This window comes from Nostoc sp. (assembly GCF_036917275.1).
Taxonomy (GTDB): Bacteria; Cyanobacteriota; Cyanobacteriia; order Cyanobacteriales; family Nostocaceae; genus Nostoc.
The window spans coordinates 1-57,671 of record NZ_JBALDF010000059.1; the positions used below are offsets into that span (position 1 = coordinate 1).

The window sequence follows — 57,671 nt, forward strand, 5'->3', positions numbered from 1 at the left end:
AAAGACTCGTTCACGAGTATCAAAGACTCGTTCACGAGTATCAAAGACTCGTTCACGAGTATCAAAGACTCGTTCACGAGTATCAAAGACTCGTTCACGAGTATCAAAGACTCGTTGGCGAGTATCAAAGACTCGTCGGCGAGTATTAAAGACTCGTTCACGAGTATCAAAGACTCGTCGGCGAGTATTAAAGACTCATCCCCAATGCCCAGTACAACTCTTGGAGAGGCTGCGCCCTAAGCGTAGCTATGCCGTAGGCTTTACGGCAACTCTTAGAGACGCTCTTGCGTTCGCTCAGTACAAGTGCCCAATATTACTTTTCCCAAAACCTGAAATTGAAACTACTTCCAGGAGTGCGACGGTAACGGCGGGCAGTTCTTCTTGTTTGCCGTTTGTTTATCCTCTCGTTTGTTGGTTCAACTTCGCCCTCTTCTGACTCTTCAACTTGCAACTGAGTTCTAGTTTCTTCCTTACTTCCCCACCAAGCAGTAATCCAGCCTCCAGCTAAAGCGCCTAATCCACCTAGCAAGATACTCATAGGTGCTGGATACCCTAAATATACGAAGCCAAGCATGAAAAATAACCAATATTTCAGTCCTGTATCAACGCCATCAGAAGAGGCTACAGTTGCAGGCTGGGCGCTATTACTAGTTAAATTTGTGATCCAGCTGAGGATGAAACCCCCCATGATTCCTAAGAAGATGCTCAGGGCTGGTGCAGAGCCGGTCATTATTAATATAAATGTTAAAAATGCCCCAAATAACAGTTGAGAAAAGAAGCTGGGAGAAATACTGAAAAAGTCGTTCTTTTTGTCTGCCATAGGGTAAAAAAACCTATTGGGGAATTACTAATTTTAATTGTGCCTGTTGTGGTTGAGTTGTATCCCAAATCTTTACGTAGGATTGTTCTTCTTCAGTGAAGGGTTCAGCTTGTTTGAGTTGTGAGTCTAATAAATCGGCGGTGGCATCAGCGATATCACCAGTGCGGTTATTCAGACGTTCTTTTAGAACTTCAAGGGGTGCTGTGCATTGGATAATCTGAAGGGGAAGTTGGTGCTTCGTAGCTTGAGCGATCGCTTCTTGCCGTAACTGCTGTCGATCATACTTGGCATCCAAAATCACTGAAAAACCTTGTTGAGCCAGGATAATTCCCAATGACAACAGCCGTGTGTAGGTTTTTTCAGTCATCTCAGGTGTATACAAATCATCGCCACCCTTTTCCCACAGGGAAATTCCCCCTAAATGTTTCCGCACCGCATCAGAACGAAGGTGAATCGCTCCTAGTTGACGGGCTAAATACCTTGCTGTGGTACTTTTACCAGAACCCGACAACCCCGACATCAAAATTAGTTGTCCCAGCTTTGGTTTAGTGTAATCCCAAGCCTGTTTGTAATAGTCAGCGGCGGTTTTTGTCGCTTCTTCCTTTACTGTCGCAGGTACACTCGGATCGTCTAGCAAAAATGAAGTTACCTTTGCTCGAACATAAGCCTGACGACTCAAATACAAGGGCAGTACCTGTAAACCTTCCCAGTCTCCAGTTTGCTCTATGTAGGAATTCAAAAAAGCATTACCTAAATCTTGACACTGCCGTGCTTCCAAATCCATCACCGTGAATGCCACATCGTACATGACATCAGCAAACCGAAACGGCTCGTTAAACTCAATGCAATCGAACAGCAAGATTTTATCGTGCCACAGCGCAATATTTCTCAGGTGTAAATCCCCATGACATTCACGAATATAATTGTTGTGAATTCTGCTAGCAAATAATTCTGGACGTTCTGCAAAAAATTTATCTGTATATTGCTTTGTTTCTGTAAACTGCGCCTGAGTCTGGGGGCCATCAATATACTTCTCAGTTTGCTGATAATTCTCATCAAATGCAGCCCGGACTTTTGGCACTTCACCAAAACTGCGAATATAATCATTCGTCTGTGCTTGGGCATGGTATTGAGCCACCACCTGTCCCAACTCTTCTAGGTGTGTCTCATTTAACTTACCCTGTTCAAAAAGTGTACTTAATAGCGACTCTTCAGGAAACTGACGCATCTTCAGCACGTATTCTACAGGCTCGTCAGTTCCTCCTAAATGGTATTGCTCTCCTACCTGAGTTATGGGCAAAACTTCTAAATACAGTTCACCAGCACCCCGTTGATTTAACCGCAACTCTTCGTGACAAAAATGCTGCCGCTTATCTAAGGTAGAAAAGTCCAAAAAGCCAAAATTCACAGGTTTTTTCAGCTTATAGGCGTAATCTCCAGTCAGCAGCACATAAGAAATGTGGGTTTGAATTAGTTGAATGGGTTCTGTTACCGCATGGGGATAAAATCCCGGCTGCAACATTTGCTGAATTAAAGCTGGAAGAGTCGCTTCTGTCATCTCTTTCCTTTGTGAGTTCAAAAACAAAAAAACCAGGAGTTTCCCCCTGGCTATCATCAAAAATTATTATACACTTTACGTAGCTTCAGAGGCTGGTTCACCCTCTAACTCAGCCTCATCCTCAGCAGCAGCACTGATTTGTGGCTGCGAAACGCTAACTACAACTCGCTCCGTATCACCAAGAACTGTGACACCTTGAGGCAAGACTAGCTCCTGAATACGTAAGCTATCTCCGATTTGCAGGTTAGAGACATCAATTTCAATTATTTCAGGGATGTTTTCTGGCGCACAGCTGACTTGCAATTCAGTGATAACAGTGTCTAAAAAACCACCTTCTTGTTTAACACCAACAGCATTTCCCAGAAAACGCAACGGTACTTCTACAGTGGTGTCGCCGTGACCGGCAACCGCAAAAAAGCTGAGGTGGTAAGGCGTACCTTTTGCGGGATGAATCTGAAGTTCCCGCAGCAAGGTTTTACCGCGCCAAGGTGCATCAGTAATGTTTAACTCAATCAAGGTGTTGTTGACTGAAGCTCTTTTGAGCAAGCGCTCAACAGTTTTGGCATCAATGGTCAGAGAAATTGACTCTGTACCCTTGTGACCGTACAAATTGGCAGGTATCAGTCCAGAACGACGCAAAGCTCTGGGCTTACTGCCTTCTGGGCGTTTTTGAGATTCGACTGTAATAGCCATAGAAGTTGTTAGTTGTTAATTAGAGTTAGGAGACGCGATTAATCGCGTTTGTACAGGAGTTTGGAGTAGAGACGCGATTAATCGCGTCTGTACAGGATGTTAGGAGTTAGGAGTTTTGATTTAATTATTCACTTTTAACTGTTAACTCTTCACTCTTAACTAAGCACTTAGCAAGATAGCAGGTGTGCCGTCGGCCTGCAATAAAGCACGTTTGGGCCCGTGGATGGGGTCTTCTACGATTATGGTTTGATCACGGCTAGCTCCTAGTGAGACGATCGCGATCGGGACTCCCATCAATTCAGCGAGGAATTTTAGATAGTCCAGTGCTTGCTGTGGCAAGTCTTCTAGGGTGCGGCAGTGAGTTGTTGACACTTGCCATCCTGGTAAGGTTTTGTAGATGGGGCGACATTTGGCAAATTTACGGGAACTGGTGGGGAAGTGTTCGGTGCGATCGCCATCTATGTCATAAGCTACACAAACTTGAATTTCCTTTAATTCATCGAGGACATCCAGTTTGGTGAGCGCCATACAATCCATGCCGTTAATCCGCACGGCATAGCGACCGATGACGGCATCAAACCAGCCACAGCGCCGTTTACGTCCAGTGGTTGTGCCAAATTCGGCACCGCGATCGCACAATAATTCTCCCAACTCTCCATCCAATTCGGTGGGAAATGGCCCCTCTCCCACTCGTGTCGTATAGGCTTTCGACACCCCAATTACTCGGTCAATCATTGTCGGCCCTACACCTGTACCAACGCAAGCCCCCCCGGCCACAGGATTAGAGGAGGTGACATAGGGATAAGTTCCATGATCTAAATCCAGAAGCGTGCCTTGTGCGCCCTCAAACAAAATATTGCGCCGTCGCTGAATCGCATGGTATATTTTTAACGATGTATCAATAACGTAAGGTCGCAAACGTTCTGCATAACCCAGATACTGTTTAATCACCTCTTGTGCATCTAGAGGCGGCAAATTGTAAAGCTTTTCTAAAATGACGTTTTTATAATTAATCGTCCACTCCAACTGCTCACGTAGCCCATCGGGATCCATCAAATCTAAAACTCGAATGCCTGTACGTTCAGATTTGTCAGCATAAGTCGGCCCAATGCCCCGACCTGTTGTGCCGATCTTATGGCTTCCACGTCGTTCTTCCGATGCCTGATCAATCAACCGATGATAAGGCATGGTTACGTGTGCTGTCTCAGATATCAGCAGGTGGTCAGTGGAAATATTTAATTCTTTTAGTTGGTCGATTTCTGTGATCAAAATCTGTGGATCGATGACTGTTCCACAGCCGATAATGCAATCGGTATTTGGATACAAAATACCAGAGGGAATCAAGTGTAGTTTAAAGGTCTGACCTTTTACCACAATCGTGTGTCCAGCATTGACACCCCCTTGGTAACGTACTACAACATCTGCCGAACGGCTGAGTAAGTCAGTTATTTTACCTTTTCCTTCATCGCCCCATTGGGCACCTATGACAATGACGTTAGCCAAGAGCTTATATTAAGAAGTAAAGTTTCCACAAACTATAATTATTAACATATTTCTTGAATCATGTCAAGCTTATTCCAGAATAACTTTGCTGTTTTCAATATATAGCGCTTCTCGCTTGGGTGCAGTACAGTTTTGACCTCTCTCCTAAAAGGAGAGAGGCTTTGAATCTTACTCCCCTTCCCTTATAGGGAAGGGGTTGGGGGTTAGGTCTGTACCGCACTCAACTGAGAACCGCTATAGTTAAAAGCGCGGTTACAAACCACACGCCAGTCGCTCATGGGGAGCCACTGCGGTGGACGGGTTAAGAGGCATAAACGAGGCAGTGCGCCTTTGCGGTTTTCCGACTTGTCCCTTGCCTGATTTTTCACCGGAAGTCATAAAGCTCCGAAAAAGCGTGGCTTTTTCCACAGCTTAATTATCAATAGTACTAAGTTAATGATAACTAATAACGGAAAAATCAGGGTTTGGGAAACTCTCAAAATGATCTTTTCCACATTCCGTGAAAAGTCAGGCCCCTTGCGCGTACCGAACAGCGCGAGAAATTTCCTCCCATCGCTCCTAATTTTGTTTTAGAGCTAATCCCCATCTGATAGTTTGAGCGAGACACAAGCCAAGATGGGCGAATATACGGATGCAAAAGTGCGACTTGGTTGGCTAATTTTTCAAAAAATACCTCAAAATTTATACATAATGACAACTAAAAGAAGTATTAAAGTCTCTCACCAGCTTGTCTGGAGAAGATATATTACCTGGTTTTGGATTTACGGATAATGTGGGGTTAATTATAATTCCAAACAAGAGACGTAGCATTGCAACTACAAATGCTATGCATAGGCAAATTCTCTGAACCAAACTTCATTAAGTATACTAATGTTAAAAATGAATTTATATTAAAAACTAACGGATTTATTTGTGATTATTATGTATAAATTATCATCCCGATCAATCCAGATATTTACAACTATAACAGATTGTATTTTGTTACCCGTGATATCAAAATTCTTGAAATCTTCTCAGTATTTGTTTTTAATCTTGAATCTTAACTGATGGAGGTAATCTGCGGCTCAAAGGGCGATCGCATGATCAAAAAATGGTATAGAGTTCAAAAGCTGAAAGCAATATTTATCCTGGCATTGGCAATTGTATTGACTAATGCTGTAGTCTCCTATAGCAACACTGTTAAGCTGATTCACAATCAGCAATGGGTGACATCCTCCTATGAAGTGATTACCCAACTTGAAAGTATCCAATCTCTACTCAAAGATACTGAAACCGCACAACGTAATTACCTAATTACAGCAGATGCAGATGATCTACAAACTTATCTTGCAGCTTATCAACAAACTAATAGCAATATTCAGATTCTCAGCAATTTAACTGCTGATAACCATCAAAAGCAGCAGTGGATTTCTTTGCTGGAACCAAAAATTACTAATAGGCTCAACATTCTGCAACAAGAAATTTACCTTAGACAAAACCAGGGATTAGAAGCAGTTCGGCAGCAAATATTATCTGATAAAGATAAACAAATCGGCAAAAGAATCCAACAGCTGATTCATGACTCTTTAAAGGCGGAGCAAAATTTATTACAGCAGCGAATGCAGCAGTTACAAGCAAGTTCCCAAAAGGCAATAGTTACATTTTTTATCGCTGCTATTGTGGATTTGGTGCTGGTGACGCTGCTGTATGACTTGTTGTGGTGTTATATCAGGCAACTTCAGCAGACGGAACTGACTCTACGCCAAAGCGAAAATCGTTTACGAGCGATGATAGATGCAGAACCAGAATGCATCAAGTTAATTGCCAGGGATGGCACCCTTTTAGAAATTAATGCCTATGGGCTGGCAATGATGGAAGTGGAAAGTGCTGATGTCTTGATTGGTAAACCAATCGATGCCGTAATTGTACCAGAGTATAGAGCAGCCTTTGCCGACTTGCATAAAAGTATCTGCCAAGGTAACAAGGGGACTTTGGAGTTTGAAATCGTTGGATTTAAAGGCACCCACCGCTACATAGAAACCTATGCTGTACCATTGCGTAACGAATCTGATGGTACATTTATCTATTTGGCACTGACGCGAGATATAACCCAGCAAAAACAGGCAGAACAGAAAATCCGTGAACAAGCTGCGTTGCTGGATGTATCAACTGACGCGATTCTGGTGCGAAATATCCACAACGAAATATTATTTTGGAATAAAGGTGCTGAACGTCTGTACGGCTGGAAAACTGAGGAAGTTGTGGGTAAAGATGTTTTGCAACTTTTGGATAAAGAGATTTCACCACAGGTAGAAGATGCTTACTTAAGGGTGATGAATACGGGTGAGTGGCGGGGTGAGTTGCATCAACTGACAAGGGAAGGTAAAGTAATTATCGTTGAAAGTCGGTGGACACTAATCCGAGATGATAATGGACAACCCAAATCCATCTTGAGTGTGAACACCCAAATTACCGAGCAGAAACAACTGGAAGCTCAACTTCTGCGATCGCAACGTTTGGAGAGTATCGGCACTTTAGCTAGTGGTATCATCCATGACCTTAACAATATACTATCCCCAATTTTAATGTCAGTTCAACTTTTGCAGAAGAAATTGCCTGATTCGCAGAGTCAGCAAATACTGCAAACTTTAGAAAATAATGTTAAACGTGGCGCTAATTTGCTCAAGCAAGTGTTATCTTTTGCACGGGGCATCGAAGGTAAACAGACAATTGTCCAAATTCAGCCATTGATGGCAGAAATTGAGCAAATTATCGCTCAAATATTCCCTAAATCCATCATTTTTCAAACAGATATCCCCAAAAATCTCTGGTACGTCTGTGGAGACACAACTCAACTACATCAGGTGCTGATTAATTTAGTAATCAACGCCCGCGACGCTATGCCCAATGGCGGCATCTTGAGGATTGCGGCGGAAAATGTAGTAATTGGTGAACATTCTACCCAGATAAATATTGATGCTAAAGTGGGTTCTTATATTGCGATCGTAGTAACAGATACTGGTATGGGGATGTCCTCGTCAGTCCAGAAACAGATTTTTGAACCATTCTTCACTACTAAAGAGGTAGGCAAAGGTACAGGTTTAGGACTTTCCACGGCGTTAGGTATCATTAAGAATCATGGTGGTTTTGTCAATGTTTATAGTCAGATGAGTAGAGGGACTCAATTTACAGTATACTTACCTGCCTCAACATCTAGAGACACACATTCGCTGTCTCAAGAACTGGAATCAGTTATAGGAGATGGCTAATTGATTTTGCTGGTGAAAGGATCACAGATTACAATAAATCCTGTCAACCAAAACTTTCTGCCCACGTTGGAAATGAGAACAGTCTAACTTAGTCCTTAACCGGAAGTTCAACAAGTCATAGCGAGGTGAACCATCTGGATGACTTGCCCTTGGTGGGATATCGAGCGCTTCGATTGGACAACCGCCAATTGTGGAATCTGGAGTTACCCTAAAACTGAAGTCCGGTAATTCAAGGCGCTTCACTACAATGTTCCGCAAATGACGAGAATGGTGAATAACAAGCTCCACCTCAACTTCGATAGCAGTTAGAAACTCCATGAGTTTGGGGAAGTAAGTATTGAAAAGGTTGAATAGTTCTGGATGATTCTTGAAAAAAGTAACTTTTTGAATATTAAAAACCTGCCAATTCGCTAGAGTTTGGTAGTTTTTTTAGGTTAATAAAAATAAAAAATATCAGTTAGCTCGGACTTACGCGCTGTATAAATTAATCATGGTATGCATTTACCATGTATAGGTCGTTTCAGGCTTTAATTAATCATTCTTTAATAGTAAATAGACCCGCACTGTAGGGGCACAGCAATGCTGTGCCCCTACGACAGATGTGGTTTTTCAAATCATTCATATTTAGTCTTTCGTGTCAATGCGTAAGTCCTATTAATATGATATACCGTTATCACCATTCTCTTGTCTGGACTATATGTAGACTCGACTCTTGGGTATTCGTTATGAATCCACCATACTTTTATTCTGTTAGACTATGCAGGTGCGCTACCTGAGATTAAATACCCTTATTTTTCAGCTTAAATTATTTCAACTAAATTAACTTTGTTTTAGCTAACTGCAAGTGAGTTTAAAAGTGAGAAAAATTAAACTACTGGGTTTAATATTAATTAGTTTGGCAATGGTGTTGTGGTTTAATTTGCGTTCCTCAACACCGTCAATACCAACTGTTGCATCTTCACCGCCAAAAACTATCCGCTACTTCGAGCGCATTTTGCCCCAAAGCATCGCTCATATCCTGTTAATTCCAGCTAATAGCAGATTTTTGGTAACTCCTGCATTATCACAGAAGGTAGCCACAGTAGAGGAATTTGCCCACAAGCATCGAGCCGTAGCTATCTTGAACGCAGGCTTTTTTGACCCAGCCAACCAAAAATCTACATCCTATATTGTCATAGAAGGGAAGTTAGTAGCTAACCCCAAGGAAAACGAGCGGCTGGTGAATAATCCCAACTTAAAACCTTACCTGAGTCAAATTTTCAATCGCACAGAATTCCGCCGCTATTTATGTGGACAAACTATCAGTTATTCGATTGCCCTACACAGTGAGTCACCACCAGTAGGTTGTCAGTTAGTTGATGCTATAGGCGCAGGCCCACGCCTGTTACCAGAACTCACCTTAATAAAAGAGGGCTTTGTGGATAATGCCAATAAACGAGATGCACTTGGCAGTAACCAACCTAACGCCAGAACTGCCGTGGGTATCACCCGTGATGGCAGCGTTGTTTTAGTTATGGTGGCTCAAAAACCCTCGCTTCCTGCGAACTCTGGGGTGTCCTTGCCAGCATTAGCTGATTTGATGAAAACCCTTGGTGCTGATAAAGCGATGAATCTGGATGGAGGGAGTTCGTCTTCGTTTTATTACAATGGCAAAACCTTTTACGGGAAAGTTGATTTAGAGGGAAATCCTATTAAGCGTCCCGTGAAGTCAGTTTTGCTGGTTCAGGAAAACTAGTAACCTAAGTTGTGGATTATAAAATTCTGGATGCTTCGTAACCGTTGATTTAGATAAATGCAGATAAGGGGCATCATGCAGAAATTCAAGCACGGTGATAAAGCTACTTGAAGAGAAAAAATCAACAGAGGAAAAAAATAGCCTTTTTGATGAATCAAAAAACAGAATTATTTCGTCATTTAAACTATCAATTCCCTACCTATTTCTACTGGAGGATGATTTATGTCATCACAACTACTGCGATTTATATCTTTAGGCAGTCTTGGCTTATCTTTGTGTCTGGGCAATTCGGCAGCAATGGCACAATATGATTCTACTGGTGAAGGTGTAGTAGTACCAACAGTACCATCAGGCGGCACATCAGCACCAGTACCAATAGACACATCGACAGGCATACCACCTTCACCCTCATCTGACGGTACAACTCGGTTTACCTGTCAGACTTACAATGGTCAGTATACTGTCATGTATCAGCCACAAAGTCAATCTGGACAATTCTTTCCTTGGGCGGCACCTGCGGCTTTGGGCGGTGGTTGGGATGCACAAAGGCGTTGTACAGCAATTGCCAGTCGTTTAGAACTTTATCGCCCAGATGGCTTACAAGAACTCCAGACAGCTGTAGAAAATAACGAAAATATTGTCTGCGTCACAACTGAAGCTAACCCAACCTGTAGAATTGTGTTGACAGTACCGCCTGGGAAAGACCCCTATGTTATCCGCAATAGCGTTTTCCAGAACTTGACTACTGCTGACAGTGGACAGCAGACTATAGCTGTTAACACTTATGGCGATCGCAGTAGTGGAGGCAACGAATTATATAATTTAGGACGCACACTTCTAGGCAGTGGTAATAATCGGGTTAGTTCATCTAGAAGTGGGATTAATTTGAAACCTTTCCTCGATCGCAAAGATGGCGGTACCGGAAACAATTTGCGGAGTGGAGTAGCAATTCGTCGTCAGTCTCAGCCTAACGGTGCTCGTCTAAATCCTCAAAATTTCCGCTAATATCTAACCGAAATACTAAAATACAGATTTAAATTAAGGTGGGCTGTTACGCACCTTAATTTAAATCCCATCAAAAACCGCTGATTAATATCATGTCCGCTAAATTACTTCTAATCTGCCTGTGATTGCGAGTGTCACGCTGAGAATAATTGCTGTGGGAAAGCGTCCCCAAACCTGCAATTATTTTTTGTCTTAACCTTTTGCTAGCTGTTTCTTAATCTAACTGGGATAGTTTGAGGGTGCGCAATTAAGAACTAATACTAAAAAGTTATGTAGCTGTCTTCTGATAAGCTCTAAGAATAGTGGTTTGGAAGACGTATTTTATCTTGTTCATATTAATATTGCGTTCACCGTACCCCTGCTCTTAAGTAAGCTACGCGTAGGGGACGCACTACAGGGTGTTGGCATAGCCATCGCTCTAACTGCAAAGATGCACTTTACAGTTAACGGTCTTTTACTGGCAATAAAAATGACATTTACACTCCAACTTCTTCACGTTTCGGATTTTGAATGTGGCATTGACACTACCAGTACTAGCCCTCAGACTTCTGATACTGTTTGTTTTTTAGCACTACTAATACCAATTCGCAATTGAGAAATTTAGATGCAGCAAAGCAATCCTTGCTTACATCTGTTGCCTTATTTTAGAGAATTGGTATAAATCGCTTATAGACTAATTATTGATACCGATAAAATTGGGAGTTAGAGCTAAATAAGTATCATTTCTTCAGCCTCAAATTTACCCACTTTGAATCTACTCCAGAACTAACTTATGGTAACTACTAATACAATCCGCTTTTCCCAATTCAATGCTTCCCTAAACCGCAGCACCCAAGGTCAATTAGTCACCGATTTGTCAACCCCCGATAATGCTCAGGCAAAAGCTGTTGCGGAAATAATCCAGCGTAAGAACCCGGATGTGCTGCTAATTAATGAGTTTGACTACTCCCAAGAGGCAGTTAAACTATTCCGGCAAAATTATTTAGCCATCAGCCAAAACGGTGCGACTCCCGTTGACTACCCCTACTTTTATATCGCTCCCTCCAACACGGGTATTGCCTCTGGGTTTGACTTGAACAACAACGGCGCAGTAGTTACAACCCCAGGCAAATCAGGATATGGCGATGATGCCTTCGGATTCGGTGATTTTCCTGGTCAATACGGGATGTTGCTGCTGTCCAAATATCCCGTTGACACTGCAAATATTCGCACTTTCCAAAACTTCCTCTGGAAGGATATGCCTAATGCTTTGCTTCCCGATGATCCCACAACACCACAGCCAAATGATTGGTATTCTGACCAGGAACTGAAAGTTCTACGCCTCTCCTCCAAAAGTCATTGGGATGTACCTATCCAGGTGAACGGGGAAACAATTCATGTCCTCGTCAGCCACCCCACACCCCCAACCTTTGATGGCCCGGAAGACCGCAACGGTAAGCGCAACCATGATGAGATCCGCTTTTGGGCAGATTACATAACTCCTGGTAAAGGTGATTACATCTATGATGATACCGGTAAAACGGGCGGTATTGTTGCTGGTTCAGACTTTGTAATTATGGGTGATCAAAATGCTGACCCCGTAGATGGTGACAGTTATGACAATGCTATCCAGCAACTATTGCAAAATCCCAATATTAATACTAATGTCATCCCTACCAGTCTTGGTGGTCCCCAACAAGCAAACTTACAAGCTGGTGCAAACGCTAGCCAAAAAGGTAATCCTAGCTTTGATACTGCTGACTTTGCTGATACAACTCCCGGAAACCTGCGGACTGATTACGTTCTACCCTCCGCTGACCTGACAATTGCCAACTCAGGAATATTTTGGCCGCTGAATACTGACCCGACATTCTCCCCAGTAGGTACTTTTCCCTTCCCCAGTTCTGACCATCGCTTAGTATTCGCAGATGTGCAAACTAGACCAACTCAAGCAGGTAAAACCATTTCTAATCTGGTCTTTGAAAGACAGACTACCTTCGCTACTAGCTTTATTCCTGCTGGTGCGGCGGGAACTGTGAATGGAGTTTCTACTCCATTAGGTGGATTGTCTGGTGTAACTTATGATGCGGTTAACAACCGCTACTACGCTATCTCAGACGATCGCTCCCAAGTTGCACCTGCCCGTTTTTATACCTTCACTGCTGATAGTGGGGTGACTTTTACCAATGTCACGCCCTTAAAAGATACCAACGGCAACTTTTTTGCAACCAACAGTCTTGACCCTGAAGGCATTACTTTAACCAATCATGGGACAGTCTTCATCTCTTCAGAAGGCGAAGTTAATCCTACTGCTGGTCGGGTTACTAATCCCTTTATTAAAGAGTTTTCGCTGACAACGGGGCAAGAAGTACGCTCGCTACTTGTCCCCAGCAAGTTTTTGCCAGTAGTTCAGGATACCAACGGCGATGGGATTATAAATGCAGGTGATACGCAGACATCAGGTGTTTACAATAACCTGGCATTTGAAAGCCTCACGATTACACCTGACCAGAAAACCCTATTTACGGCCACTGAAAACGCCCTGTCCCAAGATGGATTAAAAGCTTCATTCACCAATGGCAGTCCTTCCCGGATTCTGCAATACAATCTGGTAACTGGACAGCCAGAAAAGGAATATCTCTATATCACTGATGCGATCGCCCAAGCGCCCAACCCTAGCACAGGCTCTGCTGACAATGGTTTGGCGGATTTATTGGCAATAGATAATCGTGGTACTTTTCTTGCGTTAGAACGCTCCTTTGTCCAAGGTGTAGGCGACACCATCAAAATTTACGAAGTTTCTTTGCAAGGTGCAACTGACATTAGTTTCTACGATTCTCTAAATAATTTGAGTGCTGAACAACTAGCAGCGATCGCACCCGCTCAAAAGCATCTTTTATTGAATTTAAATGACCTGAATCTGCCTACTGATGCCAATCACCCTACTGGAATAGATAACATTGAAGGTCTTGCCTTCGGCCCCAAACTAGCAGATGGTCGTCAGTCGATTGTGCTGGTGAGTGACAATAACTTTAGTAGCACCCAATATACCCAAATCCTTACCTTGGGTGCAGATTTAGTTCCCACTGCTGCACCTACAGTAGAAACTCGTCCCAATCTGTTTGATGATCCGGCACTCCCGACATCTCAACGGGCTGATGCTGATGACCCTGCCATCTATGTTAATGCCACAAATTCTGCTGATAGTCTAGTATTAACCTCAGTAAAAAATGCTGGACTGCGGGTTTATGACCTGTCTGGTAATTTGTTGCAGACGCTCAATCCCGGTGGTATTCGCTACAACAATATTGACCTGCAATACGGGTTTAAATTAGGCAATCAATCTGTTGATATTGCTGTGGCTAGCGATCGCCAAAATGATAAACTAGCAATCTTCAAAATTAACCCTAACCCTGGCGCTAAGAATAATTATTTGGAAGATATCACCGATAGCAATATTGGCACTATCTTCCAAGCCTCACCTTTTCAACCTCCCTATTCCGCATCAACTCGCAGTTCTTACGGAGTTACCTTATACCGTAGCCCTGTAACTAATGATTACTATGTCTTTACCAGTCGTCGCCAAACTGGAGATATCGCTCAGTTCAAATTGATTGACAAAGGTAATGGCAAAATTGGCGCTGAACTGGTGCGGGAGTTCACCATCCCCTCGCCGACGACAGCAGGGCGTTCTCCCCAAACAGAGGGTATGGTGGTTGACCAAGAAACCGGCTTTCTCTACATAGCCCAAGAAGATGTAGGCATTTGGAAATTCCAGGCAGAACCAAATGGTGGCACAACAGGCAAGCTGATCGATCGCGTCCGTTTTGAGGGTGGTTCTCACATTACCGATGACGCAGAAGGGTTGACCATCTACTACGGCAAAAACGGCACGGGTTATCTGCTAGCATCCAGCCAAGGCGATAGTACTTTTGTTGCCTACACTCGTGAAGGTAACAACGAATATGTGGGTAACTTTGCTATTGGTAACAATGGGTCAATTGACAGTGTACAAGAGTCAGACGGCGCAGATGTAATTAACCTGCCACTGGGGCCTAACTTCCCATTTGGTTTATTTGTTACTCAAGATGGTTCCAATGAACCTGCTAAGACAATCGATGGCGAAAACGTCAACTCTAATTTTAAGCTAGTGCCTTGGGAAAATATAGCCAATGCCTTCCCCAAGTCTCTAAATATTGACACCACAAGTTACGATCCCCGCAATCCTGTTGCTCAACCCAAGCTGACTATCTATGAATTTGAAGACCTACCTAAATTAGGAACAACCTCTAAAGGTCAAGATATTTCCTTGGGTGGTTTCTCCGGGTTGAATTTCCAAGGGTTTGCAGCAAATGGCAACTTGAAATTTGTCACCAATACAGACCGTGGCCCCAATGGAGAATCTAATGGTTCAAACAGACCATTTTTCTTACCCAACTTCCAGCCAGAAGTAGTCAGCTTTGAACTCAACCGCAGCACAGGTGAAATCAACATTACCAACAGAACAGGGCTATTTCGCCAAGATGGGACAACGCCATTAACGGGACTGCCTAATTTGCAAGCAGGGGCAAATGGTACAGCTTATACCGATGAAATTGGCGTGGACTTAGACAACCAACCCCTAGCGAACGATCCTTTGGGTGCAGATTTAGAAGGAATTGTAGTTGCAAAAAATGGAGATTACTGGATGGTAGATGAATACCGTCCGGCAATTTACCACTTTGATGTTAATGGTAAACTGATTGACCGCTTTATTCCCAAAGGAACTGCCACGGCACCCAATCCAGATCAACCTGCTGGAACTTTTGGGACTGAGGTATTGCCAACAGTTTATGCCCAACGCCGCAACAACCGGGGATTTGAAGCTGTAGCGTTGGAAGGTAATAAATTATATGCCTTTATTCAAAGTGCGATCGATAATCCCGATGTCGCTAAAGATGCGACTTCCAAAGCTTCTGTCAACCTGCGAATTCTGGAGTTTGATATTGTCAGCAAGCAAGTGACAGGAGAGTATTTATATCGCTTACAAGGTTTACCAGGAACCGATAAGATTGGTGATGCAGTCTCCTTGGCTAACGGCAAATTTGCGGTAGTTGAGCGAGACGACAACGCTACATCTGCTGGTAATAAACTAATTTACCAAATTGATTTAGCCGGGGCGACCAACATCAACAACCCTGCTAACTTTACCTTGCCAGTTGGTAAGACCATTGAACAACTTACCACTGCTGAGTTAGCTGCTGCTAATATTACCCCTGTCACTAAGAACCTAATCGCTAATGCTGCTCAGTTAGGTTATACCGGAGTAGAAAAATTAGAAGGTTTGGCACTGGTAGCACCCAACACTCTAGCCTTAATTAACGACAATGACTTTAACGTTACGGGTAATACAGCTGCTGAAAAACTCGGCATTCTCGAATTACCCAATAACCTGACAGGTGTACAGCCTACCTTCCCAAACGGTTTCGGTTCTAGTAACAGCGATACTGTCAATCTTGATCCAGGACAATTCTTTAATGCAGGTGACGGAGCAGACTTTGTAGAAGGCACTCAAGGTAACACAATCTTAGCTGGAAACGGTGATGACACAGTACTTGCAGGTAGTAACTCTTCAGTATCCGGGAATGACGGTAACGATCAGATATTTATTGGTCAAAATAGCCCAGTTCAAAATACCAATGTTGATGGCGGCAATGGTAATGATGTTATTACCGTGGTGGAAGCCAGTAGTAGTAATAATTTGTTTGGGGCGGCAGGTGATGATACTCTCACAGTAATTGAAGGTTCTCGTCAATCATTATTCGGTGGCTCAGGCAACGATACCCTTAGTAGTGGCGGTAGCAATAACCGTCTCTACGGTGGTGATGGAGATGACAAACTCTTCTCCAGTGTCAATGATTCGCTATTTGGTGGCGATGGTGATGATGTGCTATTTGCCGGTCAAGGAGGTAGCGATCCCTACGGGGGGCTACGCCAACGCCTCAGTGGTGGTGCTGGTGCTGATCAATTCTGGATTGCTAACGCCATGCCAACTAGCAAGAACATTATTACTGATTTTACAACTGGGATTGATAAAATCGGGCTTGGCGGTGTTGGCGTCACTCAGTTTAGTGCTTTAACCTTATTGCAACAGGGTAGTACGACTCTGGTAAAAACCGGAAATACAGAGTTGGTTTCATTGCTGGGAATTACCTCAACTAGCTTGACTGCAAATGACTTCGTTTTCTCTGCTAGTGTCATGGCTTAGTACAGTTTTACGTAAAAGTGTAGTGTTTATAACGCATCCCGATGCATTGGCATTGTCAGGGGACACATTAACAATGTACCGGGATGCATTGGCATTGTCAGGGGACGCATTAACAATGTACCGGGATGCATTAACATTGTAAGGAGACGCATTAACAATGTATTGCGATACATTGGCATTGTAGGGGGACGCATTAACAATGTATCGGAATGCATTGGCATTGCAAGGGGACGCATTAACATTGTATTGGGATGCATTGGCATTGCAAGGTATTGGAAAATTTAATTCGCTACGAATTAATGAAATATGAACTTTACTTAGATTGTTTGCCTAGCGTCATCCCCAGCGTATTGCCCTACAAGTAACCGTAGAATTGATGCGATCGTTAGTCAATTCAAACTGTAAAAATTAAAGTTCTATCTTTTGATGATTATCAAAAATACTTTGGATCTCAGAGCATAAACATTTAGCGTATAGCAGTCCTAAATCATTCGTGAAAATTGCCAATTGTTGCGACACCCGTTTAGTCCCTCCAAAGTATCGGGGGGTGAATTTTCTTACAACTCATTTAGGATTGCTATCAATACAGTTCAGTTAAGCATTTCTTCTCTATGCGTCTTCTGCGCCTTCTCTGCGAGACGCTGTGGGTTGGCGTTGGCCGAGCCTCTCGTAGAGAAACCTCTCGCAGAGAAGGCGGTTCGTTAAAAAATTGAATTTGATAACAGAGTTTTAGCCTTAAACCAAGCGAATTCGGATTGCTACATCATTTTTATAAATAAAACTTATAAATTTTAATAAATATTATTTTTTGATAAAAGTGGATTTTAATCATTTCTTTTGTTGAATTTATTCTTATCTTAATCTTTTCATGGAAACATCTTTAGTGCCAGCTAAGTTTTCTCATAACTACTATCGATAGATTGAAATTCTAAATCTCAGTCTTCCAAACTCCTGACTCACTAACAGAGATTAGTCGTTGACATTACATTATCAGTTCTCAAGCTTTCAATAGCTCTGAGAAAATACATTTTTTGTAAATGTCTTCTCGGTATTTAGACGAAATTGGACTTAACGGACTTGCCCAAACTATATTTTTGTAATTCTCAAATTTACCCGTAATTCCGGTTTTTTGCGTGAGAACATAAGTTACTTTTCCCACAACTAATGCAATGAGAGAACTTGAATAGCTTTATGACTTACGCACACTCTACGAATTCTTGGCGCTCTTGGCGTCTTGGCGGTTCGATAAATTAAGCTTTTTAGCAATTTTTGCGTAAGTCCTAAGCTTGTGATCCAGTTAAATCAAAATACCCAAAAAACATTCTAATTATGGCAACTAAGTTAGTAGGCTTTGCCTCTTTACCTGCTGATACCTTCAGTGATGGCCCAGCTTCTGGTAAGCAAATCTCAGCCAATGGCAGAACGGGGCCTTTCCCAGGACAGCCAATTCAAGGCTTCAGTGGTGTACAATTCGCTAATAGTAACTCTTTCTACTTCCTGTCAGACAATGGTTACGGTAGCAAAGATAATAGTGCAGATTTTCTACTGCGAATCAATCGTCTAGACCCGAATTTCAAGGGAACAGAGAATGGAGATGGCAGTGTTAAAGTTTTAGATTACATCCAACTGTCTGACCCTAACAATAAGGTTCCTTTCCAAATTGTGAATGAGGGAACTACAGGAAGATTACTGACTGGTGCAGACTTTGATGTAGAGTCATTCGTCTTTGATAAAAACGGGACAATCTGGGTTGGAGACGAGTTTGGCCCCTACCTGCTACATTTTGATGCTACTGGTAAGTTATTAGAGGCTCCCATTGCTACACCTGACCAATTCAAGACTCTAAATGGAGAAGCACCTAAAGTTATTGGTCACAGAGGTGCAGCTGGCTATCGTCCAGAACATACCTTAGAGTCTTATAAGCAAGGAATTGCGAGAGGCGCTGACTTCATTGAACCTGACTTGGTAGTTACAAAAGATGGCGTGTTAATTGCTCGCCATGAGCCTGCTTTAGCAGTTTTGAACGCTGATGGCACTGTCAATTTCAACAATACAACCACAAATGTTTACAAACATCCAGAGTTTGCCGATCGCAAGAAAACAGTAAGTTTAGATGGAAACACAATTACAGGTTGGTTTGCTGAAGACTTCACCTTAGCTGAAATCAAGACTTTACGGGCAGAAGAACGTCTACCTTTCCGAGATCATTCTTTCGATGATCAATTTGAAATTCCTACCTTCACGGAAATCATCAATCTAGTTAAAAATGTAGAAGCGACAACAGGTAAAAAGATTGGTATCTATCCTGAAACTAAGCACCCCACATACTTTGCTCAAGAAGCTACCTATGTAGGCACCACAAACAAAATTCACCGAAACATTAGTCAGCTACTAATCGATACACTCAAGGCAAATAACTTCACTGATCCTAGTCGGATCTTCATCCAGTCCTTTGAAGTGGGTAATCTCAAACAGCTGCATGATAGCATTATGCCTGCGGCAGGCGTGAATATTCCACTTATCCAACTTCTAGATGCAAGTGACATTGACATCAACGGTAAGATTATCGAAAGTCAGCCTTATGACCTGAAGGTTAGTGGTGACACTCGCACTTATGGCGACTTACGAACTCCAAAAGGCTTGGCTGAAGTTGCCACTTATGCTGATGGCATTGGCCCTTGGAAGCGGATGATTGTTAGCGTCAAAGGTACTGATGCTAACAATGATGGTAAAGCCGATGATGTCAATAAGGATGGAGTAGTTGATGATGCCGACAAGACAACATTACCTCCTACTACCTTAATTCAAGATGCTCACAACGCAGGTTTGCAGGTTCACCCCTACACCTTCCGGGCGGAAGATCAATATTTAGCAGCAGATTACAAAGGCAAGCTAGCACTAGAAATTCAGCAGTTCTATCAATTAGGGGTAGATGCGCTATTTACAGACTTTCCAGATATTGGCGATAAAGTACGAGATCAACTCAGAGATGATCCTCAGTATAATGTGGTGCGATCGCCACAAAATCCCGATGTTCTTTCAGGAGATGCCTTTGCTAACTTGGCTAGTTCTAAAGGTTTTGAAGGCGGAGCAATCAACGCCAGTAAAACTAAGCTCTACCTACTGCTAGAAGGGACTGTTCAAGGTGATACTCCTGGCGCTTTGCGGATTAACGAATTTGACATTGCTAGCCACAAATACAGTGATCAACCACGCTATTATAAACTGGACAATCCCTCAAATTCGATTGGGGATTTAGCAGTTATTAATGATAATGAGTACTTAGTCATTGAACGGGATAACAATCAAGGGGCTACGGCTAAATTCAAGAAAATCTACAAAGTAGACCTGTCTAAAACAGATTCTAATGGCTATGTAGCTAAAGAAGAAGTTGCAGACTTGTTAAACATCCAAGACCCCAACGATCTGAATGGGGACGGTAAGACCACCTTCAACTTCCCATTCCAAACCATTGAAAATGTTCTGGTTGTTGACAAAAACACCATTTTGGTAGCTAATGACAACAATTATCCCTTCTCTACAGGTCGTCCTGGCAATGATCCTCAGCATCCAGTAATAGACAACGATGAAATTCTACTGCTGAAGTTGGAAAAGCCCCTTAACCTTGCTCCTGGTTTAGGTCAACCTGAAGCTGAAAAAATTAATTTTGGCTCCACTAGCAGTGATGATATTACCGTTCAGCCAAATCAAACCCTATTCACAGGTGACGGAGCAGACTTTGTAGAGGGTACTAAAGGTAACACGATTGTGACTGGCAAAGGTGATGACACAGTGGTGGTCGGCGGTGACTCCTCAGTGTCCACAGGAGACGGTAACGATCAAGTTTTAATTGGCGCAAATAGCCCTGCTAACAACACTAATGCTAATGGTGGTGCTGGTGATGACCAAGTTACTGTAGTGGAAGCCAATGGTAGTAATAATCTATTTGGGGCAGCAGGTAATGATACTTTGACAGTAGTTGAAGGTACTGGTCAACTGTCCTTTGGTGGCTCAGGTAACGACACCCTCAAAAGTCAAGGTAGCAATAACCGTCTATATGGTGGTTCTGGGGATGACAAACTCTTCTCTAGTGTCAATGACTCGCTATTTGGTGGCGATGGTGATGATGTGCTATTTGCTGGTCAAGGGGGTAGCGATCGCCTGAGTGGTGGTGCTGGTGCTGACCAATTCTGGATTGCTAACGCCAGTCTGCCAACTAGCAAGAACATTGTGACTGATTTTGCGATCGGCATTGATAAAATCGGGCTGGGCGGTGTCGGCGTAACTCAGTTTAGTGCTTTAACGCTGTTGCAACAGGGTAGTAACACTATCGTGAAAACCGGAAATACCGAGTTGGCTTCATTGCTGGGAATTACATCAACCAACCTCACAGCAAATGATTTCGTTTTTTCTTCTAGTGTTGTTTAACCAATAGATGATTACAGCTTAGATTCAAAATTCATTCATTAGTTAAGCTGTAGCGATTTTGTCATGCGAGGGAATATTACTCCCTCGCTTTTTATCTCATATTTCCTACCCAATAAGGATTATGAACAATTTGCATCAAATGAGCGATGCTGCTGTAGCGGTTTTCAATTCAAACCTTAATTCCAGATAGATAATAAAAACTTAAGTCGTGCTGTGCAACACTTCCTATAATAAAATGCATAAACTACCAATATAACGCCATCTTTTTTTATGATTTTTCCCCTACAAGACTATAAATTAACTCAATTAATACAATTGAAGTCACAATTATATAAGTCAAATCTCTTTGTCGTACAAAGGCAAATAGGGAAAATATAACTCGTGCAATTGGTGTGGCAATTAATAGTAATAATCCAAATTGGATGATGCCACGACGACGACCTGATAAAACTGCTGTTTCTACTCCCTCTAAAGAGTTAAAATCTGCGGGTTCTCCCCGAAAAAATTGGTAATTGGCAGGACTAGTACCATAGTGAATCAAATACAAAACTCCACCTACCAAAACTACACTAGTAGCAACAAGTACCCCAAATCTTAACAAGTTGCCAATGAACTGTTCAACTTGATGTTCGCTCCATCTACGTTTGGGTTGAGACATTCTAAATCCCTCCTGTTAAACCTTTGTAAATCATTTCAATTGCCAGCGCTAGAATGACGAGACTGAAGATATTTTGCAACAACTCAATCCTTGCTCTTACTAGTACTTTTGCGCCTAACAAAGCACCAAGTAGTACACCCAACATTACTGGCATTGCCAATCCTGGATCGATGTAACCCCGTTTTAAGTACACTCCAGCGCTAGCTGCGGCCGTTACGCCAATCATAAAATTGCTAGTGGTGGTAGAAACCTTAAATGGAATACGCATCGCTCGATCCATTGCCAGCACTTTCACAGCTCCTGAACCAATGCCGAGTAATCCTGAAAGTATCCCAGCAATAAACATTAATCCAAATCCAACTTACTGCACGCACATTGTAAGATTGCAGTCCGGTTTGAGTTGGGTAACTACCGTTGAGTTGGAGAGAAGTTGCTAAAGGATCTGGGGGTTCGCCGTCAACGTGTTCAACGCGGGGTTGACGCGACAGGTAAGCACTATAAATTAGAACGATACCAAGAACGATCGCGATCGCTCTAGTAGAAACCATCCCCGCCACAATTGCCCCAACTAATGCCCCTGCTGTCGTCGCTATTTCCAAGAACATCCCCAACCGCAGATTAGTGAAACCTTGCTTAACATAAGCAGATGCAGCCCCGCTAGAAGTAGCAATCACAGATACCAGTGAAGCGCCAACAGCATAGCGAATATCAACCCCAAACGCCAAAGTTAACATTGGCACAATTACTACTCCACCCCCTAACCCAGTTAGTGAACCGAGAAAACCTGCGGTTAAGGAACTAAGCCATACTAGTAAAGAAAATTCTAAAATATTCACGTCAGTTTTATATTACTTGAGTTGCTATTGAGGTACTGAGTTATAAAGCCGAATCGCCTACGTTTGCAAATATTACAGAATGCACGCACAAAACAGCACGAAAGATGTCTTAAGTAAATCAGTAGAGCGATTGAGGTAAATCAAGTCCGTTCGATGGATGTGCTTGGTGCTATCTGACGTGAGATTATTAGTTTAAAAGTTTTTAATTCAAAAGTTGTAGAGCATTTATGATCAAAATGCCAATCGTTCGCCAGATTCTGTTAGACTCAGATGCCGGATTGCTACCATATTTAAGTCAGCAACTACAAACACAAAGCTTTTCAGATTTTAAAGCTGAGTTTGGTTTTCATGTAGACGAATATTGCACGCAAGTAGTCTCTAATGAGAATTTATTAGAAATACAAACGGTACTTTTGTTGACTCTCAACTTAGCGATTGTTATAGATAGCCAAACTCCTTTAGATGAGGCAACGTCACACGCTTTAGAGTTTCAAGAATTGCTAGATACACAAATTATCATTTGGAGCCAAAACAATGAAAAATTATTCAAACCAATTTCAGAAATTAAAGGGACGCTCAGTAAGTTGTCAGAAATACCTTACCACGGAGGATATCTTCCAGGTTTTGAAATTAGGAGCCAATTTTCTCTAACTTACAGTGCTGGAACATTACAGCACTCTAAGTCAAATGAGTTAACAAAGGAGTCTAAATCAAATTAATAAATCGAGTTGATGGATTCCCCAAAATATTTTGAGCATACAAAGATGTACTATCCTTGACCTTGTGAAGGCGAACCGCCTGAATCCAAATAAAACTTCTATACGATGCTATGGATGAAAGACTTAGCTTTCAGGCATATTTGTTACTAGCGCACAACTAATAGAATCACACCAAGGGAAGTAGCACTAATAAATATCCACAGCAGCACTCCTTGAAGCATCGGTTTCCAACCAACTGCTTTCAACATCCTCTGAGATAGCCCTGCACCAATTAAAAACAGCGTTAACGTCAAACCCGTTTCTGAAATGTGTGTCACCACTGGCGACCAAGAAGCAACTTCTGGTATAAAAGTCCGCACTACAGAAGCAAGGATAAACAAGCCAATAAACCAGGGTACTTGGGGTTTATGGATTATATCGCCCGATTTTGCCTGTTGACGCTGAAATATATAGCTGGCTGCTGCTGAAATAGGTACAATCCACAATCCGCGGGAAAGTTTAACTGCTGTGGCTGTGTATAGCGCACTCTGACCATAATGTGATGCTGCACCAACCACACTAGAAATGTCGTGAATTGCTACACCTGACCACGTTCCAAATTGTGCTTGGGTCAAGTGCAGTACGTGTCCCAGAGGTGGAAATACGAATAAAGCAACGGCGTTGAGGACAAATACTGTGCCCATTGCTACGGAAATCTCGCTTTCTGCGGCGTTAATTACTGAACTAACAGCGGCGATCGCACTTCCGCCACAAATAGCTGTTCCGGCTGAAATTAAGGCAGAGGCTTTGATGGGAATCTTCAACCATTTCCCTAGAAAATAGCCGAGAATGAAGGTTGCACTGATGCTACCAACAGCAAACAAAGCACCGCTTGCACCTGCCTTTAGCACAACTGCTAAATTCATTCCAAAGCCCAGCATAATTACGGATGCTTCTAGTAAATATTTAGCGGCTGGGCGACTAATCCGATCAAATGGGTTCTCGTGAGTTAGTGCTAAAAGAATCCCCAACATCAGCGCGATTGGTGGTGAAGCCCAAGGAGTCAGACAAAATCCAGCCGCTAAGAGAAATACAATTTTTCGATACAGCAGTTTTTGTTCTGAACTGAGTTGCGGTATCTGCAATCTCTTGTTCTTTCTAATATCTTGTTTCATATCAACCTCGTATTTAGGGTTGATATAACTCTAAGTGGTTGAAACAATAGAAGCAAACGTTCTTAACTATGCGTATGATAGGTTTAAGCTATTAACACTTGACATGAAAGTTACTCAAAGTTTGAAGGTGAAGAAAACTAAACTACAGTTCTTGCATATATGCGTAATTCCTCTATCACCTTCAAATGCACCTAGAATTCTTCTCAATGTTCGAGTATGCAACAGTTTCAAGTGAGTTAGAGAGCCAAAAAGCATAATTTCATTCCTTGACAAATTAGTAAAGACTTTGGTATTTTAGAAATGGTGATGAAACTCGCCTTCTGGCACAACCAGAAAACCGCCCCCTTGGCTGATAGTTTCTAGTTCAATACTGCAATTAACCTGCTGTCAAAAAGTAGGTGGTAAGAACTAGGAATTATTAGTCAAATTGGAGTAAATAAAATGGGGGTAATTTTTTTTACAACATTTAAAGTAAACTTCAGAACTATCAAAATTCGATTATTAGAAACCATCGAAATAGTTTTAATTTGGGCTGCTTGGTTAACAAGAATAATTGAAGTGAGCGCAGAATGCCCTTTCTATAGCAGTAAAATAGCTGCTGATTCAGCGAATCCCAGCCATATTTTGCAAGCATACCTACTAGCTGCACTTAAAGATTTCAGTGTTACCAAACTCAGAGTAGCAGAATTTAACGAAAGTCAGTCAATAGTCTCTATTGCTACTCAAGAAGCTAAATTCTTTAACATCAATACATATACAGATTTGTTTGTTGCAGTCAGTAATAAGCTTTATGTCATCTTAAAAAAGCTCAAATTGATGGAATTATCGCTAGGTATTAAGTAAAAAGATGAAGATAATCTCCAGAAAAGCAGATTTGAGATTCTCAACAACTTTCATCTGAATTTTCATACAAACTAGCGATTATCAGCAATTTAAATATGCATAAATTACGCCAGTTAGAGCAGTTAATTGCCTTACCTCAACTTAGCAAGTGGTTAATTATCTCCTTTGTAGTTGGTATTCTTTCCGGCATAGGTTCTGCCGCTCTGTTAGTATCTTTGGAATGGGCAACCGATTGGCGAGAATCTCATCTTTGGATAATTGCATTATTACCGCTAGGCGGCTTCTTAAGTGGTTGGATTTATCATCGGTTTGGCAAACGGGTAGAGGCAGGAAACAATCTTTTACTTGAAGAAATTCATGAACCCAAAGATATTATTCCTTTACGGATGGCTCCTTTAGTTTTGCTAGGGACAGACTTAACTCATCTATTTGGAGGTTCAGCAGGTCGTGAAGGTACAGCCTTACAAATAGCTGCTTCACTCGCGGATAGGTTAACAAAGATATTCTACTTAAAACACGCTGACCGACGAATTTTATTAATGGCTGGTTTGAGTGGAGGATTTGCTTCAGTTTTCGGGACTCCCTTAGCTGGAACTGTCTTTGGTTTAGAAGTTTTAGCTATTGGTAAAATTCAACATGATGCACTTTTCCCCTGTTTAGTTGCAGCAGTTGTAGGCGATCGCGTTACCTTAATGTTGGGTTTGCATCATACGGCCTACCGCCATGCACCTGTTGTGCCAACAGTCACCTTCATGGGGCTGATTTCGGCAATTGTCGCTGGCGCAATCTTTGGAATTGTGGCAATGATTTTTGCCAAGCTGACTCACAAAATCAGCCACATTTTTAAAGAAAAAATCTCCTACCCTCCTTTACGTCCTGCGATCGGTGGTGCGATTGTAGCATTAGCTGTTTGGGCAGTCGGAACTACAAAATACATTGGACTGGGTATTCCGACAATAGTTGATGCTTTTAATACCCAGTTACCACCTTGGGATTTTGCTGCCAAAATAGCTTTCACTGCTTTGACTTTAGGGGCAGGTTTTAAAGGAGGAGAAGTAACCCCCCTATTTTTTATTGGTGCAACATTAGGCAATGCTTTGTCTTTAATATTAGCGCTCCCAGCACCACTACTTGCAGGAATGGGATTTGTTGCTGTCTTTGGTGGAGCAGCAAATACACCAATAGCTTCAACTTTAATGGGAATTGAACTCTTTGGTTTAGAATCTGGAGTCTTTGTTGGTATTGCTTGTGTAGCAAGCTATATTTTTTCTGGTCATGCTGGCATCTATAATGCACAACGCATTGGCTCAGGCAAATACCATTTTATGCCTGTGCAAGAAGGGCAAATGGCAACCCAAGCCTTAGAAACTGCTCAGACTGCGGAAAAAAAGATTGAAAAACAAATTCATTTGTTTAACGACCTGCATTCTTGGGGATTTGTACGTCAAGGAGAAGAAATTGAAATGCAGAATTTGACAGTTTTGCGTTTATATTTTCACTCTGGCTCTCGCGTACCTAAAAAAATATTTTTGGGAAAATTAACAGCACCATCTTTAACTTATTATTTAGCTGCTCGTGCTAAATATTTTGGCATTGAACAAGTCATAGTACATCGTATTTCAATGGGATTTTTAAAAGGAGATGCTTTGCACCACGACCATCATGAATTTCCTCATCACAAACTCCCGCAATGTCTAGAATTAATTGACCGAGAGGATAAGCTGCGACGTTTTTTAGATGAACATACGGATGAACTCAAACAAGTAAGAGTTGTTTTATTAAGATGCGAGGAATTATTACCATGATTACTTTAGAGCAACTGACAATTTATATTGATGAGTCAGATATTTGGCGTGGAAAGCCTATTTCTACCGCGCTAGTAGAAGAAGCCACTTAAAGAAATTCGCAATTAATAAATTCAGATTGCATTTAGCTTTGGTGGTTTTAATCTGTTGCCGACAGAACTTAACCATTGACAAATTGAGCAATAAATGGAGTAGTAAAAAATGTGCGATCGCTAGCTCTCTGAGGACTTGAAAGACGGATAATTTATGTTGTCTCTATAAGCGGGTTCAGATTATCAGAGCCACTATTAAGCCATCTACAGCAAAGTATGACCTCAACACTTATACTTTGTTTTTACTGGTAGAATCAAAGTATCCAGGCTGCACACGTTTGGCAGACATTATAGAAGATTTGTCTCATGATAGCGTAGGCGTTTAAGGTTATATGCGGCGGGTAATTGGGACCGTTCTGTCGCTCGCGCACGGCGTTGTTTCGAGTCAAACTTTCTCCTAAATTTGATTAGTGAAGTTCGAGTGGGATGAAAATAAGATATGTTGATACAAAATAAACAAATTGCTATAGTTGGTGGCGGTCCTGGCGGACTAACCTTAGCACGACTTTTACAATTGAAAGGTGCAAACGTAAAAGTATATGAACGAGATTTTAATAAAGAGGCTCGGATGATAGGCTCGCCGCTTGATATGCATGAAGAGTCGGGAATGGAGGCTTTACGCAAAGCAAATTTAGTAGGCGAGTTTAAAAAGAATTTTCGTCCCGGTGCAGATAAGATGCTTATATTTAATGAACGGGCAAAAATCTTTTTCAGTGACCACGAAACCAAGCCTGATGAAGATTTTGGCAGTGAACATTTTCGCCCTGAAATTGATCGTGGTCCATTAAGAAATATATTGCTGGAATCTTTACAACTGGAAACGGTTGTGTGGGACAGTCATTTTATTTCAATGGAAAAGCAAAACGAGGGTTGGTTGCTGCATTTCAAAAATGGTTCATCTTATTATGCAGATATTATCATTGCTGCTGATGGCACCAATTCTAAAATCCGTCCATACATCACCAATATCAAAGCTTTTTATTCAGGCATTACAATGCTTGAAGGCAATGTTTATAATGCAGAAAAAGCAACGCCTTATATTTATGCATTGCTGAATGGCGGAAAAATTATGGCTTTCGGAAACACAAAGAATTTATTAATGGGTCTGAAAGGCAGCGGAGATTTAACTTTTTACGCAAGTTTCAAAATAGATGAAAACTGGGCATCATATAGCGGCTTGGATTATTCTAATAAAACACAAATGCTGGCATGGTTTAAAGAAGAATATTGCGAATGGAGCGATATCTGGTGCGAACTGTTTGAAAATGCGGCAACACCTTTTATTCCGCGTCCTATTTATTGTATGCCTTTGAATCAAACATGGGAAGCCCTGCCCAACTTAACTATGCTCGGCGACGCCGCCCATGTCATGCCGCCCTTTGCAGGAGAAGGCGCAAACATGGCTATGTTTGATGCTTTGGAATTGAGCGAGTGTTTGTGCAACGAAAATTTTAGTGATATACAAACTGCCATTGCTTCTTACGAAAACCAAATGCGAAAAAGAGCGGCAGAGGCAGCGCAAGAGTCTTTAGAAAATGGAGAACGGATGCACAGCACAGACTCGCTCGAAAAAATGCTGGCGTTTTTTGGCGGAAAGTAATTTTCAATTCTGAAAAAGAAAGGAGTTTGGATTTGCATTTTATTCAGGAAGACATCATCGTGCTGTGAAACAAGTTTGAAAGTAGAGTCTTCTGTTATAAACATAAAAAGCTGAGAATAGATTGTTTAGATTAGATTTGATTGAATCTGAAACTGCGCCGAGACTGATACCAACAGGAGTGCGAATAGCAGTATTTTGCAGCACGATCGCTAGCGTGAAAATATCATTTTAACTGCGATCGCTAATATTGCAACTCCAAACACCTTTTCCAAAACAGCATTAGATAGCCCAATCGCCACCTTCGCACCGAAAAGACCGCCTAAAAAAGCCTACACAAATCAAAGCTGCTATTGTGCAGATTGAGCCGATATTAGCAATTGCTCGAATACTTGGGAAATGCGGGTTTGAAAGCGTTCTCGATGCTTTAATAAAAAGAAGGATCGTGAGAGTAGATTTAGATCATTAGTATTTCTCGCTATACCTGTAATTTGAATACAACGAAGCATATCAAGACGTAGTTCCTTGGTAATAATGAGATTGGAAATCGCCGCAGCTCCTACCCCACTTTCAACGGCTGCTTTGACCATATCACCGCTTTTCATCTCTAAAATTACATTTAACTCGGTTGGTTCAATACCCCACTGTCTTAGCACTTGCTCAAACTGCTGACGGGTTCCTGAGCCTTTCTCGCGCATTACCCAAGCAGTGTTTGTTAATTCTGTTACCTCAATTGCCATTTGTTCAAACCAAGGATGAGATTGACCAACAACAATTTGCAGACAATCTCCGCCGACAATTTTCTGTTCCAGAAAAGCCAAAACGGATTGTTCAACTTCCCCTTCCACTAGGCTGAGGTCAAACAATCCTGTAACTGTTCCTTGGCTAATTTCAGTAGTGTTACCTAATGTACAATCCACAGAGATATCAGGATACTCTTGCTTAAATAAGCTAATGAAGTGCGGAAGCCAGTAATTACCTATAGTTTGGCTTACACCTAACTTGAGTTCACCCCGTCTCAGGTCATTTAATTCTCGCAATCCTCGCTCAGTCAACTCCACCTGAGTCAAAATTTTTTGTGCTTCTACTTGGAGGATTTTGCCAGCTAAAGTTAGTTCAATGCGACGACCAATGCGATTAAACAGTTTCACTGCATATTGTTCCTCAAGGCTTTGGATGGCAGCACTTACAGAAGGTTGAGTGATGTAAAGTTCCTCAGCAGCGCGAGTAAAGTGCATATGCTGCGCCACCGCCAGGAAAATCTGTAACTGGTCAATGGTCATCCTTGCCATGTATAAAAGCGCTAAATTATTCGAGTTATAAATGTCCTTATATTAAGACTACATGGGATTGCGATCGCAGCGTTCAATCCAAAATTTTAACTTGTTCATAACTTTCCTTAAACATTGAACAACTATCTTTTGAGTCAGTGACCATTACATTCATTTAATTGTCTCCACTAATTTGTGTAAGCACTAAGTATTTTTTTGCCAAATACTAGTTAGGTTTTTGTAGCTAAATTTTGGCTTGGGTTAAGTGTAATTAATCGCTCATACAAACACACAATTGCTGCGTAGGCGTAGCTTACAATATTTAAGGAGTAGTCGGCATGGCTGATACAAACGGCAACGGTAGAAATGTCATTATTTTTGTTGCGGATGGATTGCGTAACGGCTCTGTAAACCCCATTGATACTCCAACTTTATATAGCATCCGTCAGCAAGGAGTTAGTTTCGCCAATAGTCATTCGCTGTTTCCGACATTCACCACCCCGAATGCTGCTGCGATCGCAACGGGGCATTATCTTGGTGATACAGGTGACTTTAGTAACACTATATACACTGGTTTTCCTAGTGCTAATGCCAATGGTAGTGTCACACCATTTATTGAAAATGATGCAGTTTTGGGTGATATTGACGAAAAGTTTCCCGGTAACAACTTTTTAGATGAAGAGTCACTTTTAGCTTACGCGCGATCGCAGGGTTTCAACACCGCAGCCGTTGGTAAATTAGGGCCTGTTGCTATCCAAGATGTCACCCAAGTTAACCGAGAAGGTGGTACTACGGGTACTATTCCTACTCCCAAGCCAATTATTATTGATGATAGTACGAATGGTGCAACACCACCTATTACGACCGCTGGTTCACCTTCTGCTATTCCACTTGATCAAGATATTGTCAAGCGCTTACAAGCCGCTGGTTTAGATATAAAACCGACACAGCGAGTCCAGCCAGCTGGTAACAATACAACTCCTGGCACCCTGAATGCCAACGTGGCTCAACAACAATACTTTGCAGATGCTACAACCAAAGTAATTTTACCCAAGTTTCAAGAAGACGGTAAACCATTCGCATTAGTTTACTGGTCAAGAGATCCCGATGGTACTCAACACAATCAGGGTGATAGCTTAAACAGCTTGACACCAGGTATCAATGGCCCTACTTCAAAAGCTGGGGTCAAAATGCTGCCCTAGCTAAACAGGTAGTGAATTTGCTCTCACAAAAAGACTACATCAGTGGTATTTTCGTAGACGATGCCTATGGAACTATTGCAGGTACTTTACCACTGAGTGCGATCGGGCTAAAAGGTGATGCTAAAACACCAGTTCCATCTATTGTGATCAACTTCAAAACCTTTAGCACCGACCCAAACAACCCAAACAACCCTCAAGCTCAGGTAGAGATTGCTGATACAACTTTGCAGCAAGGGCAGGGGATGCATGGCAGCTTTGGTCGAGGTGATACCTTCAATAACATGGAGGCTATTGGCCCTGACTTTAAAAAAGGCTATGTCGACTATGCGCCCGTCAGTAATGCTGATGTAACGCCTACACTTGCTCGTATTCTGGGTTTGAATATTCCCAGTAATGGCGATTTGAAAGGTCGTCCCATAACAGAAGCACTGGTGGGAGGCCCGGATGTAGTTCCCTCAACTAAAGAAGTCTTGACTTCGGAAAAAACTACTAATGGTCAAGCAACTATTCTCGATTCTCAAAATGTAGGTAATACTCAGTACTTTACAGCAGCAGGGTTTGCTGGTCGCACTGTTGGACTAACAACACTAGATATTCAATTTGGTTCTACCACTAGTGATGATGTTACCCTCAAGCCAAATCAAACTTTATTCACAGGTGACGGAGCAGACTTTGTAGAAGGTACTAAGGGTAACACAATCCAGACTGGAAGGGGTGAAGATACGGTGCTGGTTGGCAGTGACTCTTCAGTGTCCACAGGGGATGGTGATGATAATATCTTTGTTGGTCAAAATGGTGCTGCTAGCAACACGAGTGTCGATGGTGGCAATGGTGATGACCAAGTTACCGTAGTTGAAGCCAATGATAGTAATAATTTGTTTGGGGGAGCAGGTAATGATACTCTCACAGTAATTGAAGGTTCTCGTCAATCATTATTCGGTGGCTCAGGTAACGACACCCTCAAGAGTCAAGGTAGCAATAACCGTCTCTACGGTGGTGATGGTGATGATAAACTCTTCTCTGGTGTCAATGATTTGCTATTTGGTGGCGATGGTGATGATGTGCTATTTGCCGGTCAAGGAGGTGGCGATCCCTACGGGGGGCTACGCCAACGCCTCAGTGGTGGTGCTGGTGCTGATCAATTCTGGATTGCTAACGCCAGTTTGCCAACTACCAAGAACATTATTACTGACTTTACAACTGGGATTGATAAAATCGGGCTTGGCGGTGTTGGCGTCACTCAGTTTAGTGCTTTAACCTTATTGCAACAAGGTAGTACGACTCTGGTGAAAACCGGAAATACAGAGTTGGTTTCATTGCTGGGAATTACCTCAACTAGCTTGACTGCAAATGACTTCGTTTTCTCTGCTAGCGTCGTACCTTAGTCTATTCGCCTAGTGCAGCGTAGCAGCCTAACTATCCAGTTGAAACAACGGTTTTCAATTGCGTAGACTACAGCAAATAGTTCGTGATTGTAGGGTGGGCATTGCAATGCCCACCCTACAATCATTTCGCTGGTTCATACAGTCCAACTTACCTCCGAAGAGATGCCGACTTACTTACTTATCGACCAATACGCTTGGATTAGCGCTAAAAAACTTCAGAACTTACGCAAAAATTCTCTGAAACTCTTAATACTCCCATTGCAAACCATCTCAAAAGTTTAAATTTTCAATGAAGATGTATTGAAAATAACTATGATTTTGAGGAAATAGGTCAGAATGAAAGAACTAGATCTTAGCGTCAGTGCCCTTTCATACAAACATTGTAAGATTGGAGCATAATTTGTTGTGAAATTAGTCTTTAAATATAATTTCAAAGCTAACAACGTCACTATAAATACTAAGTAAAAATACTAAAGATGAAACATACAAAAGCTTTAACATCCTTACGTGATGTTGTAGATATATTAATTGTCATATACTATTATGTTGGTTACCTCATACCTAATTTATGAAAATAACACTATCATCTTAAATACACTAAATTTTTCGTTACTCATTTATCCGGAACGATATCATCCTCGATTTTACATGGTTCACTGGTTTATCCCAAAATCTATATCGTTAATATACAAAAGTATCTTTAATGTGAATTTTGGAATAACCTTTAATATTTATCAAGAATTACTCATTCTTCTTTTGTAGATTTTAGAATCTTAACTGTATCACTAACCCAAAAATTGATTGAGTTAAAAATATAGGACTACTTAAAAACTACATAGGTTGCAAAAAAATATATTTTTTGCAGAAATTAAATATGGAATCAAGAACTAATTCCTTAGCTAAAAATGAAAATGAATTGCTGGTAAATGAGTATCAAGCCTCATCATCAGAAAATAACTTAGAACGAGATAATTTAATATTACCTATCTTGAAATACTCCGACAAACACCTGCTAGTCGAGTGGAATAAGACTCAAACTGATTATCCTCAGCAAGCGTGTATTCATCAATTGTTTGAAGCACAAGTAGAGGAAACACCTAATGCTGTAGCACTAATCTTTGATAATCAGCATCTCACCTATAGAGATTTAAATAGTCGTGCTAATCAACTAGCGCAATATCTGCAAACAGTAGGGGTAGGAACAGAAACTCTTGTAGGAATCTGCATAGAGCGCTCTTTAGAAATGGTTGTAGCACTTTTAGCTATCCTCAAAGCAGGTGGAGCTTACGTGCCATTAGAACCAGGGCATCCCCAAGAACGTTTAGCTTTCATGCTGTCAGATACTCAGCTATCAGTACTATTAACTCAAAAAGAACTAGTTGCTAAATTACCTACTCATACAGCATTTGTAATTTGCCTAGATGCAGATTGGAATGCGTTGGCAAAGCCCACCATACCACTATGGGAAAGCAAGCTAGGCGTAGCGGACGCACTAGAAGGTATCGCCCAAAATAAAAATGAGAACCTAAGCACTAACATTACTGCTGACAACTTGGCTTATGTTATGTATACCTCAGGTTCTACAGGTATACCCAAAGGTGTTAGCATTATCCATCGTGGTGTAGTTAGGTTAGTCAAAGAAACCAATTATGTTCAACTAACGGCTGAAGAAATAATTCTCCAACTTGCTCCTATTTCCTTCGACGCTTCAACTTTTGAAATTTGGGGTTGCTTACTTAACGGTGGGCGACTAGTAATTTGCCCTCCTAATATACCGTCTTTAGAAGAATTAGGGCAGATTATTCAACAATATAAAGTTACTACTCTTTGGCTGACAGCTGGCTTATTCCATCTCATAGTAGATGAAAAAATTGATGCTTTAAAATCCTTGCGTCAACTTTTAGCAGGTGGTGATGTTTTATCTGTTCCCCATGTACAGAAGTTTCTCCAAACAGTAGAGAATTGTCAGCTAATTAATGGTTATGGGCCAACTGAGAATACAACTTTTACCTGCTGCCATACTATAATAGCACCACTGCAACCAGGCGTCTCTATTCCTATTGGTCGCCCAATTGCTAATACCCAAGTTTATATATTAGATCACAACCTCCAACCAGTATCAATTGGAGAAACTGGCGAATTATACATTGGTGGTGATGGATTAGCTAGAGACTATTTGAATCGTCCCGACTTGACTGCCGAAAAATTTATTTCTCACTCCTTTGATAAGAATTTAGTAACGCGCCTTTACAAAACTGGAGATTTAGCTCGTTATCTTCCAGATGGCAATATCGAGTTCTTAGGTCGAATTGACAATCAGGTAAAAATTCGCGGTTTCAGAATTGAACTAGGGGAAATTGAGCGGGAGATTGCACAACATCCTGATGTTCGGGAAATTGTCGTTTTAGCCCGTCAGGATAAAACAGGTGAAAAGCAGTTGGTAGCTTATATTGTTGCTCACTACAACAGTAGTTATACACATAATAAATTACGTAGTTTCTTACAGCAGCGACTACCTGATTACATGTTGCCATCAGCGTTTGTGATGTTAGAGTCACTGCCTTTAACTGCAAATGGCAAAGTAGATAGACATAAATTGCCAGCACCAAGTAAAGAACGTCCGCAACTGGAACAAGCTTATATTGCTCCCCAAACTGATTTAGAGCATTTGCTTGCAGGTATTTTGTCTGAACTGCTCAAAATCGATCGCGTTGGAATTGATGATAATTTCTTTGATTTGGGAGGAACTTCAATCTCAATTCTGCAAGTTGCTGTGCGGGTGCAACAGGAGCTTGGGATTGAGCTACCTACTGTGAAGCTATTTCAGTATTCAACGATTGGCTCTTTAGCAAAGTATTTGCATTCAAACCAGAACAGCCAACCGTCTCATGACAAGCTGCAAAATCGCGCCCAACGCCAACAAGCAGCTCGGACTCGTCGCCGTAATCATCAACAAGGTGTTTAAGCAATGGTGAATATGCAAGCATCCGATAACCAAGATCCTATTGATGGTGTTGCCATTATTGGCATGGTAGGAAGATTTCCTGGCGCGGGGAATGTCGATGAGTTGTGGCGCAATCTGTGTCAGGGATTAGAGTCAACGACTTTTTTTAAGGATGAGGAGTTAGATCCTAGTATTGACCCGAACCTTTGCAAAGATCCTAGTTACGTGAAAGCTAGAGGAATCATTGCTGGGGGGGAAACCTTTGATGCTGCTTTCTTTGGTATTAATCCACTCGAAGCTATGGTTATAGATCCACAAGCTAGAGTTTTCCTAGAGTTGGTTCATGAAGCTCTAGAAAATGCTGGTTATGAATCAGAGTCTTTCGATGGTTTGATTGGTTTGTACGCTGGTTGTGGTCAAAATACTTATTTTGCTAACCATATTTCTGGTCGTATGGAAATTGTCGATCGCATTGGCGAGTTCCAGACGATGTTAGCAAATGAAAAAGACTTTTTGACCACTCGTGCTGCTTACAAGCTTAACCTCAAGGGGCCCGCCGTCAGCGTTAATACGGCTTGCTCTACTTCTTTAGTAGCAATTATTCAGGCTTGCCAAGCCTTAAACAGCTATCAGTGCGATATGGTATTAGCTGGTGGTGTATCTATGACTACACCGCAAAACAGTGGTTATGTGGCTCAAGAAGGCAGTATGCTGTCTGGGGATGGGCATTGTCGTCCCTTTGATGCCAGCGCTCAGGGCACAATGTTCAACAATGGCGCAGGATTGGTTGTCCTCAAGCGTTTAGAAGATGCCCTTAATGAAGGCGATCGCATCTATGCCGTAATTCGGGGTTCTGGTATCAATAATGACGGTGCTCATAAGGTGAGCTTTACGGCTCCCAGTGTAGACGGACAAGCAGAGGCGATTGCAATGGCGCAAGCTGATGCCAACTTTCACCCGGAAACCATCTCTTATATTGAAGCTCACGGTACAGCTACACCTTTAGGCGACCCCATCGAAATTGAAGCGCTGACGCAAGCATTTCGTCTACATACAAACGCGAAACAATTTTGTGCGATCGGCTCTGTTAAAGGCAATGTCGGACATTTAGTTGCTGCGGCTGGGGTAGCAGGCTTAATTAAAACCGCTCTCGCCCTACATTATAAAAAGATTCCACCTAGCTTAAATTTTGAGGCTCCCAATCCTAAGATTGACTTCGCCAACAGCCCTTTCTATGTCAATACCAAGCTAGTTGAATGGTCAGAAGGTGAAACTTTGCGACGAGCCGGTGTGAGTTCTTTTGGTGTCGGCGGGACTAATGCTCATATTGTGCTAGAAGAAGCGCCACAAATCCAAAATTCGGGATCTTCTCGCCCACAGCAGCTATTGTTGCTATCGGCAAAAACTAGTGAAGCTTTGGAGGCTGCAACAGCAAATTTGCAGCAACATTTACAATACAATGCCGAAATTAACTTAGCCGATGTAGCTTATACCCTACAGCGAGGGCGCAAAGCCTTAAACTATCGACGCAGTATAGTTTGTCACGATATAACAGATGCGATCGCAGCCCTACAATCTTTAGATCCAAATCAAGTAAATACCCGTCATCCAGAAATCCGCAATCCAGGCGTTGTTTTCATGTTTCCCGGACAAGGATCGCAATATGTGAACATGGGACTGAATCTCTACAACCGCGAACCTGTGTTTCAGGAGGTAGTAGATGAATGTGCTCAAATCCTTAAACCCTTGTTAGGCAAGGATTTACGAGAAATCATGTATCCCGCACCGAGCGATAGCGAAACTGCGGCTATCTTCCTGCGGCAAACCTGTTTTACCCAACCAGCATTATTCGTCATTGAATACGCTTTAGCGCAACTGTGGCAAAGTTGGGGAGTCAAGCCCCAAGCCATGATTGGTCACAGTATTGGCGAATTTGTCGCCGCCTGTATTGCGGGTGTATTTACCTTAGAAGATGCGCTGATGTTGGTTGCAAATCGCGGTCGTTTAATGTGGGAGTTACCATTCGGGGCTATGCTCTCAGTGCGCCTACCAGCCAAAGAAGTAGAGCCACGATTGAGCACAGAACTAGCGATCGCAGCAATTAATGGCCCTTCTCTGTGTGTCGTTTCTGGGCCAAGAGAGGCGATCGCGGCTCTGCAAAAACAACTAGAAAGCGAAGAAGTTGTCTGTCGCCATTTACACACTTCCCACGCTTTTCACTCTCCAATGATGGATAGCATCATTGCCCCATTTGCTGAGGTAGTTGGGAAGGTTAAATTATCACCTCCCCAAATTCCCTTTGTTTCTACAGTTACTGCTGACTGGATTACAGCCCAGCAAGCAACTGATCCGATGTATTGGGCTACACATCTACGCCAGACTGTGCGATTTGCGGAGGGTGTACAAACCCTATGGCAGCACCCAGAACGCATACTGTTAGAGGTGGGGCCGCGAATCACAACTACGACTCTAGCCCGGCAACAAGCAAAAGATATTAAACAACAGATAGCGATCGCTTCTCTCGGTGATAACGCCCAGAACGAAGCTGAATGGACGGCATTACTGAAGGCAGTAGGACAACTGTGGCTAGCGGGAGTAACTATAGATTGGAGCAACTTCTATCAAAGGGAAACGCGACAACGAATTTCTCTGCCTACCTATCCCTTTGAACGCCAACGCTTCTGGATTGATCCTCCACCTCATCCCAATTGTGCATCAACTCCTAAACTTCCAAATTGCCTATTAGAAAAGACCCAAACTATGAAAACATACCCTCAGCAAAAGCTCATTCCTCTGCTAAAAGAAATTATCGAAGAAACCTCAGGATTGGAAATTGCTAGTGTTGACGACTCGACAACGTTTTTGGAAATGGGATTAGATTCCTTGTCCCTGACTCAAGTGGGGCTAGCGTTGAAGAAAAAATTTCAAGTCAAGGTCACACTTAGGCAGTTACTAGAAATTTACCCCAATTTAGGAACACTGGCTGACTTTATCAATCCAGCCTTGTCTGCCGAAACTCTATCCGCATTAGGATTAATAGAAACCGTTGCAGAACCCACTCCAGAAGTACAATTACCAGCACCTGCAACCACATCACCCACTTTGGTAGTCCATGAAGTTCATCCAAATGGATCTGTACCTCAGATTTCTCCGCAACCTGCTGCATCCAGTTTCCTCGAAAATGTGATTAATCAGCAGCTGCAAATCATGACTCAGCAATTGGCGCTATTGGCTAACAACAGTCAATCTGTAACAATCCCAGTTGTACCTGCGGCGACATCTCAAAATAATGGTGTCAAACCACAAAACGCTGTATCTATCCCCCCAACCCAAACGAGCAAAGAATTACAAGCATCGGTAGACACGGAGTCAAATGGTGCAAAAAAGGCATTTGGTGCGGCAGCTCGAATTGAAAAGACCCAGACTAAAACTCTGACAGCGCACCAACGAACTCATCTAGACAAAATTATCCAAAGATATACACAACGGACTAAAAAATCCAAAGAATATACTCAATCCCATCGCCCTTATCTGGCAGACCCAAGAACTGTTTCTGGGTTTAACCCGACCATGAAAGAGATGGTTTACCCCATCGTAGCGTCTCGTTCATCGGGTTCTAAACTTTGGGACATTGATAGTAATGAATATGTTGATTTAAGCAATGGCTTTGGCTTGAATTTGTTTGGTTGGTCGCCACCTTTCATTACCGAAGCAATTGAAGCACAACTGAAACTCGGTATGGAAATTGGCCCCCAGACTCCCTTAGTTGGAGAAGTGGCACGGCTGATGTGTGAGTTGACCAACTTTGACCGAGCAGCCTTTTGTAACACAGGTTCAGAAGCAGTTCTGGGAGCGATGCGGATGGCACGCACAATCACAGGGCGTAACTTAATCGCCATCTTTTCTGGAGCTTATCACGGCATTTTGGATGAAGTAATTGTTCGGGGAACAAAGAAACTCCGGTCAATTCCTGCTGCTCCCGGTATCCCACCGGAAATGGTAGAGAACATCTTGGTACTAGACTATGATTCGCCTGAGTCCCTAGAAATCCTTAAAAATCGGGCTGATGAGTTAGCAGCAGTAATGGTTGAATCTGTGCAAAGCCGTCGCCCTGAATACCAGCCCAAGGAATTCCTCCACAAACTGCGTGATTTTACGGAGAAAGCTGGTATTGCCCTGATTTTTGATGAAATCGTTACCGGATTCAGAATTCATCAAGGTGGCGCTCAAGCGCATTTTGGGATCAAAGCTGATATAGCAACCTACGGCAAGATTGTGGGCGGTGGACTACCAATTGGAGTCATTGCTGGCAAATCGCAATATATGGATGCTCTAGATGGTGGGTTTTGGCAGTTTGGGGATGACTCAGTTCCAGAGGTAGGCGTGACTTACTTTGCTGGTACCTTCGTCCGCCATCCTCTAGCACTAGCAGCAGCCAAAGCAGTGCTTCAGCATTTGCTCCATTGTGGTCCCAGCTTGCAGCAAAATCTTAATGCGAGAACCGATAAGTTTGTAGCGGAACTTATGGGCTATTTCCAGCAAGTTCAGGCTCCGTTTACAGCCTATAATTTCGGCTCTCTGTTCATGGTGAAGTCTGCACCAGAGTTTCCCTACGGAGATTTGCTATTTTACTTGCTGCGGGATAAGGGAGTACATACTTGGGATCATCGTCCTTGCTTCTTAACGACAGCCCATTCTGAAGCCGATCTGGCTTTTGTGATGGCAGCCTTTAAAGAAAGTATTGCCAAAATGCAGTCTGCTGGCTTCTTGTCTGCACCGCCCATAGAAGTAACAAATTGCGATCGCCACAATGGAGTAGAACGCAATCGTCCTCCACAACCTGATGCCAGATTAGGAAGAGATCCCCAAGGGAACCCCGCTTGGTATATCCCCGATACCGAGCGACCTGGGAAATATTTACAAGTCGCAAGTGTTTCCTGAAATAGTTTTTTGAGCTAAGTAGGTAAGTATAAATAATAGTAATTTGGAGGCATTTTATGAGTTCATCTCCGATAATTTTGCAGCCCAGCTTGACGCTTCCTGAACGCATTATTGGGGTGGATACCCCAGGCTTTCAAGAGAAGTTTAACCATTCTCCATTTATGTTCTCCCATAATCTTGTAGGGCATCCTTTATTTGAGATTCCTCGTCTGGTTGATCTGGCAAATAACCTCTTTCCTAAAGGACAAATTTTTTGTTGTAAAAACGGCAATTATCCTGGAATGAAATGGGAGCAATTATCAAGGAAAAAGCAAATTGTAGAAGCACTCTTAAACATTCAGGAATCAGATTCTTTTATAATGTTTAAGAGTGCCCATGTGGACCCAGACTATAAGGCTTTACTAGATAAAACCTTGATTGAACTTGAAGACCTTACAACTGTTCCTTTACATCGAGAGATTACCTGGTCAATAGCTACCATTATTGTTTCTTCTCCTCACTCAATCACCCCCTACCATATTGACCATGATTGTAATTTCTTATTTCAAATACATGGTGACAAGGATGTCCATCTGTTCGATCAAAATGATCGCTCTGTGTTGACAGAGGAAGAGATTGAGAATTTCTATTTAGGGCATGTCTCATCAGCGAATTACCGAGAGGAGAACCAGAACAAGGCAAGTGTGAACCACTTAGTTCCAGGAAAAGGAATTCACCATCCAGTACTAGCCCCACACTGGGTTAAAAATAGAGATAATTACTCTGTTTCCCTGAGTATTAACTTTTGTTTGAAGACGTGCGATTTACACGCCAGAATTTATCAGGTTAATTATTATCTCCGAAAACTAGGTATGCTGCCAACTCCTCCAGGCCAGTCTGTATTACGAGATAGAACCAAAATTTTTGCTGTCGAAATGTTCTCTAAACGAAAGCCAGAAAATCATGATGAAGTGCTTCAATCCGGTATAAAAAGAATTACTGCCCCAGCAAAACTTTTCCAAGAGGCAATGAGGTCGCTAAAGCGATAATCATCTGTCGTAATTGTTGAAAACAAAGCATATACCAGATTAAAATTAGGTTTTTTAATATGTCACTAACTAAACCATCTACAAATAACCAGAATTCGATCAAGTCATTAGCTGATAAACATATGAAAATGGTTGATAAGTTTGTATCAGAGCTTCAACAGTTAGATGTAAAGTTATGGATTGAAGGCGATCACTTACGCTATAAAGCTCCTAAAGAAACACTGACTCCTGATTTACTGGCTCAAATGAAAGATCGTAAAGAAGAGATTCTAAATTTCTTGAGCAAATCCAATCCTGCTAACGCAAATTCTTATGGTAGCTTAATAGCTCAACCAGAAAAGATGACCATTGAGAAAGTGGCTAACTTATCCTATAAAGAGTTTGTCAGTCACTATCTCAACCCATTGCATCCTGTTGTCATCACTGATGCAATCAAAGATTGGAAAGCATTGTCAACATGGACTCCTGAATACTTTAAAAAAAACTATGGCTCAAAAGAAGTAACTGTTGATGCTCAACGCTATCAACTGCGAAATTTTATTGATTTAGTTCTTGCTTCAACTGAAGAGAAACCTTGTTCATATCTCAAAGATACTGATATTCCCGGACTATTCCCTGAACTACTTGCAGATATTGAACCTACACTACTTTACTCTCAGTATAATCGGCTTTTGAGTCCGATGCTTTACATGCCAGCAGCCGATCCAATAAAACAGCGAAATGCTTTCTTGGAGCTTCTAATTGCAGGTCAAGGGACAAAGTTCCCAATCTTACACTTTGATTATTGGCACTTACATGCTTTTATCATGCAAGTGTATGGGGAAAAAGAGTTTACCCTTTACTCGCCCGTTCAAACTGAATATCTCTACCCAGTTGATATGTCATCAAATAGATCCTTGATTCCAGATATCTATCAGTCAGACTTGGAGCAGTTTCCACTATTTGCAAAGGCAACTCCTCTTAAAGTAATTGTCAAGCCAGGGGAAACTATTTTTGTGCCAAGTGGATGGTGGCATACAACACGGATGCTGACCCCCTCAATTGCAGTCACGATCAATTACCTAACTAACTCGAACTGGGATAAATTTAGTCAAGATTTGACTCGCGATCTGGTTAATTCGTTAACTTCTTCTGAAAATCGCCAGAGTAGACTCACTATTCTTGAATCTAATATTTCTTCCTATCTAGATAATCTTGGAAGACTCTTAGCATCCTTAGATCCCAATTGAGTAAGATGGCATTGTGGCGAGATCCTTGTAATTTCTGGCAAGATGGTCTGGAAAACCTTGTTATGTATAGATTTGATAATTTACTACATCATTGGAAGAAAAGACCCCATCAACAACAAATCAAGCCTTTTGAAGGGAACTTGCAGTTTTTACAGCCATCTCAGTGCAATGCCTACTTGACCCACCAACAGAGATTGGGAAGCAATGCGATTTTGTAAGATGAGTGCGATTTGTTGGCTATAAATCAAACCCAGCATGATTATGAAGGATTAGTTCCCAGGTTGTGAACCCTGAAACTTAATGACAATGTAGGTGCAGGATTGAAAGTACTTTTCCCTGACTTTCATGAGTGTGATATTTACTTTTATAAAATACCTATTAATAGGTAATAATTCTATTATATAAAATCACTAAAATTATCAAAAAAAATTCTACGCTCTTGTATTTTTAACATCATTAAACGCAAAAGAAATCAATGTATAAACACATTAATCCACTTACTTCTCTGCGCGGTATTGCAGCCTTGATTGTTGTTGTACATCATTTTTCTTATTACGCCTTACCAAAAACTGGCTCAACTTTATCCGCATATAGCGATTTTTTTCGGAATGGATATTTATGGGTTGATTTCTTCTTTATTCTGAGTGGTTTTATTATGAGCCACGTTTATATTGAAGATTTTTTATTAAGAGTTAAATTTTATAACTATCGCTCATATTTATTCTCGCGTTTTGCCAGAATTTATCCTCTACATATATTTATTTTATCTCTGTTTGTTGGATTAGAAATCATCAAAATATTCTTAACAAATAATTTTACATTTACTGGTAAATTTAACTTAACTGCCCTTTTTGCCAATATTTTTCTTCTTCAGGCATTCGACCTAAATTGCCCACCTTTATTTTGGTGTAATACTTATTGGAATGAACCAGCTTGGTCAATTAGCGTAGAGTTTGTTATTTACTGCATATTCCCATTTTTATTATTTTTATTATTAAAGAATAGTGAAAAAAATGATTTAATTATTTATATTATTAGTCTTTTTGGTATATTACTATTAATCATCTTTACCCGTGGTAATTTAGATAGTATTATTGGTATACCTTCGATAGCTAGATGCGGGCTAGAGTGCGTACTTGGTATTATAACTTATAAAATCTATCGAAGAAATAAATATAAAAAGTATTTTAATCTTAATTTGCTGGCAATTATAGCTATCACTTGGATAATTATAATTATGAATTACTACTGGCATCATTTGCGTAGCCTTCATGATTGGCTAATTTTACCAGCTTTTTCTTTACTGATTTTAGCTGTATCTGTCAACAATAATAGTGTGATATCAAAAATTTTAAATTCCCGCTTAATGCTATATCTCGGTACTATATCTTATTCAATTTATATGGTTCATTGGTTTGTTCAAGAACTGTTAAAAATATTCTGGATTTATAAATCTCACCATGTTTTTGGCAAAAACTTCACAGAATATGAAGCCTTGACATCTCTAGGAGTATTTCTTATGATCGTCATATTGGCTGCATCATTAACATATAAATTTGTAGAAGTTCCTATGCGTAATTATTTAAAGTCTACAATCTTCGCTAAACAATGAATTGAACGCCAGTAGTTTGTCAAGAAAGATTTAAATCTAATTACATTGAATAAACTGAGAAAATAATAAAGTTTTATGAGCTTATTACCTGTAGATTACCAATCCAGATTAACTGCGGTTGATTTTGATCCATTTGCAGATGGAGAATTACTTTTAACCGCCCCTGCCACAGAATCACAAAAAGAAATTTGGGCTTCTGTGCAAATGGGAGATGCAGCCAATTGTGCTTATAACGAGTCCCAATCTCTGCGACTAAGAGGTGAACTTGATGTCAAAGTTTTCCAGTCTGCGGTGGAAGAGTTAGTACAACGTCATGAAGCACTACGGACAACTTTTAGCACAAATGGTAATATACTCTGCATTGTTGCTTCTCGACAAATTGAAATCCCAATTATTGATCTTTCTAGCCTAGAACTACAGGATCAACAGGAAAAATTAGCTAGTATCTTGCGACAAGAGGTAGAGCAACCTTTTGATTTGGAGCATGGCCCTCTATTTCGGGCAAAAATTGTCAAATTGCAGCTGCAAGAACATCTAGCTATTTTGACAGCCCATCATATTATTTGTGATGGTTGGTCTTGGGCAGTGCTGATGCCAGATTTGGGTAAACTCTATTCTGGCTTGCAACAAGGTATTGTTTCTGAATTAGAAGAACCAGACCACTTAAGTGAATATGCGATTTTGCAGGAAGAAGAGGCGGATAGTCCAGAAGCGATCGCTACAGAAAAATACTGGTTGAAACAATTCGCTGAGTCTGTACCTGTACTGGATTTCCCCAGCGATCGCCCCCGTCCACCACTGAGAACCTTTAACGCCGCCCGCGAAGATTGGCATTTAAACCCCGAACTAGTTGTCAACCTTAAACAACTAGGGACAAAACTCGGTTGTAGCTTTATGACTACTATCCTGGGAGGATTTGAGGTTTGCCTGCACCGTCTGACAGGACAAAATGACTTAGTTGTAGGTATTCCAGCCGCCGGACAAGCTGCTTTGGGGCAATATAATCTCGTAGGTCACTGTGTAAATTTACTACCATTGCGTAGCCAGATTAATGGCGAAAAATCTTTCAGCGACTACTTGCAAACGCGGCGATCGGCTGTGTTAGATGCCTATGACCATCAACAATTTACCTTTGGCAGCCTGGTCAAAAAATTAGTATTACCAAGAGATTCTAGCCGCATTCCCTTAGTACCAATTATATTTAATGTCGATCAAGCGCTAGAGAGCGATCAACTTCCCTTTATCGACTTGGAGGTAGAATTTTTCTCTAATCCACGCGCATTCGAGAATTTTGAACTGTTTGTCAATGCTACAGAATTGCATGGTCAACTGATCCTGGAATGTCAGTACAACACTAATTTATTTGACGCTGACACTATCCGCCGCCGGATGGCAGAGTTTGAAACTTTGTTATTGGGCATAGTTGCCAACCCTAATCAAAGTATTGCTAAATTGCCAATTTTGCCAGCAGTTGAGCAACAGTTATTAGCAATATGGAATAATACTCAAATAGCTTATCCCCAAGATATCTGCATTCACCAGCTGTTTGAAACTCAAGTGCAGAAAACTCCAGACGCGATCGCTGTAGTTTTTGAAGAGGAACTTATTAGCTACCGCGAACTGAATCTGCGAGCCAATCAGCTAGCCCATTATCTCCAAAGCTTAGGAGTCGGTTCAGAAGTTCTGGTTGGTCTGTGTGTCGAGCGCAGCTTGGAAATGGTTATAGGAGTTTTAGGCATTCTCAAAGCTGGAGGAGCCTATGTACCCTTAGATTATGCTTATCCTCAAGAACGTTTAGCTTTCATGTTGCAAGATGCTCAGGTGTCAGTGCTACTAACGCAGGAGAAGCTAAAGTCGGGGTTACCCAACCATCAAGCAGAGATTATTTGCCTTGATACCAATTGGCAGTCCATAGATTATGAGTTGGATAACCCAACACATAACATCACTGCCAATAACTTAGCCTACGTCATCTATACATCTGGCTCGACAGGTCAACCAAAAGGCGTTCAAATTCAACATCGCAGTGCTGTTAATCTCCTGAATGCGATCGCTCAAGAACCCGGTTTAACAGCTGAGGATACTCTCCTGTCTGTTACTAGCCTATCCTTTGATATTGCCGTTTCAGAAATTTTTCTACCACTGTCTGTAGGTGCGAAGTTGGTGTTAGTGAGCCGTGAAATTGCGGCTGATGGTACCCAACTGCTAAAAGCGCTAACCACCTCCGGGGCAACCTTTATGCAACCGACACCAGTTACTTGGCGGCTATTACTGGCAGCCGGATGGCAAGGTAGTCCTCAACTCAAGATGATTTCCACAGGCGAAGCCTTACCTAGAGAGCTTGCAAATCAATTATTACCGAAGGGAGCTTGTCTGTGGAACCTTTACGGCCCTACAGAAACAACGATTTGGTCAACAGGCTGCAAGGTGACAACGGCAAATAAACCAATAAGCATTGGTTGCCCTCTTGCTAATACCCAGCTCTACATTTTAGACTCCCATTTACAACCCGTTCCCATTGGTATATCAGGTGAGTTGTATATTGGTGGCGAAGGACTAGCAAGGGGATATCTGAATCGTCCCGAACTGACTGCTGAGAAATTTATTTCTAATCCTTTCAGCCCAAACCCTAAATCACGCTTATACAAAACTGGAGACCTGGCTCGTTATTTACCAGATGGACAAATTGAATACTTAGGTCGGATCGACTATCAAATAAAATTGCGTGGTTTCCGCATAGAATTGGGCGAAATTGAAACTGCACTCCTGCAACATCCAGGAGTAAAAGAAGGCGTTGTAATTGTTCGAGAAGACACTTCTAATGAGAATAATTTAGTAGGTTATATTGTTGCGGAAACTGGTCAAGATAGCTTGCAAGTGATTTCGCAGTTGCGTCGATTCTTGAAACAAGAGCTTCCTGATTTTATGGTGCCAACGATCTTTATGGCACTAGAAGCTATGCCGTTAACCCCCAATGGGAAAGTTGATCGCAAGGCATTGCCAGAGCCAGATGCTTCCCGCCCGGAACTGGAGGCAAATTATGTAGCGCCTCGCACTCCCATTGAGCAGCAGATTGCAGATATCTGGATGCAGGTTCTTAATGTCAAGCGGGTTGGGATTTACGACAACTTTTTTGAATTGGGGGGATATTCTCTAGTAGGAATTCAAGTGGTTTCTCGAATCCGCCAAGCCTTGCAAGTAGAAATCCTAATGTCCAATTTATTTGAATTACCAACGGTAGCAGATTTGGCTGAACGAGTGGAGACTCTGCGTTGGGCAACCCAAGGTATTCAGGCGGCTGAGAGTGAAACAGCTGATGATTACGAGGAAGGTGAGCTATGAAAACATTAAATGAACTACTATCTGAGCTACGTCAGCGCGATGTAAAACTTTGGCTAGAGGGCGAAAGCCTACGCTATCGGGCGGCAAAAGACAGTCTCACCCCGGAATTGCTAACCGAGTTAAAAACTCAAAAAGCCGAAATCATCAGCTTTCTCCGACAAATTACTACAGCCGCCAGTTCACAGATTCCCCCAATTGTCGCTTGTGAACGGAATGGCAACTTGCCGCTTTCCTTTGGTCAGCAACGGTTATGGTTCCTCCATCAGTTTGAACCTGATAGTTCCTCAAATAATATGCCCGTCGTGGTACGTTTTACGGGGAATCTCAATGTTGCTGTTTTAGAAGAAAGTTTGAAAGAAGTCGTCCGCCGCCATGAAATCCTGCGGACAACTTTTCCAGCAGTGAATGGAAAGTCCACTCAAGTCATCGCCACCGATGTTTCCTTGACACTGCCAATAATTGACTTGCAGCAAGTACCAGATGAACAACGGGAGGCGGAAGCTCATTTACTGGCAACTAAAGAAGCTCATCAACCCTTTGATCTAGGTAAGGGGCCGATTTTGCGGGTGTTACTGCTGGAGTTAAGCGAGCAAGAGCATCTGCTGATCTGGAATATGCACTGCATAATTTGTGATGGAGCTTCTTCTGATCTGTTCTATCAAGACCTGACTACCATCTATAAGGCATTGTCGGCGGGGAAGGCTTCTCCTTTACCTCCCTTAGCTGTGCAGTATGCTGATATTGCCAATTGGCAATATCAATGGCTCCAGGGAGAGGTTTTAGAGTCACAGGTAAACTACTGGAAACAAAAGCTAGAAGGTAATTTACCTATTATTAAGTTACCTTACGATCATCCCCGTCCTTATGGTGTGCAAACCTATCGAGGCGATCGCGCTGCCCTACTGCTATCAAAGGCGCTGAATCATGCCCTAAGAGACCTGAGTCAAAAGTGGGGAGTTACCCTCTTCATGACTCTACTGACAGTGTTTGAGCTATTACTCTACCGTTATTCTGGACAAGAAGACCTACTCATTAGCTTTGCAAGTGCAAGTCGGGCACAAGTAGAAACCGAGGGGTTGATTGGATTTTTTTCTAATACTCTTGTACTGCGGAGTAACTTTGCTCATAACCCAACTTTCCGAGAATTGTTAGACCGAGTGCGTAAGGATTGCTTACAAGCTTATACCCATCAAGACCTACCCTTTGAAAAACTAATTGAAGAACTTAGACCAGAACAACAAAGTCGGAATTCGCCTTTATTTCAGGTAAAGTTCTCCCTCAATCCTCCTTGGTCGAATGGTCGTGGTATGGCATCAGTAGAACTAGCTGATTTGACTATCACTTCTCTATTTGGCTACATCTATCATGGTAAAACCAAATATGATCTGACATTAGTCTTGCGGGAACAGGATAATGGTCTGGGCATGGTATTTGATTACAATGCCGAGATGTTTGATGCCAGTACCATAGAGCGGATGTTAGGACACTTCAAAACATTACTCGAAGGTATTGTCGCTAATCCCGATCAGCCGATTGCTGAATTACCCTTGTTGACAGCAGGTGAACAACATCAATTGTTGGTTGAGTGGAACGGCAATCAGGCTGATTATCCTCAAAATACTTGTATTCATCAGTGGTTTGAAAATCAAGTCAAGCAAACTCCAAACAATATTGCAGTAAGTTTTGAAAATCAGCAATTAACCTATCGAGAACTCAACCAGCGTGCAAATCAACTAGCCCACTATTTGCAAACTTTAGGGGTAAAATCTGGGGTATTCGTCGGTCTTTATGCAGAGCCTTCCTTAGAGATGATTGTGGGGCTGTTGGGTATTTTGAAAGTTGGGGGAACTTACGTATTTATAGCTCCGACATCTGGGCAAGATGGTCTGGCTTTCATTTTAAAAGATGCCCAAATCTCCTTAGTGTTAACCCAAAGCTCATTAATTGAGAAGTTCTCTGAGCATCAGGCACAAGTTATCTGTTTGGATACTGATTGGGAAGTTATCGCCCTACACGCTACTGAAAATATAGACTATTATACCACAGAGCAGACTCTCGCTTGTGTGATGTATGTGTCCGGTTACAATGGAAAACCCAACGGTATAGGCATTACCCACCGTAATCTTGTCACCCACAGCTTGGCAATTAGCGAAACTTGGGAGTTAACCCAGAGCGATCGCCTACTACTCATATCTAGTATCACAACTGATACTTTCATTGAATCACTGTTCCCTAGTTGGATTACTGGTGCTACCACAATTCTCCAGTCTCAAGAGCTACAAAACTCGGCGGCGCAGTTTTTCCCATTCATTGCTCAACAAAAGATTACCGTTGTTAATATACCTACTTTTTTTTGGTATGAGTTAGTTAAAGAGCCATCTGTGTCTTTACAAACTTTGCCAGCCATCTTGCGCTTAGTCATAGTTGGTGGTGAAAAAGTTTCACGTAATGCTTATTTAACTTGGGTAGAAAAAGTTGGCAAGCAAGTACGCTGGCTGAATGCCTATGGATTACTAGAAACAACTTTAACCGCCACAGTTTACGATCCGGAAACTGCCACTGAAGCCAGTAACACTCGTTCAGAAATTCCCATAGGAAAAGCGATCGCCAATACCCAAATTTACATTCTCGATCGGCGATCGCAACCCTTGCCAATTGGCGTTACTGGCGAAATCTACATCAGCGGTATCGGTGTTACACAAGGCTACTTTAACCGTCCAGACTTAACATCTGAGAAATTTATCCCTAACCCCTTTAGCAGCGAATCTGGGGCATACCTTTACAGAAGTGGCGACTTAGGACGCTACTTAAGTGACGGCAATATTGAGTTTCTAGACCGCGTAGACAATCAGGTAAAAATTCGTGGTTTTCGCATTGAGTTGGCTGAAATTGAGACAATTTTGGGTCAATATCCAGGCGTGCAAAAAACTGTGGTGATTACCAAAGAAGATGTTCCTGGAGATAAGCATTTAGTTGCTTATCTTGTTCCCAAACAAGGAGAGACTTTGGGGAGTGAGCAACTGCTGAGTTTTTTCCAGCAAAAGCTGCCTGAGCATTTGTTGCCTTCTACCTTTGTCATAGTAGATTCTCTGCCATTGAATGCTAATGGCCAAGTTGATCGCAAAGCCTTATCTGCGCTTAATCCAACTAATTCTAAAATAGAAAAAATATTTGCCACAGTAGAAAATCCATTACAACTTCAATTAACAGAAATCTGGGAAAATATTTTAGGAATTCATCCGATTGGAATAACAGATAATTTTTTTGATTTGGGTGGACACTCACTGCTGGCAGTACGTCTGTTTTCTTATATTGAAAAGATAGCGGGCAAGAATCTACCTCTATCTATCCTCTTGCAAGCCCCAACTATTGAGCAATTAGCTAATATTGTTGAGCAAGAAAGATGCTCAAAACCTGGGGTTGCAGCGACGCCAATAACTGATGTAAAGTCTGAAACATCAATTCCTTGGTCATCTTTAGTAGCTATTCAACCCAACGGTTCTAAGCCTCCTTTTTTCTGTGTACATGGTTTGGGTGGAGAAGTTCTACGTTTCCGTGAATTAGCATTGCATTTAGGAGCAGATCAACCATTTTATGGATTACAGCCACAAGGGTTAGATGGAAAACAGCTTCCTTATACCCGGATTGAAGATATGGCAGCGCACTACATTCAACAAATCCAAACTATTCAGCCCCATGAGCCTTATTTTATCGGTGGATACTCCTCTGGAGGTATAATTGCTTATGAGATAGCTCGGCAATTGGTTATGCAAGGCAAGAAAGTAGCTTTGCTAGTTTTATTTGATACCTACGGTTCTAGAAAAAGCGAATCTGTGTCATTGCAAAAGCCAGATTCTCGCCATTGGAAGAGTCTTTTAGCAATTGCATCTAACTATGTTATTAAGCAGGTAGAAAGAAATAGAGCGCGGCTTAAGTATCAGATAAAAGAGATGATCTGGCGGTTTGTCTTTCAATTTCACCTGACCTTTGGACGCCCCTTAGCTTACTCCTATCGGAAATTTATGGTACAAGATGCCACCATACAAGCGCTAAGAAAATATGTTCTACAAGTTTACTCAGGTCGAGTAACCGTATTCCGAACAGAAGATGGTCTTGCAGTTACCCAACAGGAGGCTGATCCCAAAATGGGTTGGAGTAAATTGGCATTAGGGGGAGTGGATATCTATGATATTTCCGGGATTCATAATTCCATTTTTAAAGAACCCCATATACAATCTGTGTCCGAAAAAATCAAAGCTTGCATAAATCAAACTATTGCAAAAACCTAAATTTTTCTAGACTTATAGGAAATGTAATTCAGACACAAAGATTATAACGTTTTGCTTCTCACTTCTGAATTCTGAATTATGCTGTAGTTAAAGCTTTGTAACCTCATCTCGCTTGCGGGATGGGGTTGTTTTATTCGCGAGTAATATAGCGGTTCTGGTTTGCATCGAAGTAAGAATCGCTATAATTTCCACTGACACCTTGATATATATGTAAGTGCGATCGCTAATCAAGCCTTTGCATAAATCCTAAACTGGCTCTTACCTAGTGTATTTACTGAAGTTTTGCGATGACTTAGAGGAAATAATATATATGGTAAATTCGATGCAATTCTTGATAGTAATGCCAATAATCATCCGAAGGTTTACTTTGCATTCTTCGGTGCTAACTCAGATCAGGTAGATCACATTCGACTGTTGGAAAATAATCCCTTTGCTTTTAAGGATTTACCAAATGGTGGTGATAAAGATTACTACAATGTGATTGTGCAGGTAAATTTGAGTGTCAATACTGTGTAATATTAAAATTGAGTAATTACTTCACAAGTTTGAACATCCTCATCCACCTTGGGGGGTGGGGCTATGCTTATCTATAACAAGGAAATAGATTTAATATTAATTAAACTAGTAGATTTACTGAAGGCAGTTATTAGCTTTCCTTCATAAATTTAATAGTTAATTCCTCTAGGGTGACAAAAATCTTCGCCTTTACTTCTGGAGTTAATTTTTATTAAATTAAGTTAGCAAAAAAGTGATGAAGGATTCTTTTACAATCGGGTATGGCGCTGTTTACCAAGGAAAGCTCACTGTCTTTCGCCATCAGTAATACTGTGAATCTCTATATTTAAGAATTTGTAAAAAATAATTCATAAATTTAAAGTTTTTTTATTACATAATTTTTAATTAGGGTATTTACTTAGGAAAGCATTTGTGATAGTTTCATGTTGATTGTCATAAATTAAAATATGCAACACTAAGTTTAACAACCGTGTTTCCGTGTTTTGGTTTGATGAGGAGTGTCCATGTTGCATACTTGCAATGCTAAGTATTAATTATAAGATAGTATAAATTATGTAGTATGAAGCAAGTGAGAAGTTTTCCTCGATCTATTTAAACTTTTGTTTTGAATAACGGATAACAGTTGTAATGTGATCTGAATGCAGGTCTGCAATTAGACCAATTTACCCTCTGTGCTTCTACATATTTAAGCACACTGAATGCCACAGAAGTATTGCTGCTGCTGGCATAAAACCAAAAACTGCCACTGTTAGTAAAAGAGATAGTCCCTAATATTTTCGACTTTATTCCTCACTTTCACCTTCGACTTGTCTTATATGACTTATATTAAGAACGCTTTTCCCGAATTTATCACTACCTTAGAAGGGTTTGACCAATTACCAGATGAGGCGATCGCTAATCTATCAGAACAGCTGCAAGCCTGGCGCTATCGCATCGGTCAGAAAATCATCGGAAAAGAAAGTCTCCCGGAACGGATTACCATAATTTATGAGGGACAAGTACGCCTGTTGGGATATGATCCTCACACGCAAATGCCAATCACCCTAAAATTACTCCAACCAGGGGAAATTATCGGTGAAATTGGTTTGTTGCGCGATATCGCCTGTGAGACAGCGATCGCCTCCACCGAAGTAGTATGTTTAACCTTGAATGCATCGGCATATTTTAGTTTTATCGCTTTATACCCAGCTTTTGCCAATGCTCGCAAGAACCGCAGTTATTTGGTGGAAGTTTTCGATATTCTCAGTTCCTATTGGCAAAAGCAAGCGATCGCGACTTTAAATCTCAGAGAACTGGCAGAAAACGCCTTACCACATGCGAAAATTCATTACCTCCCTTCAGGGAAAACTTCATTCAATCAACTGGATAACGAAAGCATCTGGTTTGTGAGTGGTGGTGGTACAGTAACGAATTTATCGCCTGGCGATCGCTTAGAATCAGACGATGACAGAGACAAGATCCAGGTTATAGGTCAAAACCCCGCCCGGTTGCTTGGTATACATCCGTCAGATTTGATGTTGGAAGATAGTCATCAGATAGTACTTGCGGTAAGTGACACCAAATCAGATAGCCAAGACGAACTGGATATTCCCTACGCATCGGACGAAATAGTTCCACAGACAGCCCCCGATACCTCAAATAGTGATAGTTCGTCAAAACTTAAATACCCGTTTTTTAGTGGTAAGGGTGAATTAAATACAGCCTTCGCCTGCTTCCAAATGATCGCGAAGCATTTAGAAATGCCGTTTCGTCGAGAAGTGGTTCGCCGCATCTTAACTGAGCAAGTCAAACGTCAGGGTAGTATATCGTTTCAAGTTACTGCTTACCTAGCTGAGTTAATCGGACTTAAGGCGCAATTGATAGAGCTACCAATCGCTTCAGTGACGCGCATTCCTACACCGGCATTGATTCGCTATGATGATAGTTTTGCCGTTTTATATGCAGCGGATGCAAATAGTATGGTTGTGGGTGTCCCATCCCAAGGAATTGTCCGCTGCAAACCCGCTCAATTGGTTGAACAATTAGATGTTGATCCAACCGACTTTCCGCCCAAAGTTAGAGTATTACTGCTCAGTCCTACCAAAGAAACACCTCAAGAGCGCTTTAGTTTACGGTGGTTTCTGCCCTATTTATCACGCTACCGTCGAGTCCTGATAGAGGTCTTTGTCGCTTCCTTTTTCGTACAGTTGGCAGCGTTGGCAAATCCTCTGGTAGTCCAATTAATTATCGACAAAGTTATCACTCAAAATAGTATTGGTACTTTACATATTTTGGGTGTTTTGCTATTAGTAGTCGGGATATTTGAAGCAGTGTTGACTACCTTACGAACCTACCTATTTGTCGATACTACCAATCGGATCGATATGGGTTTAGGGTCGGAAATCATCGACCACTTATTACGTTTACCGCTGCGCTACTTTGAACGCCGACCGGTGGGTGAACTTTCCACTCGGATCAACGAATTAGAAAATATCCGTCAATTCTTGACTGGTACTGCTCTAACAGTGGGATTAGATGCTCTGTTTTCGGTAGTCTATATCGGTGTGATGCTGATCTACAGTTGGCAACTCACCTTGGTAGGCTTAAGCACGATTCCAGTGTTTGTGATTGTCATCTTAATTGCTTCTCCCACCATTAGCCGACAGTTACGTGGCAAAGCCGAACGCAACGCCGAAACTCAATCTTATTTAGTAGAGGTGATGTCAGGAATTCAAACAGTAAAAGCGCAAAATATCGAATTGCGATCGCGCTTTTCCTGGCAAGAGCGTTACGCTCGGTTTGTCGCTGCTGGTTTTAAAACAGTTGTAACTTCCACCCTCGCCAATTCTACCAGCAACTTTCTCAACAAACTCAGCAGCTTACTAGTTTTGTGGGTAGGAGCTTATTTGGTACTCCAAGGAGATTTAACTTTAGGCGAATTAATTGCCTTTAGGATTATATCTGGTTACGTCACCAGCCCAATATTGCGCTTGGCTCAACTCTGGCAAAGCTTCCAAGAAACTGCATTATCCTTAGAACGTTTAAGCGATATTGTCGATACACCACAAGAAGGAGAAACAGACCGCTACAATATACCCTTGCCTACGATTAAGGGGGCAGTAAAATACGAAAATGTTTCCTTCCGCTTTGGCACAAGTGGGCCTCTACAACTTTCTAATGTCAACCTCGAATTTGCGCCAGGTAAATTTGTCGGCATTGTCGGCCAAAGTGGCTCTGGGAAAAGTACGATGATGAAATTACTGCTCAGACTTTACGAAACTGAGTCCGGCAGAATTTTGATTGATGGTTATGATATTGCCAAAGTAGAACTTTATTCACTGCGACGACAAATTGGCGTAGTTCCCCAAGAAACATTATTGTTTGACGGCAGCGTTCAGGAAAATATTGCTCTAACCAATCCCGATGCAACAACCGAAGAAATTATTGAAGCGGCTCAGGTGGCGTGTGCCCACGAGTTTGTGATGAGCTTGCCCAACGGTTACAATACGCGGGTGGGAGAACGGGGTTCTGCACTTTCAGGTGGACAACGACAAAGAATTGCGATCGCTCGCTCTGTTTTACAACGACCAAAATTATTAGTTTTAGATGAAGCAACTAGCGCATTAGATTATCCCACAGAACGGCAAATATGTCTCAATTTAGCCCAAGCATTTAAGGGTGATACAGTATTTTTTATTACCCATCGACTGAATACTGTGAGTAATGCAGATATGATCGTTGTGATGGATAATAGCAGGGTTATAGAACAAGGCAGCCATCACGAATTAATGGCTACTAAAGGTCATTATTATTACCTATATCAGCAACAAGATGTGAACTTATAATTAGTCATGGCTGGGGGCATGGCATCAAAGGATTTTCAGTTTGACCAACATTCCATAGATGTAGCAATCAACGTAGATTAGGCACTGCCACAAATATCAAAATCTAGGTTTTCGGTATCCATAAATAGTGCCCAACCTACAAAAAATCCAAAATCTAAAATCTAAAATCGTTATGACTCAACTTAATGGGAATCACCTCAACGGCAATCATAAAAACGGTAATCAGAAAAACAGAGTCAAGCAAGATTCACGGGTACTTACAAAACAACAGAAAGCTGCTCAAGAGCCATTAATTAACTCAAACACTCAGGAATTTGAGCAATCAGTTGTCTTGCGCCAATCTCCAATTTGGTCGCGGACAATCATGGTTACCCTAATGGGACTAGCCTGTTTTGCAATTGCTTGGGCTTATTTTGCAAAAATTGAGCAAGTAGTACCAGCAACAGGACAATTAAAACCGCAAGGAACAGTCAAAGATGTTCAGGCTCCTGTTAGTGGAGTGGTGAAAACGGTTTATGTTAAAGATGGACAAGAGGTAAAGCCAGGAGATCCACTGCTGACTTTTGATTCCATCGCTTCTGTTGCTGAATTAAATTCTTTTTATAAAATTCGCCTTGCATTAATTAAAGAAAACCAGATTTATCGTCGATTGTTGGGTGCAAGTACCGCCGCAGGGTCTGAACTCTTATATTTGCGCGGTAATTTGCCACAAGAAACTGCTTTTTTGCTGAAAAGTCGGGCAGCTTTAGTAGGAGAAAATGAATTATTACGGACTCAATTAAAAAATTCTGGTCAAGATTATGCGCTCGGTATTGATGAACAGCAACGTCTACGAGTTGCCAAAAGAGAATTAGATTCTCGGTCTGCTGCGGCAGAATTAGAAGTAGAAAAAACAAAAAAACAACTTAGTCAAAATAAATTTAAGTTAGAAGATAGTAAAGCAAGTTTAGCTATTCAACAGCACGTTTTAGATAAGCTGAAGATATTAGCAGAAGAAGGCGGCATTTCTCAACTTCAGTATCTTAACCAGCAACAAGAAGTACAAAACCGCACGGCAGAAGTAGCACAACTAGGCGAGGAACACAAACGCCTCCAGTTTGATATAGAAAAAGGACGACAAGAGTTAAGCAATACAGTGGCTCTTTCTGATAAAAGCATTTTGGATAAG

The 57,671-nt window shown here is 41.6% G+C and carries 28 protein-coding genes, 5 pseudogenes and 1 riboswitch (1 of these 34 running past the window's edge); of the genes and pseudogenes, 23 read left to right on the forward strand and 10 right to left on the reverse strand.

Annotation, left to right across the window (positions count from 1 at the left end):
• Nucleotides 1-313: 313 nt before the first annotated feature.
• From V7K35_RS22395 to V7K35_RS22415, 5 genes are all read right to left on the reverse strand, one after another.
• A complete protein-coding gene (locus V7K35_RS22395; RefSeq protein ID WP_334795252.1) occupies nt 314-820 on the reverse strand; it encodes a hypothetical protein in 507 nt (168 codons plus the stop codon).
• Nucleotides 821-833: 13 nt separating this feature from the next.
• Nucleotides 834-2,378, reverse strand: coding sequence for a bifunctional aminoglycoside phosphotransferase/ATP-binding protein (locus tag V7K35_RS22400; RefSeq protein ID WP_335081733.1), 1,545 nt, complete (start codon nt 2,376-2,378; stop codon nt 834-836).
• A gap of 75 nt (nt 2,379-2,453) precedes the next feature.
• Complete coding sequence (locus V7K35_RS22405) at nt 2,454-3,071, reverse strand: 50S ribosomal protein L25/general stress protein Ctc (RefSeq protein ID WP_335081735.1); 618 nt, start codon at nt 3,069-3,071, stop codon at nt 2,454-2,456.
• Between the two features lie 159 nt (nt 3,072-3,230).
• Nucleotides 3,231-4,574 (reverse strand): adenylosuccinate synthase, encoded by a 1,344-nt coding sequence (locus V7K35_RS22410; RefSeq protein ID WP_335081737.1) that lies wholly within the window; start codon nt 4,572-4,574, stop codon nt 3,231-3,233.
• A gap of 252 nt (nt 4,575-4,826) precedes the next feature.
• Nucleotides 4,827-4,952, reverse strand: a complete 126-nt coding sequence (locus V7K35_RS22415) for a hypothetical protein (RefSeq protein ID WP_335081739.1) — start codon at nt 4,950-4,952, stop codon at nt 4,827-4,829.
• Nucleotides 4,953-5,101: 149 nt separating this feature from the next.
• Here V7K35_RS22415 and V7K35_RS22420 point away from each other — a divergent pair.
• Nucleotides 5,102-5,331: pseudogene (locus V7K35_RS22420) on the forward strand (Uma2 family endonuclease); the annotation flags it as partial.
• A 289-nt stretch (nt 5,332-5,620) separates the two neighbouring features.
• Nucleotides 5,621-7,822 (forward strand): PAS domain S-box protein, encoded by a 2,202-nt coding sequence (locus tag V7K35_RS22425; protein WP_335081741.1) that lies wholly within the window; start codon nt 5,621-5,623, stop codon nt 7,820-7,822.
• A 21-nt stretch (nt 7,823-7,843) separates the two neighbouring features.
• Here the strand turns inward: V7K35_RS22425 and V7K35_RS22430 are convergent, their stop codons facing one another.
• Entirely contained in the window at nt 7,844-8,140 is a 297-nt protein-coding gene (locus tag V7K35_RS22430) for a hypothetical protein (RefSeq protein WP_335081743.1), read from the reverse strand.
• 538 nt (nt 8,141-8,678) lie between these two features.
• Between V7K35_RS22430 and V7K35_RS22435 the strand changes: the two genes are divergently transcribed.
• From V7K35_RS22435 to V7K35_RS22450, 4 genes are all read left to right on the forward strand, one after another.
• Entirely contained in the window at nt 8,679-9,557 is an 879-nt protein-coding gene (locus V7K35_RS22435) for a phosphodiester glycosidase family protein (protein ID WP_335081745.1), read from the forward strand.
• Between the two features lie 222 nt (nt 9,558-9,779).
• Nucleotides 9,780-10,562: a COP23 domain-containing protein gene (locus tag V7K35_RS22440; protein ID WP_335081747.1), complete on the forward strand. Its 783-nt coding sequence runs from the start codon at nt 9,780-9,782 to the stop codon at nt 10,560-10,562.
• Nucleotides 10,563-11,334: 772 nt separating this feature from the next.
• Nucleotides 11,335-16,788 (forward strand): phytase, encoded by a 5,454-nt coding sequence (locus V7K35_RS22445; RefSeq protein WP_335081750.1) that lies wholly within the window; start codon nt 11,335-11,337, stop codon nt 16,786-16,788.
• Between the two features lie 1,326 nt (nt 16,789-18,114).
• A complete protein-coding gene (locus tag V7K35_RS22450; protein WP_335082028.1) occupies nt 18,115-21,216 on the forward strand; it encodes an esterase-like activity of phytase family protein in 3,102 nt (1,033 codons plus the stop codon).
• Between the two features lie 268 nt (nt 21,217-21,484).
• Here the strand turns inward: V7K35_RS22450 and V7K35_RS22455 are convergent, their stop codons facing one another.
• A complete protein-coding gene (locus V7K35_RS22455; RefSeq protein WP_335081752.1) occupies nt 21,485-21,874 on the reverse strand; it encodes a DUF1634 domain-containing protein in 390 nt (129 codons plus the stop codon).
• A gap of 1 nt (nt 21,875) precedes the next feature.
• Nucleotides 21,876-22,710, reverse strand: a pseudogene (locus V7K35_RS22460) (sulfite exporter TauE/SafE family protein).
• 236 nt (nt 22,711-22,946) lie between these two features.
• On the opposite strand from V7K35_RS22460, the gene V7K35_RS22465 reads away from it, so the two are divergent.
• On the forward strand, nt 22,947-23,429 hold the full coding sequence (locus tag V7K35_RS22465) for a hypothetical protein (protein WP_335081755.1): 483 nt from the start codon (nt 22,947-22,949) through the stop codon (nt 23,427-23,429).
• 146 nt (nt 23,430-23,575) lie between these two features.
• Here the strand turns inward: V7K35_RS22465 and V7K35_RS22470 are convergent, their stop codons facing one another.
• Complete coding sequence (locus tag V7K35_RS22470) at nt 23,576-24,583, reverse strand: YeiH family protein (RefSeq protein WP_335081757.1); 1,008 nt, start codon at nt 24,581-24,583, stop codon at nt 23,576-23,578.
• 293 nt (nt 24,584-24,876) lie between these two features.
• Nucleotides 24,877-24,952: riboswitch (Fluoride riboswitch) on the forward strand.
• 72 nt (nt 24,953-25,024) lie between these two features.
• On the opposite strand from V7K35_RS22470, the gene V7K35_RS22475 reads away from it, so the two are divergent.
• From V7K35_RS22475 to V7K35_RS22485, 4 genes and pseudogenes are all read left to right on the forward strand, one after another.
• Nucleotides 25,025-25,426, forward strand: coding sequence for a hypothetical protein (locus V7K35_RS22475; protein WP_335081760.1), 402 nt, complete (start codon nt 25,025-25,027; stop codon nt 25,424-25,426).
• A 95-nt stretch (nt 25,427-25,521) separates the two neighbouring features.
• Complete coding sequence (locus V7K35_RS22480; RefSeq protein WP_335081763.1) at nt 25,522-27,231, forward strand: voltage-gated chloride channel family protein; 1,710 nt, start codon at nt 25,522-25,524, stop codon at nt 27,229-27,231.
• A 274-nt stretch (nt 27,232-27,505) separates the two neighbouring features.
• Nucleotides 27,506-27,640: pseudogene (locus V7K35_RS29790) on the forward strand (IS701 family transposase); the annotation flags it as partial.
• Between the two features lie 122 nt (nt 27,641-27,762).
• The gene (locus tag V7K35_RS22485) at nt 27,763-28,923 is read left to right on the forward strand and encodes an FAD-dependent oxidoreductase (protein WP_335081765.1); all 1,161 of its coding nucleotides are present in this window, start codon (nt 27,763-27,765) and stop codon (nt 28,921-28,923) included.
• A 347-nt stretch (nt 28,924-29,270) separates the two neighbouring features.
• Here V7K35_RS22485 and V7K35_RS22490 read toward each other — a convergent pair whose 3' ends face one another.
• A complete protein-coding gene (locus tag V7K35_RS22490) occupies nt 29,271-30,203 on the reverse strand; it encodes a LysR substrate-binding domain-containing protein (protein WP_335081768.1) in 933 nt (310 codons plus the stop codon).
• A gap of 326 nt (nt 30,204-30,529) precedes the next feature.
• Here V7K35_RS22490 and V7K35_RS29795 point away from each other — a divergent pair, with 326 nt between their 5' ends.
• The 12 genes and pseudogenes from V7K35_RS29795 to V7K35_RS22545 form a co-directional block, all read left to right on the forward strand.
• A complete protein-coding gene (locus tag V7K35_RS29795) occupies nt 30,530-31,393 on the forward strand; it encodes an alkaline phosphatase family protein (protein WP_442939755.1) in 864 nt (287 codons plus the stop codon).
• Nucleotides 31,394-31,983: 590 nt separating this feature from the next.
• Nucleotides 31,984-32,778: pseudogene (locus V7K35_RS29800) on the forward strand (calcium-binding protein); the annotation flags it as partial.
• 874 nt (nt 32,779-33,652) lie between these two features.
• Nucleotides 33,653-35,743, forward strand: a complete 2,091-nt coding sequence (locus tag V7K35_RS22500) for a non-ribosomal peptide synthetase (RefSeq protein ID WP_335081770.1) — start codon at nt 33,653-33,655, stop codon at nt 35,741-35,743.
• Between the two features lie 12 nt (nt 35,744-35,755).
• Nucleotides 35,756-40,663 (forward strand): aminotransferase class III-fold pyridoxal phosphate-dependent enzyme, encoded by a 4,908-nt coding sequence (locus V7K35_RS22505; RefSeq protein WP_335081772.1) that lies wholly within the window; start codon nt 35,756-35,758, stop codon nt 40,661-40,663.
• Nucleotides 40,664-40,752: 89 nt separating this feature from the next.
• Nucleotides 40,753-41,691 (forward strand): cupin-like domain-containing protein, encoded by a 939-nt coding sequence (locus V7K35_RS22510; RefSeq protein WP_335081775.1) that lies wholly within the window; start codon nt 40,753-40,755, stop codon nt 41,689-41,691.
• 59 nt (nt 41,692-41,750) lie between these two features.
• Complete coding sequence (locus V7K35_RS22515; RefSeq protein WP_335081777.1) at nt 41,751-42,920, forward strand: cupin-like domain-containing protein; 1,170 nt, start codon at nt 41,751-41,753, stop codon at nt 42,918-42,920.
• 475 nt (nt 42,921-43,395) lie between these two features.
• On the forward strand, nt 43,396-44,532 hold the full coding sequence (locus V7K35_RS22520) for an acyltransferase family protein (RefSeq protein ID WP_335081779.1): 1,137 nt from the start codon (nt 43,396-43,398) through the stop codon (nt 44,530-44,532).
• Between the two features lie 75 nt (nt 44,533-44,607).
• A pseudogene (locus V7K35_RS22525) lies at nt 44,608-47,871 on the forward strand (non-ribosomal peptide synthetase); the annotation flags it as partial.
• Nucleotides 47,871-52,163, forward strand: coding sequence for a non-ribosomal peptide synthetase (locus V7K35_RS22530; RefSeq protein ID WP_335081782.1), 4,293 nt, complete (start codon nt 47,871-47,873; stop codon nt 52,161-52,163). The pseudogene V7K35_RS22525 and the gene V7K35_RS22530, both read left to right, overlap by 1 nt.
• A 306-nt stretch (nt 52,164-52,469) precedes the next feature.
• Entirely contained in the window at nt 52,470-52,679 is a 210-nt protein-coding gene (locus V7K35_RS22535) for a DUF4114 domain-containing protein (RefSeq protein ID WP_335082030.1), read from the forward strand.
• Between the two features lie 815 nt (nt 52,680-53,494).
• Nucleotides 53,495-56,503: a peptidase domain-containing ABC transporter gene (locus tag V7K35_RS22540; protein WP_335081784.1), complete on the forward strand. Its 3,009-nt coding sequence runs from the start codon at nt 53,495-53,497 to the stop codon at nt 56,501-56,503.
• Between the two features lie 172 nt (nt 56,504-56,675).
• A protein-coding gene (locus V7K35_RS22545) for an HlyD family efflux transporter periplasmic adaptor subunit (RefSeq protein WP_335081786.1) crosses the window boundary here: on the forward strand, nt 56,676-57,671 show its 5' portion. 588 nt of this gene lie beyond the right edge of the window; 996 of the gene's 1,584 nt are visible here — the first part of the coding sequence; it begins with the start codon at nt 56,676-56,678; the stop codon falls past the right edge of the window.

Bases quoted from the DNA above. Each gene is read 5' to 3' on its own strand.
- V7K35_RS22400 (WP_335081733.1), bottom strand. From the start codon at position 2,378: ATGACAGAAGCGACTCTTCCAGCTTTAATTCAGCAAATGTTGCAGCCG.
- V7K35_RS22515 (WP_335081777.1), top strand. From the start codon at position 41,751: ATGTCACTAACTAAACCATCTACAAATAACCAGAATTCGATCAAGTCA.
- V7K35_RS22395 (WP_334795252.1), bottom strand. From the start codon at position 820: ATGGCAGACAAAAAGAACGACTTTTTCAGTATTTCTCCCAGCTTCTTT.
- V7K35_RS22455 (WP_335081752.1), bottom strand. From the start codon at position 21,874: ATGTCTCAACCCAAACGTAGATGGAGCGAACATCAAGTTGAACAGTTC.
- V7K35_RS22440 (WP_335081747.1), top strand. From the start codon at position 9,780: ATGTCATCACAACTACTGCGATTTATATCTTTAGGCAGTCTTGGCTTA.
- V7K35_RS22425 (WP_335081741.1), top strand. From the start codon at position 5,621: ATGGAGGTAATCTGCGGCTCAAAGGGCGATCGCATGATCAAAAAATGG.
- V7K35_RS22470 (WP_335081757.1), bottom strand. From the start codon at position 24,583: ATGAAACAAGATATTAGAAAGAACAAGAGATTGCAGATACCGCAACTC.
- V7K35_RS22405 (WP_335081735.1), bottom strand. From the start codon at position 3,071: ATGGCTATTACAGTCGAATCTCAAAAACGCCCAGAAGGCAGTAAGCCC.
- V7K35_RS22430 (WP_335081743.1), bottom strand. From the start codon at position 8,140: ATGGAGTTTCTAACTGCTATCGAAGTTGAGGTGGAGCTTGTTATTCAC.
- V7K35_RS22540 (WP_335081784.1), top strand. From the start codon at position 53,495: ATGACTTATATTAAGAACGCTTTTCCCGAATTTATCACTACCTTAGAA.
- V7K35_RS22475 (WP_335081760.1), top strand. From the start codon at position 25,025: ATGGGGGTAATTTTTTTTACAACATTTAAAGTAAACTTCAGAACTATC.
- V7K35_RS29795 (WP_442939755.1), top strand. From the start codon at position 30,530: ATGGCTGATACAAACGGCAACGGTAGAAATGTCATTATTTTTGTTGCG.
- V7K35_RS22490 (WP_335081768.1), bottom strand. From the start codon at position 30,203: ATGACCATTGACCAGTTACAGATTTTCCTGGCGGTGGCGCAGCATATG.
- V7K35_RS22465 (WP_335081755.1), top strand. From the start codon at position 22,947: ATGCCAATCGTTCGCCAGATTCTGTTAGACTCAGATGCCGGATTGCTA.
- V7K35_RS22500 (WP_335081770.1), top strand. From the start codon at position 33,653: ATGGAATCAAGAACTAATTCCTTAGCTAAAAATGAAAATGAATTGCTG.
- V7K35_RS22530 (WP_335081782.1), top strand. From the start codon at position 47,871: ATGAAAACATTAAATGAACTACTATCTGAGCTACGTCAGCGCGATGTA.
- V7K35_RS22415 (WP_335081739.1), bottom strand. From the start codon at position 4,952: ATGACTTCCGGTGAAAAATCAGGCAAGGGACAAGTCGGAAAACCGCAA.
- V7K35_RS22520 (WP_335081779.1), top strand. From the start codon at position 43,396: ATGTATAAACACATTAATCCACTTACTTCTCTGCGCGGTATTGCAGCC.
- V7K35_RS22480 (WP_335081763.1), top strand. From the start codon at position 25,522: ATGCATAAATTACGCCAGTTAGAGCAGTTAATTGCCTTACCTCAACTT.
- V7K35_RS22485 (WP_335081765.1), top strand. From the start codon at position 27,763: ATGTTGATACAAAATAAACAAATTGCTATAGTTGGTGGCGGTCCTGGC.
- V7K35_RS22445 (WP_335081750.1), top strand. From the start codon at position 11,335: ATGGTAACTACTAATACAATCCGCTTTTCCCAATTCAATGCTTCCCTA.
- V7K35_RS22505 (WP_335081772.1), top strand. From the start codon at position 35,756: ATGCAAGCATCCGATAACCAAGATCCTATTGATGGTGTTGCCATTATT.